Annotated in this window: 52 protein-coding genes and 2 tRNA genes (2 of these 54 cut by a window edge); 27 read left to right on the top strand and 27 right to left on the bottom strand. The window is 69.8% G+C overall.

Going from position 1 to position 55,299, the window contains the following annotated elements:
* On the top strand, positions 1-1,656 hold the 3' portion of the coding sequence (locus DES41_RS05660; RefSeq protein ID WP_114466584.1) for a hypothetical protein. Its footprint begins 270 nt before the window's first position; only the last 1,656 of its 1,926 coding nucleotides appear in the window; its start codon lies off the left edge, out of view; its stop codon occupies positions 1,654-1,656.
* A gap of 79 nt (positions 1,657-1,735) precedes the next feature.
* A complete protein-coding gene (locus DES41_RS05655) occupies positions 1,736-3,793 on the top strand; it encodes a GumC family protein (protein WP_114466583.1) in 2,058 nt (685 codons plus the stop codon).
* Between the two features lie 2 nt (positions 3,794-3,795).
* Here DES41_RS05655 and DES41_RS05650 read toward each other — a convergent pair whose 3' ends face one another.
* The 10 genes from DES41_RS05650 to DES41_RS05605 all read right to left on the bottom strand — a co-directional run bounded on the left by DES41_RS05650 (position 3,796) and on the right by DES41_RS05605 (position 16,485).
* Positions 3,796-7,332: a molybdopterin cofactor-binding domain-containing protein gene (locus DES41_RS05650; protein ID WP_425466334.1), complete on the bottom strand. Its 3,537-nt coding sequence runs from the start codon at positions 7,330-7,332 to the stop codon at positions 3,796-3,798.
* Positions 7,329-7,802 (bottom strand): (2Fe-2S)-binding protein, encoded by a 474-nt coding sequence (locus DES41_RS05645; protein WP_114466581.1) that lies wholly within the window; start codon positions 7,800-7,802, stop codon positions 7,329-7,331. Before DES41_RS05645 ends, DES41_RS05650 begins: the two co-directional genes overlap by 4 nt.
* 82 nt (positions 7,803-7,884) lie before the next feature.
* Entirely contained in the window at positions 7,885-8,604 is a 720-nt protein-coding gene (gene pncA / locus DES41_RS05640; RefSeq protein ID WP_211332898.1) for a bifunctional nicotinamidase/pyrazinamidase, read from the bottom strand.
* A gap of 25 nt (positions 8,605-8,629) precedes the next feature.
* Complete coding sequence (locus tag DES41_RS05635) at positions 8,630-9,358, bottom strand: ABC transporter ATP-binding protein (protein WP_114466580.1); 729 nt, start codon at positions 9,356-9,358, stop codon at positions 8,630-8,632.
* Positions 9,355-10,131, bottom strand: coding sequence for an ABC transporter ATP-binding protein (locus tag DES41_RS05630; RefSeq protein WP_114466579.1), 777 nt, complete (start codon positions 10,129-10,131; stop codon positions 9,355-9,357). The genes DES41_RS05635 and DES41_RS05630 overlap by 4 nt, the downstream gene beginning before the upstream one ends.
* Complete coding sequence (locus DES41_RS05625; RefSeq protein ID WP_114466578.1) at positions 10,128-12,011, bottom strand: ABC transporter permease; 1,884 nt, start codon at positions 12,009-12,011, stop codon at positions 10,128-10,130. Before DES41_RS05625 ends, DES41_RS05630 begins: the two co-directional genes overlap by 4 nt.
* 88 nt (positions 12,012-12,099) lie before the next feature.
* Positions 12,100-13,308 (bottom strand): ABC transporter substrate-binding protein, encoded by a 1,209-nt coding sequence (locus DES41_RS05620; protein ID WP_114466577.1) that lies wholly within the window; start codon positions 13,306-13,308, stop codon positions 12,100-12,102.
* 52 nt (positions 13,309-13,360) lie between these two features.
* Complete coding sequence (locus tag DES41_RS05615; RefSeq protein ID WP_114466576.1) at positions 13,361-13,945, bottom strand: amino acid synthesis family protein; 585 nt, start codon at positions 13,943-13,945, stop codon at positions 13,361-13,363.
* 79 nt (positions 13,946-14,024) lie between these two features.
* Complete coding sequence (locus DES41_RS05610) at positions 14,025-14,894, bottom strand: UPF0280 family protein (RefSeq protein ID WP_114466575.1); 870 nt, start codon at positions 14,892-14,894, stop codon at positions 14,025-14,027.
* Between the two features lie 13 nt (positions 14,895-14,907).
* Positions 14,908-16,485, bottom strand: a complete 1,578-nt coding sequence (locus DES41_RS05605; protein WP_114466854.1) for a 6-hydroxynicotinate reductase — start codon at positions 16,483-16,485, stop codon at positions 14,908-14,910.
* Positions 16,486-16,707: 222 nt separating this feature from the next.
* Here DES41_RS05605 and DES41_RS05600 point away from each other — a divergent pair, with 222 nt between their 5' ends.
* The 8 genes from DES41_RS05600 (at position 16,708) to greB (ending at position 21,011) form a co-directional block, all read left to right on the top strand.
* Entirely contained in the window at positions 16,708-17,484 is a 777-nt protein-coding gene (locus DES41_RS05600) for a ferredoxin--NADP reductase (protein ID WP_114466853.1), read from the top strand.
* Between the two features lie 16 nt (positions 17,485-17,500).
* Positions 17,501-18,271, top strand: coding sequence for a TetR/AcrR family transcriptional regulator (locus tag DES41_RS05595; protein ID WP_114466574.1), 771 nt, complete (start codon positions 17,501-17,503; stop codon positions 18,269-18,271).
* Entirely contained in the window at positions 18,211-19,410 is a 1,200-nt protein-coding gene (locus DES41_RS05590) for an amidohydrolase family protein (RefSeq protein WP_114466573.1), read from the top strand. The genes DES41_RS05595 and DES41_RS05590 overlap by 61 nt, the downstream gene beginning before the upstream one ends.
* 25 nt (positions 19,411-19,435) lie before the next feature.
* A tRNA-Arg gene (locus DES41_RS05585) sits at positions 19,436-19,512 on the top strand.
* A 99-nt stretch (positions 19,513-19,611) separates the two neighbouring features.
* A tRNA-Arg gene (locus DES41_RS05580) sits at positions 19,612-19,688 on the top strand.
* A gap of 145 nt (positions 19,689-19,833) precedes the next feature.
* Entirely contained in the window at positions 19,834-20,085 is a 252-nt protein-coding gene (locus DES41_RS05575; RefSeq protein ID WP_147282797.1) for a hypothetical protein, read from the top strand.
* Positions 20,066-20,410 (top strand): hypothetical protein, encoded by a 345-nt coding sequence (locus DES41_RS05570; RefSeq protein WP_114466571.1) that lies wholly within the window; start codon positions 20,066-20,068, stop codon positions 20,408-20,410. The genes DES41_RS05575 and DES41_RS05570 overlap by 20 nt, the downstream gene beginning before the upstream one ends.
* A 40-nt stretch (positions 20,411-20,450) precedes the next feature.
* Entirely contained in the window at positions 20,451-21,011 is a 561-nt protein-coding gene (gene greB, locus DES41_RS05565) for a transcription elongation factor GreB (protein ID WP_114466570.1), read from the top strand.
* On the opposite strand, the gene DES41_RS05560 is transcribed toward greB, so the two are convergent.
* The 4 genes from DES41_RS05560 to DES41_RS05545 all read right to left on the bottom strand — a co-directional run bounded on the left by DES41_RS05560 (position 20,987) and on the right by DES41_RS05545 (position 24,551).
* Complete coding sequence (locus DES41_RS05560; protein WP_114466569.1) at positions 20,987-23,275, bottom strand: RelA/SpoT family protein; 2,289 nt, start codon at positions 23,273-23,275, stop codon at positions 20,987-20,989. The genes greB and DES41_RS05560 overlap by 25 nt on opposite strands.
* 101 nt (positions 23,276-23,376) lie before the next feature.
* On the bottom strand, positions 23,377-23,580 hold the full coding sequence (gene rpoZ / locus DES41_RS05555; protein WP_056669554.1) for a DNA-directed RNA polymerase subunit omega: 204 nt from the start codon (positions 23,578-23,580) through the stop codon (positions 23,377-23,379).
* A gap of 18 nt (positions 23,581-23,598) precedes the next feature.
* Positions 23,599-24,219: a guanylate kinase gene (gene gmk / locus DES41_RS05550; RefSeq protein ID WP_114466568.1), complete on the bottom strand. Its 621-nt coding sequence runs from the start codon at positions 24,217-24,219 to the stop codon at positions 23,599-23,601.
* 44 nt (positions 24,220-24,263) lie between these two features.
* A complete protein-coding gene (locus DES41_RS05545) occupies positions 24,264-24,551 on the bottom strand; it encodes a 2Fe-2S iron-sulfur cluster-binding protein (RefSeq protein WP_114466567.1) in 288 nt (95 codons plus the stop codon).
* 67 nt (positions 24,552-24,618) lie between these two features.
* On the opposite strand from DES41_RS05545, the gene DES41_RS05540 reads away from it, so the two are divergent.
* Positions 24,619-25,137, top strand: a complete 519-nt coding sequence (locus DES41_RS05540) for a GNAT family N-acetyltransferase (RefSeq protein ID WP_114466566.1) — start codon at positions 24,619-24,621, stop codon at positions 25,135-25,137.
* 4 nt (positions 25,138-25,141) lie between these two features.
* On the opposite strand, the gene DES41_RS05535 is transcribed toward DES41_RS05540, so the two are convergent.
* Positions 25,142-27,049, bottom strand: coding sequence for a PhoX family protein (locus DES41_RS05535; RefSeq protein WP_114466565.1), 1,908 nt, complete (start codon positions 27,047-27,049; stop codon positions 25,142-25,144).
* Between the two features lie 71 nt (positions 27,050-27,120).
* Here DES41_RS05535 and DES41_RS05530 point away from each other — a divergent pair, with 71 nt between their 5' ends.
* The 3 genes from DES41_RS05530 to DES41_RS05520 all read left to right on the top strand — a co-directional run bounded on the left by DES41_RS05530 (position 27,121) and on the right by DES41_RS05520 (position 30,918).
* Positions 27,121-28,512 (top strand): DUF2868 domain-containing protein, encoded by a 1,392-nt coding sequence (locus tag DES41_RS05530; protein ID WP_114466564.1) that lies wholly within the window; start codon positions 27,121-27,123, stop codon positions 28,510-28,512.
* On the top strand, positions 28,509-29,933 hold the full coding sequence (locus DES41_RS05525; protein ID WP_114466563.1) for a GTPase/DUF3482 domain-containing protein: 1,425 nt from the start codon (positions 28,509-28,511) through the stop codon (positions 29,931-29,933). The genes DES41_RS05530 and DES41_RS05525 overlap by 4 nt, the downstream gene beginning before the upstream one ends.
* Positions 29,934-30,006: 73 nt before the next feature.
* The gene (locus DES41_RS05520) at positions 30,007-30,918 is read left to right on the top strand and encodes a DUF808 domain-containing protein (RefSeq protein WP_114466562.1); all 912 of its coding nucleotides are present in this window, start codon (positions 30,007-30,009) and stop codon (positions 30,916-30,918) included.
* Here DES41_RS05520 and gloA2 read toward each other — a convergent pair.
* On the bottom strand, positions 30,915-31,307 hold the full coding sequence (gene gloA2, locus DES41_RS05515) for an SMU1112c/YaeR family gloxylase I-like metalloprotein (protein WP_211332897.1): 393 nt from the start codon (positions 31,305-31,307) through the stop codon (positions 30,915-30,917). The genes DES41_RS05520 and gloA2 overlap by 4 nt on opposite strands.
* Before the next feature lie 5 nt (positions 31,308-31,312).
* Positions 31,313-32,728: an aminotransferase-like domain-containing protein gene (locus tag DES41_RS05510; RefSeq protein WP_114466561.1), complete on the bottom strand. Its 1,416-nt coding sequence runs from the start codon at positions 32,726-32,728 to the stop codon at positions 31,313-31,315.
* Positions 32,729-32,824: 96 nt separating this feature from the next.
* Between DES41_RS05510 and DES41_RS05505 the strand changes: the two genes are divergently transcribed.
* The 4 genes from DES41_RS05505 (at position 32,825) to modA (ending at position 35,192) form a co-directional block, all read left to right on the top strand.
* A complete protein-coding gene (locus DES41_RS05505) occupies positions 32,825-33,172 on the top strand; it encodes a CidA/LrgA family protein (protein ID WP_114466560.1) in 348 nt (115 codons plus the stop codon).
* Entirely contained in the window at positions 33,169-33,876 is a 708-nt protein-coding gene (locus DES41_RS05500) for an LrgB family protein (protein ID WP_114466559.1), read from the top strand. The genes DES41_RS05505 and DES41_RS05500 overlap by 4 nt, the downstream gene beginning before the upstream one ends.
* A gap of 69 nt (positions 33,877-33,945) precedes the next feature.
* Positions 33,946-34,134, top strand: coding sequence for a DUF2970 domain-containing protein (locus DES41_RS05495; RefSeq protein WP_114466558.1), 189 nt, complete (start codon positions 33,946-33,948; stop codon positions 34,132-34,134).
* 308 nt (positions 34,135-34,442) lie between these two features.
* Complete coding sequence (gene modA / locus DES41_RS05490; protein ID WP_114466557.1) at positions 34,443-35,192, top strand: molybdate ABC transporter substrate-binding protein; 750 nt, start codon at positions 34,443-34,445, stop codon at positions 35,190-35,192.
* 25 nt (positions 35,193-35,217) lie between these two features.
* Here the strand turns inward: modA and DES41_RS05485 are convergent, their stop codons facing one another.
* The 6 genes from DES41_RS05485 to DES41_RS05460 are packed head-to-tail and all read right to left on the bottom strand — an operon-like array spanning position 35,218 to position 41,787.
* Positions 35,218-36,315 (bottom strand): SMP-30/gluconolactonase/LRE family protein, encoded by a 1,098-nt coding sequence (locus DES41_RS05485; RefSeq protein WP_114466556.1) that lies wholly within the window; start codon positions 36,313-36,315, stop codon positions 35,218-35,220.
* A gap of 29 nt (positions 36,316-36,344) precedes the next feature.
* Positions 36,345-37,133 carry an HpcH/HpaI aldolase family protein gene (locus DES41_RS05480; protein WP_114466555.1) on the bottom strand — a complete coding sequence of 263 codons (789 nt, stop codon included), beginning with the start codon at positions 37,131-37,133 and terminating at the stop codon, positions 36,345-36,347.
* A gap of 40 nt (positions 37,134-37,173) precedes the next feature.
* Complete coding sequence (locus DES41_RS05475) at positions 37,174-38,094, bottom strand: 2-hydroxy-3-oxopropionate reductase (RefSeq protein ID WP_281277171.1); 921 nt, start codon at positions 38,092-38,094, stop codon at positions 37,174-37,176.
* Positions 38,091-39,665, bottom strand: coding sequence for a galactarate dehydratase (gene garD / locus DES41_RS05470; RefSeq protein WP_114466553.1), 1,575 nt, complete (start codon positions 39,663-39,665; stop codon positions 38,091-38,093). The genes DES41_RS05475 and garD overlap by 4 nt, the downstream gene beginning before the upstream one ends.
* Positions 39,666-39,683: 18 nt before the next feature.
* The gene (locus tag DES41_RS05465) at positions 39,684-40,814 is read right to left on the bottom strand and encodes an L-talarate/galactarate dehydratase (RefSeq protein ID WP_114466552.1); all 1,131 of its coding nucleotides are present in this window, start codon (positions 40,812-40,814) and stop codon (positions 39,684-39,686) included.
* Between the two features lie 16 nt (positions 40,815-40,830).
* Positions 40,831-41,787, bottom strand: coding sequence for a Bug family tripartite tricarboxylate transporter substrate binding protein (locus tag DES41_RS05460; RefSeq protein WP_114466551.1), 957 nt, complete (start codon positions 41,785-41,787; stop codon positions 40,831-40,833).
* A 177-nt stretch (positions 41,788-41,964) separates the two neighbouring features.
* On the opposite strand from DES41_RS05460, the gene DES41_RS05455 reads away from it, so the two are divergent.
* The 3 genes from DES41_RS05455 (at position 41,965) to DES41_RS05445 (ending at position 45,314) form a co-directional block, all read left to right on the top strand.
* Positions 41,965-42,966 (top strand): LacI family DNA-binding transcriptional regulator, encoded by a 1,002-nt coding sequence (locus tag DES41_RS05455; RefSeq protein WP_114466550.1) that lies wholly within the window; start codon positions 41,965-41,967, stop codon positions 42,964-42,966.
* An 89-nt stretch (positions 42,967-43,055) separates the two neighbouring features.
* On the top strand, positions 43,056-44,708 hold the full coding sequence (gene pgm / locus DES41_RS05450) for a phosphoglucomutase (alpha-D-glucose-1,6-bisphosphate-dependent) (protein ID WP_114466549.1): 1,653 nt from the start codon (positions 43,056-43,058) through the stop codon (positions 44,706-44,708).
* A 96-nt stretch (positions 44,709-44,804) separates the two neighbouring features.
* Positions 44,805-45,314 carry a pyridoxamine 5'-phosphate oxidase family protein gene (locus tag DES41_RS05445; RefSeq protein WP_114466548.1) on the top strand — a complete coding sequence of 170 codons (510 nt, stop codon included), beginning with the start codon at positions 44,805-44,807 and terminating at the stop codon, positions 45,312-45,314.
* 9 nt (positions 45,315-45,323) lie between these two features.
* On the opposite strand, the gene DES41_RS05440 is transcribed toward DES41_RS05445, so the two are convergent.
* From DES41_RS05440 to DES41_RS05425, 4 genes are all read right to left on the bottom strand, one after another.
* Entirely contained in the window at positions 45,324-46,391 is a 1,068-nt protein-coding gene (locus DES41_RS05440; RefSeq protein ID WP_114466851.1) for an Ldh family oxidoreductase, read from the bottom strand.
* Positions 46,388-47,878 carry a tripartite tricarboxylate transporter permease gene (locus DES41_RS05435; protein ID WP_211332896.1) on the bottom strand — a complete coding sequence of 497 codons (1,491 nt, stop codon included), beginning with the start codon at positions 47,876-47,878 and terminating at the stop codon, positions 46,388-46,390. The genes DES41_RS05440 and DES41_RS05435 overlap by 4 nt, the downstream gene beginning before the upstream one ends.
* Before the next feature lie 10 nt (positions 47,879-47,888).
* The gene (locus DES41_RS05430; RefSeq protein WP_114466546.1) at positions 47,889-48,356 is read right to left on the bottom strand and encodes a tripartite tricarboxylate transporter TctB family protein; all 468 of its coding nucleotides are present in this window, start codon (positions 48,354-48,356) and stop codon (positions 47,889-47,891) included.
* Between the two features lie 95 nt (positions 48,357-48,451).
* On the bottom strand, positions 48,452-49,432 hold the full coding sequence (locus tag DES41_RS05425; RefSeq protein ID WP_114466545.1) for a Bug family tripartite tricarboxylate transporter substrate binding protein: 981 nt from the start codon (positions 49,430-49,432) through the stop codon (positions 48,452-48,454).
* 179 nt (positions 49,433-49,611) lie between these two features.
* Between DES41_RS05425 and DES41_RS05420 the strand changes: the two genes are divergently transcribed.
* The 6 genes in view from DES41_RS05420 to DES41_RS05395 are tightly spaced (at most 34 nt apart) and all read left to right on the top strand, a layout consistent with a single transcriptional unit that may run on beyond the window.
* Complete coding sequence (locus DES41_RS05420; protein ID WP_114466544.1) at positions 49,612-50,694, top strand: CaiB/BaiF CoA transferase family protein; 1,083 nt, start codon at positions 49,612-49,614, stop codon at positions 50,692-50,694.
* 34 nt (positions 50,695-50,728) lie between these two features.
* Entirely contained in the window at positions 50,729-52,285 is a 1,557-nt protein-coding gene (locus DES41_RS05415) for a long-chain-fatty-acid--CoA ligase (RefSeq protein ID WP_114466543.1), read from the top strand.
* 16 nt (positions 52,286-52,301) lie between these two features.
* Complete coding sequence (locus tag DES41_RS38710; protein WP_114466542.1) at positions 52,302-53,450, top strand: acyl-CoA dehydrogenase family protein; 1,149 nt, start codon at positions 52,302-52,304, stop codon at positions 53,448-53,450.
* Positions 53,447-54,247 carry an enoyl-CoA hydratase/isomerase family protein gene (locus DES41_RS05405; RefSeq protein ID WP_114466541.1) on the top strand — a complete coding sequence of 267 codons (801 nt, stop codon included), beginning with the start codon at positions 53,447-53,449 and terminating at the stop codon, positions 54,245-54,247. The genes DES41_RS38710 and DES41_RS05405 overlap by 4 nt, the downstream gene beginning before the upstream one ends.
* 12 nt (positions 54,248-54,259) lie before the next feature.
* Positions 54,260-55,159 (top strand): SDR family oxidoreductase, encoded by a 900-nt coding sequence (locus DES41_RS05400; protein WP_114466540.1) that lies wholly within the window; start codon positions 54,260-54,262, stop codon positions 55,157-55,159.
* Positions 55,160-55,166: 7 nt separating this feature from the next.
* Positions 55,167-55,299, top strand: the 5' end (the start) of a protein-coding gene (locus DES41_RS05395; protein ID WP_211332918.1) for a crotonase/enoyl-CoA hydratase family protein. 683 nt of this gene lie beyond the right edge of the window; only the first 133 of its 816 coding nucleotides appear in the window; the start codon lies at positions 55,167-55,169; the stop codon falls past the right edge of the window.

Here is a 55,299-nt window from a genome sequence, read left to right as displayed (position 1 = left end):
GCCATGCAGGGTCCGCCGGCGTCAGCGCCAGCCCGCTGGCCCTGGCACGATGCGCTCCTGCTCGCGCTCGGCTTGTCGCTGCTGGCCGGGCTGTGGGTGGCGTGGGCCGATCTGCAGCGGTTGCCGCCGCACGCGTCCGGCCCCTACACATCCTTTGAGAACAGCCTGCGCGTCGGCAAGTCGCTGGCCTATGCATTGCTGGCCGTGCCTTTGCTGCGCGATGCCTTGCAGCGCTCGGCCGTGTCGGTACAGCGCGGGCTGGCCACCGGCCTGGTCTGCGGGCTGGGCGCGTTCGCGCTGGGGGTGCTCTGGGAACGTGCGGCGCTGCCGGGCCTGCTCAATTTCGCCTCGGATTACCGGACCGCGGGCCTGTTCTGGGAGATGCACGTGGGCGGCGCCGCCATCGACGGCTACCTGGCACTGGCGGTCCCGTTCGCGGTCTGGGCCGTGGTCTCCGCGCGGCGCCCCCTGGCGTGGGCCGCCGCTGCGTTGCTGGCGCTGGTGCTGGCCTATGTCTGCCTGACCACGTTTGCGCGCGGCGTCTACGGTGCGGTCGCTGGCGGCCTGGCAGTCGTGGGCCTGCTGTTGCACAGGCAGCCGCGCGGCGCTCTGGCCGATGCGGGGCCGCCATGGCGCCGGCGTGCCAATGCCCTGCTGCGGGTTCTTCTGGTCGCCCAGGTGTTGCTGATGGCGCTGGCCAGCAGTTTCCTGTTCGACCGCCTGGGCGATACCAAGGAGGATTTCGGCAGCCGCTTGTCGCACTGGATGCGGGGGGTGTCGGTTCTGCAGACGCCGTCTGCCTGGTTGGCCGGAATCGGCCTGGGCCGCTTGCCAGAGCACTACGCCGACATCGACCGAGCGGGCGAGTTCCCCGGCGCTGCCGTGGCACTGGCCGACCCGGAGCGTCCGGGCGGACAGTTCCTGCGCCTGTACGGCCCGCCAACACGCCAGCAACTTGCCGGCCGCTATGCGCTCACGCAGCAGGTCACGCTGGTGCCCGGCGCGCGCTACCGCGTCGGGTTGGACGTGCGGGTGGCGCAGCCGACGCGGCTGCGCATCCTGGTGTGCGTGCGGCACCTGATCTACGAAGGCGACTGCCAGACCCGCCATCTGACCGTGCGCAGTGGTGCCAGCGGCGCCTGGCAGCATGTGGAATTGGGCTTGGTCGGGCCGCCGTTCGAGGCCGGCGCAGCCTGGGCGCTGCGGCGCGTGAGCCTGGAGCTGGCAGTGACACGGCCGGGCGGCGCGGTGGATGTGGACAACCTGTCCCTCGTGGCCGGTGCGCAGCCGGTCGCGCTGCGCAACGCCGGCTTCGAACAAGGGCTGGCGCAGTGGTTCCCGGCGGTCGACGGCTACTTCCTGCCGTGGCACATCGACAACCTCTACCTGGAGTGGCTGATCGAACGTGGTGCCCTGGCCTTGCTGGTGTTCGCCGCGCTCGTGGCCTGGGCACTGTGGCGGCTGTCGTTCGGCGCGGCGCGTGGCCAGCCGCTGGCGCCCTACCTAGCGGCGGGGCTGGCAGGGGCCTGCGCGCTGGGCCTGGTGAGCAGCATCATGGACATGCCGCGGGTGGCATTCCTGTTCCTGCTGCTGCTGTTCGTCTCCCTGCATCTGCCGCCGGCGGCTGCGGCGACCGGCCCGCCTGCCCACGTATAGTGGCGGCCCAGCCCGCTGGCCGCGCCCTGCACAGGGCCGCGGCGATGGCTGCGCAGCTGCACTGTCCGTGAGGTATTCCGTGCCCTTTGACGACGACACCGCCCGCCGCCTGCACGCGCCCGCCTTCCAGGCCTACGCGGCCGGCGCACCGTTGATCGATGCGATGCCTGCGCGCCGCAGTGCGGCCATGCGCCGGCGCGTGCTGGTGTTTTTCAGCGTGTTCCTGCTGTCGGCCATCGCCGGCCTGGCCTACACCTACATGCGGCCGGCGGTCTACCTGGCCAATGCGCGCGTGCAGTTGACACCTTCGGCGCTGGGCGCGTCGATCGCGGCTTCGGCTCCGCGCGACGCGTCGCAGGATTTCCTGACCGAACTGCAGAACCTGGGCAGCCGGCCGGTCCTTGAGAAGGTGGCCCAGCGCCTGGCCGGGGGCCAGCTGCAGGGCGCCGCACTGGACGAGCGCGTGCAGCAATTGCAGGACATGCTGAGCCTGCGCGCCGTGGACGGCACGAACATCGTGCGCATCGAAGCGCGCGGGCCCGACCGGCAGGGCGTCGCGCGTCTGGTCAACACCCTGGTCGAGGTCTACCGCGACGAGCAGGCCGCCCAGGGCGACAGCGCGGTCCAGCAGCAACTGGCGCAGGCCCGCGAGACAGCGCGCGAGATGGACGAGCGCGTGCGGGCGCGCCAGCGCGAGGTGGAAACGTTCCGCGTCAATTCGGCCATCGTGTCGGCCGAACGCAGCGAGAACCAGACGCTGGCGCGGCTCAAGGGCCTGGGCGATGCCGTCGCCAAGAACGACGAGCGCGCCGCGGCGGCCGAAGGCCGTGTGCGTGCGCTGGAAGAGGCGGTGGCCCAGGGGCGGCGCGCGCCCTCGGCTAAGGACAACCCCACCGTCGCCACCATCGAGGCGCGGCTGTCCCAACTGCGCGAGGACTACAAGGCGATGGAGCGCCAGTTCACGCCGCAGTACCTGGACATGGACCCCAGCGCCCGGTCTGCCCGCAACCGCATTGCCGACCTGCAGCAGCAGCTCGAGGGCGAGCGGCGCAAGGGCGTGCAGAGCGCGTTGGCCGAGGCGCGGGAGGAACTGGCCGGCGCCAAGGCCACGGCGCAGCGCCTGCAGCAGCAGTTCGGTGAAGACCGGCAGAAGGCGCAGAGCTTCACACGCCGCTTTTCCGAGTTCGAGGCCATGAAGGACGACCTCAAAGGCCTGGAGCAGGTGCGCCAGGGCGCGCGCCAGCGCCTGCTGGCACTGGAGGCCACGGCCCGGGAGCGCAAGCCGCGCCTGCTGGTCGTGGAGCCGGCCGCAGTGCCAGAGACGGCCTGGCGTCCGCTCTACACGCGCGATGCCGCGATCTCGGTGGGCACTGCATTGCTGCTGGGCTTCCTCGCCGTGTGGTTCGTCGAGTTCTTCAACCGCACCGAGCCCGTGGCGCCAGGGCCGTCCACGGTCATCGTGCCGCAACCCTGGATGCAGACCCATCCCGTCGGGCCCGCGCTCGGCGCAGCGCCGGCGATGCCGGCCGTGGAGCACCAGCAGAGCGTGCCGCCCCGTGCCATGGCCACCCCGCTGCTGGCACAGGCCCTGCCGCGCGAACTGGAGCAGTACGAGGTCGGGCAACTGCTGGCCGCCACGGCGCCCGAGCACCTTCCCTTGCTGGCGTGCCTGCTCTGCGGGCTGTCGGCCGAGGAGGCGGGCGCCTTGCGCGTGGGCGACCTGGACGCCGCCGCGGGCCGGCTGGCGGTGCCAGGCGATGTACCCCGGGTCCTGGCCCTGTCGGCGCCACTGCAGGCCCTGCTGGTCGCCAGTGCGGGCGCCGGTGCGGCACCGCAACAGCCCTTGCTGTCCGCATCCGGCCAGGCGCTGGCGGCGGCGGATGTCGCGAGCATCGTGACATCCAGCGCTTTCGACGCGGGCCTGGAGCAGCCCCAGTCGGTGACGCCCGAAAGCTTGCGCCACACCTATGTGGCCTTCCTGGTGCGCCAGGGCCTGCGGTTCGGCGACCTCGGCCGCCTGGTCGGCCGGCTGTCGTCCGAGCAACTCAATGCCCTGGGGCCATTGGCGCCGCCCGGTGAACGCCGGCCGCTGGCCGAGATCGAACCCTTGATGCCGGCCGTGGCGGCGCTGGGCTGAAATCAGCGTGCGGTGCGCAGGGCGGCCGTCCGGCTGGCCAAGTCCTGCCAAGCCGGCTTGTCCGGTGCATACCGCTGCCGCAGGTAGCCCGAAAGCAGGGCGATCTGTGCGTCCGACAGGTTGTCGGCGAACCCCGGCATGAAGCCGACCTGCGGCCCCGCCGCTTCGCGCACGCCTTCCAGCATCACGCGCAGCAGGTTGTCGGGTCGGTCGCTGTGCAGCTTGGTCGACAGCGCGAACGGCAGGTTCAGGCCCAGCAGCCGGGGGCCATCACCGTCGTGGTGGCAGGCGCCGCAGGCGTTCTCGAACAGGCGTTGCGCCGGGCCGGGCAGCATGTCCGTTCGCGTGGCGACGGGGCGCACCGGCGCGTCCGGCGCCTGGAACGAGGCCAGGTAGAGCGCCATCGCGCGGATGTCAGCATCGGGCAGCGCAGCCAGTTCCTGCACCACGGGCGCCATCGGCCCCGTGGCCGCGCCGTGTTCGCGGCTGTGGCCATGGCGCAGGTAGGCGTAGAGGCTGTCTGCGGTCCAGGGCACAGGGGCCTTGGACAGGGCGGTCAGCGCCGGTGCTTCCCAGCCGTCGATGAGCGCCCCTGACAGGAAGGCCGTGCCGCTGCGCTCCGCGCCCAGCGCGTCGCGCGGCGTGTGGCAGGCGCCGCAATGGCCGACACCGTTGACAAGGTAGGCGCCGCGGTTCCATTGCGGCGTCTGGGCGATGTCGGGTTTCCAGGCGCCTGCCTCCAGGTTCAGCGCGTTCCAGCCGGCCAGCAGCGGGCGCAGGCCGAACGGGAAGGGCAGTTGCGTGGCGGGCGGCTGGTGCGCCACGGCCGGCTGCGCCATCAGGTAGGCGTACAAGGCCGTCAAGTCGTCGTCCGTCATCTTCGTGAAGGCGGTGTACGGGAAGGCCGGGTACAGGTGGCGACCGTCGCGCGAGATGCCTTCGCGCATGGCGCGCTGGAAGGCGGCCAGCGACCAGGCGCCGATGCCGGTGGTCGGGTCGGGTGTGAGGTTGGTGGTGTAGACCGTGCCGAAGGGCGTGTCCATGGCGCGGCCGCCCGTGTTGGGCTGGCCGCTCGGCGCGGTGTGGCAGACCACGCAGTCCCCGGCGGCCGCGAGCAGGCGGCCGCGTTCGATGGTGGCGGCGCTGTAGGTGTCCAGGGCAGGGCGGGCGACCGGCGCGATGGCGCTGCGCCAGCCGGCCAGCCCGGCGACGGTGGCGGCGCCACCCACGACCAAGGCCAACGCCACAGCCCACAGCGGCTTGCGGCGCGGGAGGCGGGCGTCGGCTGGCAGGCCGGTTGCAGGGGCGGGCACCACCGCTTCAGCCTCGGGCCTGGGTTCGGGTGGTGGCGGCGGCAACTGGCCTTGGTGCAGCGCCGCCCGCACGACCTCGGGCGTGAACGGCGGTGCGCGCAGGCGCACGCCGGTCGCGTCGAAGATGGCATTGGCAATCGCCGCCGTGCCCGGCACCGAGGCCGATTCGCCGGCGCCCAGTGGTGCCTCGCCGGGCCGTGGCATCAGCATCACCTCGACCACCGGCACCTCGCGGAAGGACAGCAGCGGGTAGCTGCCCCATTCGCGGTTCAGCGTGACGCCGGTGGCGGGTTCGACCTCTACGCGCTCCTTGAGCGCCCGGCTGGTGGTTTGCAGCACGTTGCCGTGCACCTGGTGCTGCACGCCGGCCGGGTTGACCATGAGGCCGGCATCCTGGCCCACCACGACGCGGCGCACATGCACCTCGCCCGTGCGCTGGTTGACTTCGACGTCCGCCACCCAGGCGGCCCAGGCGGCGCCAAAGCCAGGGAACTTGCTGTGGATGTAGCGCGCGTAGGCGAAGCCCTGGCCCTTGAGGATGTCGCCATCCGCGGCTTGCGACTGCGGCGCCGTGTGCGGCTTCCAGCCCGCCTTGGCGGCCGTGGCACGCACGAGCTCGGCCGCGCGCGCATCGGGCAGGTGGCGCAGCCGGTAGTCCACCGGGTCGATGCCTGCGGCGCTGGCCAGCTCGTCGATGTAGGACTCGTGCGCGAAGGAGTTGGGCAGGGCCGACACACCGCGCAGCCAGGACGCGCGCAGCAGGGGCGCCATGTCGTTGGCGGCCACGCGCAGATGGGCGTAGGCGTAGGGCGGCACGGCCGTGCGGTCGCCCATCTCGAAGGCCTTGGCCACGGGCTCGACCGTGCGCGTGAGCAGCAGTGCCAGCGTGGGCGCCCCGTTGCTCGGGTAGGAGGTCTGGAAGTCGTAGGCGGCCGGCGTGCCGTCGGCGTTGAGGCCGCCGTCGACCTGCATGAGCTGTGCCGCGCCCTTGGGCTCCCAGGCCGTCTCCTGCGCGCGTGTGAGCTGCACGCGCACAGGCCGGCCGACCGCGCGCGACAGCAGCAACGCATCTGCCGCCACATCGTCGGCGCCGTTGCGGCCGTAGCAGCCGGCTGCCTCCATGCGCACCAGGTCGATGCGCGCATCGGCCACGCCGGCCAGCAGGGCCAGGTCGGCGCGCAGCACGTGAGGGTTCTGCGTGCCGGCCCAGACCGTGGCCACCGTGGCGGCCGCCTCGCCGTGCCAGTGCGCGAGCGCGCAGGACGGACCGATGGACGCGTGCAGCTGGTAGGGCCAGACGTAGGTGCGCGGCATGTGGGCGGCGGCGCCCGCGATGGCCTGGTCCACCTGGCCTTCTTCGAGCAGCAAGCGGCGCGTGGACGGATGGGCGCGCAGCGCCTGCTCGGTCTGGTCCACGCCGGGCATGCCGGGCCAGGGCTTCCAGCGCACGGCGAGCGCCGCCATGGCCGCCTCGGCCATTTCCTCGCGTTCGGCGACGACGCCGACGAAGTCGCGCTGCACCACGACCGCCACCACGCCAGGGATGTGCGCGATCGAGCCTTCGTCCACACCCTCCAGCGTGTTGCCGACGAACTCGCCCGCGTCCAGTCCGGCATAGGGCGGACGCACGACGCGGCCGTGCAGCATGCCGGGCACGCGCATGTCGTGCACGAACGCGACTTCGCCATGCACCTTGGCCGGGATGTCCACGCGCGGCACGGACTGGCCGACGAGGCGGTAGTCCTCCACCGGCTTGGTGGACGCCTGGAGGTCGAGCTGCAATTCGACGTGCCGGCCCGCGAGCGCCGCAGCACCGCCATGCGCCTGCAGCCAGGCCCGGGCCTGGGCCGCGGCCAAGCGCAGCGGCACCGCGTGGATCTGGATCGAGGCGCTCGCGATGGTTGCGCCCTGGTTGGGCACGCTGGCGGTGTTGCCCATCTGCATGTGCACCTGCGCGGGCGCCAGGTCGAGCTCTTCGGCAACGATCTGTGTGAGGGCTGTGCGCAGGCCCGTGCCCAGGTCCACATGGCCAACGAAGCCGGTTGCGCTGCCGTCGTCCCAGCAGGCCAGCAGCACCTCGGGGCCTTCGGCCGGGTTGCCGGCCACGGCCGGCGGCTGGCCGGGGGAGGGGGCTGGCGGAGGCGGCACCTCGCGCAGCACCAGCAGCACACCGTCGGCCGCGCGCACGGCCGCGCGCGACAGGCCGGCCTCTTCGGCACGCATCAAGGGCGGTCCTCCGCGCAGAGCCGTGCCGCGCGCTGCACGGCGTCCAGGATCTCCAGGTGCGTGCCGCAGCGGCACAGGTTGTGCGAGAGCTCGGCGCGCACCTGCTTGGGCGTGGGGTCCGGCACGCGCGCCAGCAGCGCCACAGTGGCCATGACCATGCCGTTCAGGCAGTAGCCGCATTGCGCGGCCTGCGCATCGATGAAGGCCTGCTGCACCGGGTGCGGTGCCGCGCGCGTGCCCAGGCCTTCCAGCGTGGTGATGTGGCGGCCAGCCACGCCGTGCGCAGGCACCACGCAGCTGCGCGCGGCCACGCCATCGACCAGCACCGTGCAGCTGCCGCACTGGCCCAGGCCGCAGCCGTACTTGGGGCCGTTCAGGCCGCAGTCGTTGCGCAGCAGGTGCAGCAGCGAAGTCTCGCGCGGCGTGTCGAACTGCCGCGCGCTGCCGTTGATCTGCAGCGCGAAAGTCATGACGCCCCCACGCTCCCCGCTGCGCGAGGTTCGCTGCCCGCCGAGGGGGCGCGAGCTTGCTTGGGGCGGCCGGGCGCTGCGCTCACGCGCCTTCCACGTCGGCCGACTGGATGCGCTTGACGCCCTTGGCCGCCATCTGCTTCCAGGCCGCGGCCAGCGAGCCGTTGAGGTCGATGGCGCGCGTGGCGTCTTCGACCACATAGGCCTCGAAGCCCGCGGCGCGCGCGTCCAGCGCCGTCCAGGCCACGCAGAAGTCGGTCGCCAGGCCCGTGATGTAGACGGTCTTGATGCCGCGCGCCTTCAGGTAGCCGGCCAGTCCGGTGACGGTCTTGCGGTCGGCTTCCTGGAAGGCGGAGTAGCTGTCCACGCCCTTGTTGAAGCCCTTGCGGATGATCAGCTGCGTGGTGGGCAGCTTGAGGTCCTTGTGCAGCGCGGCGTCGTCCGTGCCCTGCACGCAGTGGTCTGGCCACAGCACCTGGTCGCCGTAGTTGAGCTTGACGCTGTCGAAGGGCTTCTTGCCGCCGTGTGCGCTCGCGAACGAGGCATGGCCCTGGGTGTGCCAGTCCTGCGTGACGACGATGTTCTGGAACGCCAGCGAGAGCTTGTTGATGACGGGCACGACCTCGGCCCCGCCCTTGACGGGCAGCGTACCGCCATCGATGAAGCAGTTCTGCACGTCCACGACGATCAGCGCGGCGTTGGCGCCGGGCTTGCGTTTTGCGGCCGCGAACAGCGGTGGTGCCAGGGCCACCAGGCCCAGGGCCGCGGCGGAGTGGAGAAGCGTTCGGCGTTGCAGGCTCATGGCAGGCTCCCGTGGTTGAACGAAATCAGACGCTGAGGTAGGCGCGGCGCACCTCTTCGTTGGCGGCCAGTTCGGCCATGCTGCCGTCGAAGCGGATCTGGCCCTTCTCCAGCACGTAGGCGCGGTCGCTCACGAGCTCGGCGAAATGCATGTTCTGCTCCGACAGCAGGATGGACACGCCCCGGCTCTTGAGCTCGAGAATCATGTGCGCCATCTGCTCGACGATGACGGGCGCCACGCCCTCCGAGGGCTCGTCCAGCAGCACCAGGTAGGGGTTGCCCATCAGCGTGCGCGCCACGGTCAGCATCTGCTGCTCGCCGCCGCTCATGCGGCCACCCGGGCGGTTGGGCATCTCGCCGAGATTGGGGAAGAGCTTGAACAACTTCTCGGGCGTCCACAGCGGCGCGTCCGTGCCATCGTCCCAGCGGCGCGCGGGTTGCTTGCCGACTTCCAGGTTCTCCATGACCGTGAGATCGGTGAAGACGCGCCGGTCTTCCGGCACGAAGCCCAGGCCCAGGCGCGATGCGTGGTGCGGCTCGGTGCGCGAGATGTCGTGGTCCAGGAAGCGGATGCTGCCGGCGCGCTTGGCCAGCATGCCCATGATGGCCTTGAGCGTGGTGGACTTGCCGGCGCCGTTGCGGCCCATCAGCGCCACGACCTCGCCGCGGCGCACCGACAGGTCGACGTCGTAGAGGATCTGGGCGGCGCCATACCAGGCGCGCAGGGCCTTGGTCTCGAGGAGGCTCGTCGTCATGCGGGGGCCTTGTCTTTCTCGAAGGTCTTGCCGGTGCCGAAGTAGACCTCCTGCACCTTGGGGTGGTCGCGGATCTCCAGCGGCTTGCCCTGGGCGATCAGCCGGCCGCGGGCCAGCACGATCATGCGGTCGGCATAGGCGAACACCACGTCCATGCTGTGCTCGGTGAACAGCACGGCCATGCCCCGGTCGATCACGAGCTGCTTGGTCAGCGCCATCAGGTCGTTGCGCTCCTTGGGCGCCATGCCGGCGGTGGGCTCGTCCATCAGCAGCAGCTTGGGGTCGTTGGCCATGGCGATGGCCAGTTCCACGCGCTTGACATCGCCGTAGGCCAGTTCGCTGCACGGCCGGTCGGCCTGGGCGCGCATGCCGACCTGTTCCAGCAGCGCCAGCGCGGCCTCGCGCCGGTGGTCGGCGGCGCGGCGCCACATCGAGAACAGCTTGCCGTCGTGCGAGAGCAGCGCCATCTGCACGTTCTCCACCACGGTCAGCGAGGCGAAGGTCTCGGCGATCTGGAAGGTGCGGCCCACGCCCAGGCGCCAGATGTCGCGCGGCTTCATGCCGACGAGTTCGTGGCCGGCCAGCCGGATCGAGCCCTGGTCGGCGCGCAACTGGCCGTTGACCATGTTGAAGGTGGTGGTCTTGCCCGCCCCATTGGGGCCGATCAGCGCCAGCAGCTCGCCGGCGTGGAGCGTGAAGTCGATGCCGTCCACCGCCTTCACACCACCGAAGGATTTGCCCAAGCCCTGGACCTGGAGAAGTGGGGTGCTCATGGCTTGGCCTTGCGGTCGAACAGCTGCTTGGCGAAGCCGGCGATGCCCTGCGGGAACAGCAGCACCAGCAGCAAGATGGTGCCGCCCAGCACCGCGCGCCAGTAGTCGGTATTGCGCGCCACGGTGTCGTGCAGCCAGGTGAAGGTGACGGCGCCCACCACGGGGCCGGCGAGCGTCTGGATGCCGCCCAGCAGCACCATGACCAGACCGTCGATGGACTTTGTCACGTTGAGCGATTCCGGCGAGATGCTGCCCTTGGAGAACGCGAACAGCGCACCGGCCAGGCCGCCCACGGCGCCGGCCACGATGAAGGCCACCCACTGCATGCGCTTGACGTCGATGCCGATGGCGTCGGCCCGCAGCACCGAGTCGCGCCCGGCGCGCAGCGCATAGCCGAAGGGCGAGAACAGCACGCGGCGCAGCCACCAGATGCCCAGCGCGACCAGCGCCAGCGTGAGCCAGTAGTACATCCGCTTGTCGGCGAACAGGGCAGAGGGCCACACGCCGGTCAACCCGTTGCTGCCGCCCGTGAACGTGTCCCACTGGTAGGTGATGGCCCAGGTGATCTGCGCGAAGGCCAGCGTCAGCATGGCCAGGTAGACACCCGACAGCCGCACCGCGAACCAGCCGTAGACGAAGGCGCCGATGGCTGCCACCAGCGGCGCCACCACCAACGCGAGCTCCATCGGCATGCCGACGCTGCGCACCAGCAGCGCCGCCCCGTAGGCACCCAGGCCGAAGTAGGCCGCGTGGCCGAACGAGTGCATGCCGGCCGGCCCCATGATGAAGTGCAGGCTGGTGGCGAACAGCGCGGCGATCAACAGGTCGATCAGCAGCACCGTGGTGTAGGAGGAGGCTTCGGTCAGCAGCGGTACGGCAGCCAGCGCCAGGGCCAGCACCGCAGCGCAGGCCAGGTAGGCGCGGCTGGGCTGGCGCAGCGGGGCTTCGGGCATGCCCACGTAGCGGCTGGGTGCCTGCGGCTTGCCCAGCAGCCCCCAGGGGCGCCAGACCAGCACGGCCGCCATGACGAGGAAGTCGACCATCAACGTGAGCTTGGAGAACGAGACGCTGATGCCGAACACATCCACCACGCCCAGCCAGATGCAGATGGCCTTGAGCTCGGCCACCAGCAGCGCCGCCAGGTAGGCGCCCGGCAGCGAGCCCATGCCGCCCACCACCACGATCACGAAGGCCGCGCCGATGGTGTGCAGGTCCAGCTCCAGCGTGGCGGGCTCGCGTGGCAGTTGCAGCGCACCACCCAGGCCGGCCAGCAGCGCACCCAGCGCGAAAACCGCCGTGAACAGCCAGGCCTGGTTCACGCCCAGCGCGCTGACCATCTCGCGGTCTTGGGTGGCGGCGCGCACCAGCGTGCCGAAGCGCGTGCGCGTGAGCAGCAGCCAGACCAGCCCCAGCACCACCGGCCCCACGGCGATCAGGAACAGGTCGTAGGACGGAAACTGCCGCCCCAGGATCTCGACCGCCCCGCGCAGGCCGGGCGCGCGCGGGCCCAGCAGTTCGTCGGGGCCCCAAAGCCAGAGCACGGCGTCCTTGATCACCAGCACCAGCGCGAAGGTGGCCAGCAGCTGGAACAGCTCGGGCGCCTTGTAGATGCGGCGCAGCAGCAGCACCTCGACGATGGCGCCGAGCACGCCCACCGCCACCGCCGCCAGCAGCAGCGCCGGCCAGAAGCCTAGCGCGCCGCCCAGCCGGTCGACCAGCGTGTAGGCGACGTAGATGCCCACCATGAAGAACGAGCCGTGCGCGAAATTGACGATGCGCGTCACGCCGAAGATCAGCGACAGCCCGGCCGCGACCAGGAACAACGAAGACGCCGCGGCGAGCCCGTTGAGGAGTTGGACGATCAGTCCCGAGAAGCTCATGGGGAATTCTCTGGAAGCGGCCACCGCGCGCAGGCGGCGGCATCAAGCATGGGCGCCTTGCACGGGCGCCCGCCTCGGGTGTTGGCGATCAGTCGGGTGCGCGCGACTTCTTCACGTCGGCGGCCGAGGGCTGGAAGCGCGCATCGGCGCCGTCCAGGTAGACGTAGTCCACCATCACGCCCTTGCCGCCCTCGTTCTTCGTCTTGCCGACGAAGGCGCCCATGGTGGACTGGTGGTCTTCGGCGCGGTAGGTGATCTTGCCGAAGGGGCTGTCCACCTGCAGGCCCTTGAACGCGGCGACCAGCTTGTCGGCGTCGGTGCTGCCAGCCTTGGCGATGCCGGCGGCGGCCGACATGATCATGCTGTAGCCCACCACCGAGCCCAGGCGCGGGTAGTCCTTGAACTTGGCCTGGTAGGCCTTCTCGAACGCCGCGTGCTCGGGCGTCTTGATCGAGTACCAGGGGTAGCCCGTGACGATCCAGCCGTCGGGCGCCTCGTCCTTGAGCGGGTCCAGGTACTCGGGTTCGCCGGTCAGCACGCTGACCACGGTGCGGTCCTTGAACAGGCCGCGGGTGTTGCCCTCCCGCACGAACTTGGTCAGGTCGGCACCGAACAGCACGTTGAAGATCGCGTCGGGCTTGGCATCGGCCAGCGCCTGCGCCACGCTGCCGGCATCGACCTTGCCCAACGGCGTGGCCTGCTCGGCGACGAACTCCACGTCGGGCTGCGCGGCCTTGAGCAACTGCTTGAACGCAGCCGTGGCCGACTGGCCGTACTCGTAGTTGGGGTAGACGATGGCCCAGCGCTTCTTCTTGAGCTTGGCGGCCTCGGGCACCAGCATGGCGGCCTGCATGTAGGTGCCGGGGCGCAGCCGGAAGGTGTAATGGTTGCCGCCTTGCCAGGTCATCTTGTCGGTGAGGGGCTCGCCGGCCAGGTAGAAGAACTTCTTCTGCTTGGCGAAGTCGGCCAGCGCCAAGCCGGTGTTCGACAGGAAGGCCCCGGCCAGCATGTCGACCTTCTCGCGCGAGACCAGTTCCTCGGCCATGCGCACGGTGTCGCCCGGGCTGCCGTTGTCGTCGCGCGTGATGAGCTCGACCTTCTTGCCGTTGACGCCGCCCTTGGCGTTGATCTCGTCCACGGCCAGGTCCATGCCCTTCTTGTAGGGCTCCAGGAAGGCGGGCTGCGCCTTGTAGCTGTTGATCTCGCCGATCTTGACCACGCCCTGGGCGTGGGCGGGGATGAGCGAGGCGAGCGCGAGAACCGATGCGGCGCTGAACACATGACGCAGGGATTTCATCGAGAGACTCCTAGGGGACGATGGACAGATTCTGGTGGCAGGAGCTTGCACTTCAGCGCAGCCCATCCTTGCCTTCGGCCTCGCTGGCCTGCAGCCCGCCGACACGTGGCAGCGGCCGGCCGCCGGCGGTGACCGACACCGCCACGACGATCTCGTTGGCGCGTGGTGCATCGGGCACGCGGGCCTCGATCGCGTCGAAATGGCTGCGCACGAAGGCGGCGTCCTTGTGGCCCAGCGGCACGTCGATGGCGCAGCCCATGCCGCCGACCTTCTTGGCCGAAGGCACGAGGGCCGCACCCTTCTCGACGGCGCGGCGCAGCGGCGCGCCGAGCTTGGGATGCAGGATGGCCGCAGCGTGCTCGAGCTCGCCGGCCTCGCCGACGATGGCGGCCTTGCCGTAGCCCTCGGCCTGGGCGGGCGTGATGCCCAGCGCTGCCACGCACTTGTCGCCGAGCAGCCCGCCGAGTTCCTCGCCGATGGCGATCAGCGCGTCGAGGTTCTCTTCGTATCGGCCGGCGAACGGGTTGGTGATGACGGCCATCGCGAGTGCGCGGCGCACCGGCGGCGTGACGGCGCGCCCCATTTCGAGGCGGGTTTCGTCGACTTGAACGATCAGTTTGCGGATCTCTGCGGGCATGGCAGCGGTTCAGGTTGCGAAGAGGTGGGCATTGTGCGATCTGCGGCAGTGCTTCCGGTTAGGTACTTTCATTAAGCAATTACTGCACCAACAGCCGATCTCCGGCATCCCCGGTGCTGCGCCAGCGGTCCTGGCAAACCAGCGCAGCATGCCAGATCAAGCCCTGCGCCCGCAAAGCCTCGGCGCGGGCCAGTCCGGCCTGCAGCGCCTGTGCGACCAGGGGCGCGGGCAGCGGCGGCACGCCGACCGTGACGAGGCGCCCGCCGAGGTCGCTGTCGTCCTTGATTTCGTTGGCAGGGCGGCGTGCGATGCGCGCGTCGGTCACGTCCACAGCATTGGCGATCACGGTGGCGGCGGCATCGGCGGTGGCCGCGTCGCGCGCCAGCACGGTCACGCTGTCGGCAATGCCCAGCGACTGGCTGCGGCCGCGCCAGCCGCTGGTGGCCACGCCGCGCACGGGCAGGTCGGCCGTGAGCGCGAACTGCGCGTCGGTGTGCAGCTGGCCGTTCTGCGCGGGCCGCCAGCGGGCGAGGTCGGCCCACAGGCCCACGCGCACCTGCTCGCCCGGCACCAGGTGGATGGCGATGTCGCCGCCGTTGTTGACCCAGGCCCGCGTGATGCCTGCGCCCGTGTAGTGCCCAAGGATCTCCTGGGCCACAGCGCCGGCCACGGCGGCCATGGATGTGATGAAGCTCCTGCGGTGGGGCGCGCAGGCCTGCCACATGCGGCGCGCGACAACGCCTTGCAGGGCGCAGTCGGCACTGACCGGTGCGCGCAGCAGCGGCAGTTCGGCCACGAGCTCGGCCAGCACCGTGGTGAAGCGCTGCCAGGCCGCGTCGTGCGCAGCTTGCACCGCATGGACATCGCCGTGCGCGGCGATGACGAGGTCGATGGGGCCGTGCTGGAAGTGTTCGCGGCCGTTGGCCAGCCGGCTGCGGCTCGGGCCCATGGTGCTGCGGCCTTCAGCCCAGCAGTGGCGCCTGTCCGAGGGGCCAGCCGTTGCCGGCGGCGGGCGGCAGCATGCGTCGCGCGCGCGGCGCGCCGTCGTTGTGCCAGGCGCCGTGTTGCAGCGTGTCCGACAGAGAACGCACCTGCTCCATGTGGCCGCCCAGGCGTTCGTAGTCGGACAGCCGCATCGTGAATTCCAGCGGTGCGACGATGGCCGGCGTGGGCACCGTGCCGAAGGCGTTGTCCGGCATGCGCATCACGTCGACCATCACGGTGATGCCGCCGCCAGGCCAGACGTAGCCCGGTGCACCGCCCAGCGTGACGTTCACGATGGACTGCTTGATGGCCTGCGTCAGCAGCACCGGGTTCTCGCTGACGCCTGCGCGCAGGCTGCCACCGGCGCCGCCCAGGAACAGCACCGTGGTCAGCGACGGCTCGCAGTTCTCGCCGATGCGTGCGACCACGTGCGCGACCTCGTCGGGCATGGGCCGGGGCTGCGGCACCAGTTGTTCGTCCAGCACGTACCAGGCGGCGTGCTCGCCGGTGGTGGAGACCATCAGCAGGCGCAGGCCGGGCCAGGCCGTGTCCGCCTCGCATTCCTCGATGATGGAGAGCGGGTCGGCGATGTCGGTGCCCCCCCAGCCCGTGCCGGGATTGGCCACCTGGAAGTAGCGGCCCGGCGTGGACTTGCGGCCGCGCACCTTGACGCCCGCCGCGCGCATGCCCAGGCAGCGGCCCGCCTGGTGTTCGGTCAGCACGCCCGTGATGTGGTCGTCGACGACGATGACCTCGTCGGCCACGCCATGGAACTGCCGCGCGAAGATGCCCACCGTGGCCGAGCCGCAGCCCACGCGCATGCGCTGCTCCAGCACACCGTTGACGATGGGCGCCCGACCGGCCTGCACCGTGAGTTGTGCGCCGCCATCGATCGTGAGGTCCACCGCCTGCTTGTTGCCCAGCAACTGCATCGCGTCCAGCGTGACGCGGCCTTCCTTCTTGCTGCCGCCCGTGAGGTGGTGCACGCCACCCAGCGACAGCATCTGCGAGCCGTACTCGGCGGTGGTCACATGGCCGATCACTTCGCCCTTGCAGCGCACATTGGCCTGCTCGGGGCCGAGCCAGCGGTCGGTGTCGATCTTGAGCTTGAGGCTGCAGTAGCTGAAGATGCCTTCGGTCACCACGGTGACCATGTCCACCCCGTCGGCCTCGGAGGCGACGATGAAGGGCGCAGGCTTGTAGTCGGGGTAGGTGGTGGAGGCGCCGATCCCGGTGACGAAAACCTGGGTGGCGGGCGCCAACGGCGCGGCTTCGTTCGCCTCGCGTGCCGTGAAGGGAACCAGCGGCTGCTCTGCGTCCAGCGTCCTTTGCAGCAGCACCACGGGGTCCACACGCACCAGCACGCCGTCCTCGTTGGCATAGCGGTCGCAGGCGCCGGTGCGGCCGCGGCCGATCTGGCACAGCACGGGGCAGGCATTGCACTCGACCTTGTCGCCGGCCATGCGCTCGTTGCGCGGCTTGGCGCGCTCCAGGCCCTGGGGCAGCAAGACCTCCGGCATGTCGGGAAGGCCGTCGGTCTTGGTGTGCTCGTTCAACATCGTGGGGCTCCGTTTCCGCTGGCGCGCCTTGCCGCATTTCAGCGTTTCATGTAGCATTCACTTAACGTGATTGCGGCCGATGCTACAGAGATTCATCCAGGGTCGCAAGCAGGCTGGCAAGGCAATAGCCATGCCGTCCGCATGCCGCAGGCAGCAGTGGCCGCGGTGGCATGTGAAAAAATCAGCCGTTTCACCTTTGCATCCAACAGTCCGAACGTCATGAGCGCATTCAACGAAGAGAAGGTCCTCTCCGTCCACCACTGGACCGACCGCTTGTTCAGCTTCACCACGACGCGTGATCCGTCGCTGCGCTTCTCGAACGGCCACTTCACGATGATCGGACTGCGCGGCGACAACGGCAAACCGCTGCTGCGCGCGTACAGCATCGCCAGCGCCAACTACGAAGACCATCTGGAGTTCCTGTCGATCAAGGTGCCGGACGGCCCGCTGACCTCCAAGCTCCAGCACATCCAGGTCGGCGATTCGGTCATCGTGGGCCGCAAGCCCACTGGCACGCTGGTGACCGACTACCTGCTGCCCGGCAAGCGGCTGTACCTGTTCGGCACGGGCACCGGCCTTGCACCGTTCCTGAGCATCGTGCGCGATCCGGACACCTACGACCGCTATGAACAAGTCATCGTGGTGCACGGCGTGCGCCAGGTCGACGAACTGGCCTACCACGACATGCTGACCGAGCACCTGCCCGCGCACGAGGTGCTGGGCGAGCTGGTCAGCAGCAAGCTGCGCTATTACCCGACCGTCACGCGCGAGTCGTACCGCAACATGGGCCGCATCACCGACCTGATCGAGAACGGGAAGATGTGCGCCGACCTGGGCCTGCCCCCGATCAACGCAGCGGAGGACCGCGTGATGCTGTGCGGCAGCCCGGCCATGCTGCGCGACCTCAAGGTCATGCTGGAGCACCGCGGCTTCAAGGAAGGCAACACCACGACGCCGGGCGACTTCGTCGTCGAACGCGCCTTCGTCGAGCAATAAGGCCGGCACCCCGCACATGCCCCGGCCCGCGAAGACTGTCGACGGCCAGCGCAAGCCGGGGGTGCGGGAACAGGCGGTCATCACCTCGCGCGCCAATCTGCTGCGCGCGGCCACACGGATCTTCGCCAAGCACGGCTTCGCCGGCGGGCGCGTGGGCCAGATCTCCAAGGCGGCCAAGTCCTACGACCGCATGATCTACTACTACTTCGGTAGCAAGGAAGGTCTGTACATCGCGGTCATCGAGGACATCTACCGGCGCATGAACGAGGCCGAGGAGGCGCTGCTGCTGGACGAGCACCAGCCCGTGGAATCGCTCAAGACGGTGGTGCGCTTCGTCTGCGGCTACTACCGCCGGCACCCCGAATTCGTCACGCTGCTCAACAACGAGAACCTGCTGCAGGGGCGCCACATCGCCAAGATGCAATCGGCCCGGCAGTACTCGTCGCCTGCGATCTCGGTGCTGCAGCTGCTGCTGGCGGCCGGCGTGGCGCAAGGCGTGTTCCGCGACGATGTGGCGGTGCACGACGTCTACATGATGATTGCTGCGCTGGGCTATTTTCCGCAGTCCAACCGCTTCACGCTGTCCGAATTCCTGGGCCAGCCCATCGATGACCCGGTGGCGTCCGCGCGCTGGGAAGCCTTCGTCGTCGATGCCGTGTTGCGCACCGTGATGCGCGAGCCCGTGCCGCACAACGAATCCCAGAGCCCCCACGGAGAAACCCCCTCATGGCAGAAGCCGCCGCCACCGCCACCTCCGGCAAAGTCGTCATCCGCAACATCGGACTGATGCTGTCGGGCGACATCGACCAGCCCATCCTCGAAGCCGACACCATCGTTGTGCACGATGGCCTGATCGCCGCCATCGGCAAGTACAAGGACTGCGATGTGGAGGGCGCCGCCACGGTTGTCGACGCCCGGCAGACCTGCGTCGCGCCCGGCCTCATCGACAGCCATGTGCACCCGGTGTTCGGCGACTGGACGCCGCGCCAGAACCAGTTGGGCTGGATCGAGTCCACGCTCCACGGCGGCGTGACCACCATGATTTCGGCTGGCGAGGTGCACCTGCCGGGCCGGCCCAAGGACATCGTCGGCTTGAAGGCTCTGGCCATCACGGCGCAGCGCGCGTTCGACAACTTCCGCCCCGGCGGCGTGAAGGTGCTGGCCGGCGCGCCGGTGATCGAGAAGGGCATGGTCGAGAGCGACTTCAAGGAACTGGCCGCCGCCGGCGTGGGTCTGCTCGGTGAAATCGGCCTGGGCTCGGTCAAGGGCGGCACCGAGGCAGCCACCATGGTCAAGTGGGCGCGCGCGGCCGGCATCCAGAGCACGATCCACACGGGCGGGCCGTCGATCCCGGGCTCGGGCCTGATCGACAAGGATGTGGTGCTCGAGGCCGATGCCGACGTGATCGGCCACATCAACGGCGGCCACACTTCCCTGTCCGAAGCCCATGTGTGCGAGCTCTGCGAGAAGTCCAGCCGCGCCATCGAGATCGTGCACAACGGCAATGAGCGCGTGGCCATCGCGGCCGCGCAGGCCGCGCTGCAACTCAAGTGCCCGCACCGCGTGATCCTGGGCACGGACGGGCCGGCCGGCTCGGGCGTGCAACCGCTGGGCATCCTGCGCATGGTGGCCATGCTGTCCAGCCTAGCGAACATCCCGGCGGAACTGGTGTTCTGCTTTGCGACCGGCAACACGGCCAAGATCCGCAAGCTCAACTGCGGGCTCATCGAGGTCGGCCGCGCAGCCGACTTCGTGTTCATGGACCGCGCGCAGCACACGGCCGGCCGCACGCTGCTTGAAAGCGTGCAACTGGGCGACATCCCGGGCGTCGGCATGGTCATGATCGACGGCATCGTGCGCTGTGGCCGCAGCCGCAATACGCCGCCGGCAACCGAAATTCCTGCCATCGTCTCGGGTGCGCACTGAAAATTGCGCTATAATTTATGGCTTCGCGGCTGTAGCTCAGTTGGATAGAGTACTTGGCTACGAACCAAGGGGTCGTGGGTTCAATTCCTGCCAGCCGCACCATATCGATGGGTCAGTCCTCACAAGGGACTGACCCATTTTCTTTTTCGGGATCGGTTTTTCCAGGGTGATCGAAAAAATCGGTATATAATTTTTGGCTTCGCGGCTGTAGCTCAGTTGGATAGAGTACTTGGCTACGAACCAAGGGGTCGTGGGTTCAATTCCTGCCAGCCGCACCAAATGGATGGGCCGGTCCTTGCAAAAGGACCGGCCCATTTTCTTTTGGCGGCCTTGTCAGCCATCGACTACAGCGGCACGCGCCATCCGACGATGCTGGCGCCCTGTCGCCCCTACGAAGATGCGGGGTCCATTGATGGGACACGCATGCTCGACACCCTTTCCCCACCGTTGCGACGGCGCCGCCTGGCCTCCGTGCCCACGCCGCATCCGGTGCCGCCCGTGCCGCCGCCGGTCGGCCCGTTCGACGACGAAGACCCCGTGAACCCGGAGCCCGGCACGCCCGTGCAGGAACCGCCGGACGAGGGCGATGTGCCCACGCGCCTGCCCGGCCACCCGGGCCGGCCCGTCCACGTGCAACGCCGCCACAGTGCCCGACATGAACACCCTGGTGCCTGACGGCCCGGCCCACGTGGTGACCGGCGTCGAGCTGGATGCGCGCGGCGAGGTGCGGCGGGTGCGCTGGTATTTGGCGGATGGCGGCGAGGTTGGCATGGCGGCGGGCGCGGCGCCGCGCCCGCTGTCGGGCGAGAGCGTGGTCGACACGCTCGAGGTGGTGGACAAGCTGCTGGAGGCCGAGCCCGTCGTCCCCCTCTTCCCGGGCCACGGCGGCGGCGTGGCGCACCAGGTGATCAAGGTCCACGTGCAGCCGGATGGCACGGAGCGGATCGAGGTCGACCCCTCACTGCCCGGGCGCAGGCTGCGCGATCTGCCGCGGCTGTAGCACAGGCGCGCGCCGGCCGTTTTGCCGGACACTCAGACCCATGAGCAAAGCCTTCACGAAGGAAAGCGACAGCGACGACGAGGACGAGCTGGCCCTGCCCGCGCTGCCGGCCGGCGGCAAGAACTACATCACGCCGCTGGGCTACGCGCGCTTGCGCGATGAACTGCTGGACCTGATCGACAGCGAGCGTCCCAAGGTCGTCGAGGTCGTGCACTGGGCCGCCAGCAATGGCGATCGTTCCGAGAATGGCGACTATCTGTATGGCAAGAAGCGGTTGCGCGAGATCGACCGCCGTATCCGCTTCCTGACGCGCCGGCTCGAGATCGCCGAGGTGACAGACCCCAGCGTGCACCATGGCAGCGACCAGGTGTTCTTCGGCGCCACCGTGACCTACACCGATGCGCAGGGCGAGGAGCAAACCATCACGATCCGCGGCATCGACGAGGCGAACAGCGCAGACGGCGAGGTCAGCTGGATCGCACCGATCGCGCGGGCGCTGCTGCGCGCGCGCGTGGGTGACGAGGTGCGCCTGCCGACGCCCGCGGGTGTGCGCGAGCTGGAGGTGCTGGAGGTGCGCTACCCGGCGCCGGCCGCAGGCTGATAGGGCGCAGGCGCGGCGCGCACGGCACGCAGCACCGCTGGCATGCGCTTGAGGTTGCGCAGCGCCGTTTCCAGGTGCGAACGATCGCGCACCGCCACCACGAAGCGCAGGTCCGATGCGTCCTGCGCCTCTTCCTGGCCCATGTCCATGTGCGTGATGTCGACCTCGGAAGAGGCCAGCGTCGCCGCCACACGGGCCAGCACGCCCTTGCCGTTGTTGACCGTGACGACGATGCCGGTCTCGAAGGTGCGCACTGGCTCGTCGGACCAGGCCACGGCGATGAAGCGCTCGCTGTCCTTGTACTGCAGGCGCTTGGCAGTGGCGCAGTCGGCGGTGTGCACGAACAGGCCCTCGCCGCGCCCCAGGTAGCCGACGATCTCGTCACCCGGCACGGGCCGGCAGCACCGCGCGAACTGCACCGATGCGTTCTCGCTGCCGTCGATCAGCACACCGCCTTGCGACACGGTTTCGTGCGCCGTGTAGCGCTCGCGCGTCATGAGCAGCGGGTCGGTCTTCACACCACCGCCCTCGGTCATGAGCACCTTGAGGCGCTTGGCGACGATGCTGGCAATGCGTTTGCCCAGGCCGATGTCGGTCATGAGCTCGGCGCGCGTGCGGTTGCCCGAGAAGCGCAGCAGCTTGTCCCAGATCGGCTGCCCGTCGGTGTCGTGGTCGGGCAGGGCCTCGATGCCTTCGGCGCGCACGGCCTGGGTCAACAGCTTCTCGCCCAGATCCTCCGACTCGGTGATGGCCCGGCTCTTGAGGTGGTGGCGGATTTTGGAGCGCGCCCGGCCGGTGCGCACGAAGCCGAGCCACGCCGGGTTGGGTGCCGAGATCGGCGCGGTGATGACCTCGACCACGTCGCCGTTGTGCAATTCGGTGCGCAGCGGCGCCTGGTCGCCATTGATGCGCGCCGCCACCGTGCGGTCGCCCACGTTGCTGTGGATCGCGTAGGCGAAGTCGACAACGGTCGCGCCGCGCGGCAACGCCATGATCTGGCCCTTGGGCGTGAACACGTAGACGGCGTCCGGGAACAGGTCGACCTTGACGTGGTCCCAGAACTCGGACGCATCGCGCGTTTCCTGCTGGATGTCCAGCAGCGACTGCAGCCACTGCGTGCCCATGCGGTCGGTGGTGGCGCTGCCCGGATGGTTGGCCTTGTAGAGCCAGTGCGCCGCGACGCCCGATTCGGCCACCACGTGCATGGCGTCCGTGCGCATCTGGAACTCGATGTTGATGTTGGACGGCCCCACCAGCGTGGTGTGCAGCGACTGGTAGCCGTTGGCCTTGGCGATCGCGATGTGGTCCTTGAAGCGGCCCGGCACGGGCTTGTACAGCTGGTGCAGCACGCCGAGCGCGGTGTAGCAGTCGGTCACCCCGGGCACGATCACGCGAAAGCCGTAGATGTCGTTGACCTGGGCGAACGACAGGTGCTTGTCGTCCATCTTGCGGAAGATGGAATAGAGCGTCTTTTCCCGCCCGGCGATGCGCACCTTCATGCCGGCGTTGGCGAAGGCAGCCTCCACCTCCTGCTGTACCTTCTGCACCAGGTCTCGGCGCCGGCTGCGTGCCTTGGCCACGGCCTTGGCCAGCACGCCGTGCCGCCAGGGCATCAGGTGCTGGAACGCCAGCTCCTGCAGCTCGCGGTAGGTCACGTTCAGGCCCAGCCGGTGGGCGATGGGCGCGTAGATGTCCAGCGTTTCCTTGGAGATGCGGCCCCACTTGCTGCGCGGCATGTCGCCCATGGTGCGCATGTTGTGGGTGCGGTCGGCCAGCTTGATCAGGATCACGCGCACGTCGCGCGCCATGGCCAACAGCATCTTGCGGAAGGACTCGGCCTGGTTCTCCTCGCGCGTGTTGAACTGCAGCTTGTCCAGCTTGGTCAGCCCGTCCACCAGCTCGGCCACCGGCGCGCCAAAGCGCTCGATGAGCTCGGGCTTGGTCACGCCGCAATCCTCCATCGCGTCGTGCAGCAGCGCGGCCATCAGCGCCTGGGCGTCGAGCTTCCAGGCCGCGCATTGCGTGGCCACGGCGATCGGATGCGTGATGTAGGGCTCGCCGCTGGAACGCAGCTGGCCCAGGTGGGCTTCATCGGCGAAGCGGTAGGCCTGGCGCACCTGCTCGACGCCCTGGGCATCGAGGTAGTCCAGGCTGGCGGTGAGGGCGGCAAAGCTGGCTGCGGCAGCATTGGCCGCGGCAGGGTTGGCGGGCGCAAGAGCCGGCGGCGGTGTCCTGTCTGCAGTGGTGGGCAACGCGGCATTCATGCGCTTACTGTAGCTTGCGGGCCCAGGACAGCAGGCCGCCAAACAAAAAGGCACCGCGATGCGGTGCCTTTTGGTGCTTCGTCAGCCGAAGCGGATGCCGCTCAGCTCGGCACCTTCTTAAGCATTTCCAGGCCGACCTTGCCGGCTGCGATCTCGCGCAGTGCCGTCACGCCAGGCTTGTTCTTGCTCTCGATCTTGGGGGCATGGCCCTGGCTCAGCATGCGGGCGCGGTAGGTCGCGGCCAGCACCAGCTGGAAGCGGTTGGGAATCTGCTCGAGGCAGTCTTCGACGGTGATGCGGGCCATGGTGGACTCCAGTCCTCTTCAGAGGATGTGCAGGGATTTGAAGGTGTCGGCCCTGGCGCGCACCTGCGCCAGGTATTTGAGTCGCTGGGCGTGCACGATGGTTTTCAAGTCGAAAACGGCCCGGTCGAACAACTCGTTGATTATAACGAAGTCGAAGTTTTCGGCCTGGGCCATCTCCACGGCGGCGTTTTTGAGCCGCAGTTCGATCACCTCAGGGGCGTCCTCGCCGCGGCGCTCCAGGCGCGAGCGCAGTTCCTCCCAGCTCGGCGGCAGGATGAAGACCAGCACCGCGTTGGCGAAGGTTTTCTTGATCTGCATCGCGCCCTGGAAGTCGATCTCCAGGATCACGTCGGCGCCCTGGGCGATGCGGTCTTCGATGGCCTTCTTGGAGGTGCCGTAGCGCCGTCCATGGACATGCGCCCACTCGACGAAGCCGTCGGTGGCGACCATGGCGTCGAAATCGGCGTCGGGCACGAAGAAGTACTCGCGGCCGTGCTTTTCCTGGCCGCGCGGCGGGCGCGTCGTGTGCGAAACCGAGGGCTGGATGCGCGCGTCGATCTCCAGGAGCGCCTTGACCAGGCTGGACTTGCCGGCCCCACTCGGGGCTGCGACGACGATCAGGTTGCCGGGATAGTCCATGGCGAACGGGAGGCTGAAAAGGCGGCCGAGTTTAGCAGTGCGTCCTACAGCGGCAGTGCCAGCGCGAGGTCGGCCGTAGGGTAGGCCACGCAGGGCAGGATCCAGCCCTCGCGCTTTTCGTCCAGCGACAGCCCCGGCCAGGCGATGTGGTAGGCCACGCTGCCGGCCTCCATCAGGCAGATGCAGCTGCGGCAGGTGCCGTTGCGGCAGGAACTCTCCATCGCCAGGCCCGCACGCTCGGCCGCCAGCAGCACGGGCAGGCCTGTGGGCGCCTCGAATTGCACAGGGTCCGCGCCGGGCCGCTGCAGCCGCACGGTGAAGGTGGCAGACATGGGCGGCGAGTGTAGGGCGCGGCTTGCGGCGACAATCGAGGGCTTTTTCAGCCTCTTCCGCACCCACATGTCGTTCTACGAAGTCCGTCCCGCCGAGAAGCGCGACGCCCAAGCCATCGTCGATGTCCACGCCGCCGCCACGTTGGCGGCCTATGCCGGCATCGTGCCGGAGGAATTGCTGAACGCCCAGCCCGTGGCCAAACGCCTGCAGCAATGGCGCGAGGCAATCGAGTTCGGCGATCCGCAGGTCTACCTGGCCCGGGCCGACGGCAAGGTGGTGGGCTTCGTCGCCTTCGACCGTTCCCGCGACAAGGGCACCAAGCCCACCGTGGGCGAGGTCTGGGCCATCCACGTGCTGCCCGAGCACTGGGGCAAGGGTGCGGGCCTGGCCCTGTGGGACGCCGCGCGCGAAGGCCTGGACGTCGAGGGCTGCACCAGCGTGACGGTCTGGATTCCGCTGCGCAACGAGCGCGCGCTGCGCTTCTTCGACCTCGCGGGCTTCAAGCGCGAACTCAACACGGCACGCACCACGCCGTTCGGCGACATCCGCATCGAAGAGATGCGGCTCAAGCGCGCCGTCGACTGAGCGCCTAGGTTCCGACCGGCCCGCCGTCTTCGCGGCGGATGGCCAAGGTCGCCGAGCGCGGGCGGCCACCATCCGGCCAGGTCGAATACCTGGTGACTTCGTCCGGCGCGCTGCGGTCCGAGGGCGGCTCGCCCGGGTGCTGGATGTTCACGAACAGCGTGCGGCCGTCCGGCGCCATCGTGGCGCCCGTGATCTCGCAGTTCACCGGCCCTGTGAGAAAGCGCCGCACCTCGCCCGTGGCCGGGTCGCAGGCCAGCATCTGGTTGTTGCCCATGGCCTGCATCTCGCCGCGGCGCATTTCGCCGGCCGACGCGTCGGTCTGGATCCAGAGCAGGCCACGTGCGTCCAGCAGCAGGCCATCGGGGCAGGCAAACAGATCGCCGCGGATGGTGCCCTGCGCCTCGGGCCGCGGGTTGGCCGGGTCGCCGGCCAACAGCAGGTGGTCCCAACGCATGCGCGTGGCGTCGAAATCGCCGTCCTCGTGCCAGCGGATGACCTGGCCCATCACGTTGTTGGCGCGCGGGTTGGCCGCGTCCACGCCGGGCTGGCCCGGCGCGCCACGCGCACTGTTGTTGGTCAGCGTGCAATAGACCGTCTTGCGGGCCTGGTCGATGGCCAGCCACTCGGGCCGGTCCATGCGCGTGGCGCCCAGCAGGTCCGCGGCCTGCCGCGTCCGCACCAGCACCGCGCCCTGGTCGGCGAAGCCGGCCGCGGCCGTGAGGAGGCCTTCGCCATGCACCAGCGGCAGCCAGCGGCCCGTGCCGTCGGCGTCGAAGCGGGCCACGTACAGCGTGCCGTCGTCCAGCAGATGGCGGTTGGCCTGGGCGGCGCTCTGGCCGGCGGAAGCAGGCGCGATCCGATCGCGGCTCACGAACTTGTAGATGTATTCGAAGCGCGCGTCCTCGCCCGAATAGACCACGGCGCGGCCGTCCGCAGTGGTCGCCACCCAGGCGCCCTCGTGCGCGCCGCGGCCCAGGGCCGTGCGCTTGATGGGCGCGGCGCCCGGCTCCATGGGATCGACTTCGACGATCCAGCCGAAGCGGTGGAACTCGTGGGGATGCTGGCGCGCATCGAAGCGCGCGTCGTGCTCGGGCCAGCGGAAGAAGGCCTGCTCCGTCATGCCCCAGCGCCGCTGGTCTGCATCGCGGTCGCGGCCACCCGCGAAGTAGAAGCGGAAGTTCTCTTCGCCCGCGAGATAGGTGCCCCAGGGCGTGGTGCTGCCCGCGCAGTTGTTGAGCGTGCCGCGCACCGTGCGGCCGGACGGGTCGTCTGCCGTGCGCAACAGGGCATGCCCGGCCGCCGGGCCCGCCACCATGCAAGGCGTGTCGGCCGTGATGCGCCGGGCGAAACGGCTGGGCCGCTGCAGCTGCCAGCGGCCGTCGGCCAGCGCCACCTCGACCACCGACAGCCCGTGCGCCGCCTGCGACTTGCGCACCTTCTGCGCCGTCCACGGCGCCATGCCGCCCGGGTGCAGCATGCCGTCGTCCGTGTACTCGTGGTTGATGACCAACAGGCCGCGCTGGCCGCCGTCCAACGCGAAGAAGCCCATGCCGTCGTGGTGCATGCCCAGTTGCAGCGCCTGCTCCTCGGCGCTGTTCGAGAGGTCGTCACGGAAAGCCGGCATGGCGCCCGCCACGCCCACGGGCTCGCCCCAGGGCGCCAGCACCTGGGCGACGTAGCCGCGCGGCACCACCACGCGGTCGGCGACCGAGGCCGGGATGCCTTCGAAGCCGATGCGCCCGCCCGTGCCGCTGGACGCGGTGGCGCAACCCGCCATGGGCCCCAGCAGCGCCGCCGCCGCCGCGCCGAGGCCGCCCTGCAGCCACAGCCGGCGCGCCGGATCGGACACCGCCGCCAGGGCCGGGTTGCCCGAGCGGTTGCTGTGTTCCATGCGGCTGAAGTCCTTGGCCATCGCGTTCCTGGTGGTTCCTGCCCCTGTGGCATGCTGCGCGTCCATTGTCACGCGCCCCGTTGTCCCGCTCGATGTCCTCGCCCCCTTCCGCCCCTGGACGCAGCCCGCTGGCCCAGGCCGCCATCGTGCGCGCCGTACAGCTGATCGAGGAGGAGGGCAGGCTGGAGGACGGCCAGGCCATGCGCCAGGCCTTTGGCACCCGGCCCGACGGCGCCGGCCGCGTGCTGGAGCGCGCCTGGCTGCTCGGCGAGCGCCTGGGCCTGCAGCGCGAATGGCGGCGCTGGCGCCAACTGGGCGGCGCCGTGCTCCTGTTGCTGGTGCTCGGCGTGGCCGGCAGCGCCTGGGCGCTGGCGCGTGGGGTGCTGGGCGATGCGCGCGAGATCAATGTCGTGGCTGCCTTCGTCTCCATGCTGGGCTTGCACACGGTGACGCTGCTGCTGTGGCTGACCAGCCTGCTGCTGCCCTGGCGTTTGGCGGCCGGCGGCGCGCTGGGCCGCTGGGCACTGCAGCTCACGGCCCGGCTGCCACTGGACCGCGGGCCGCACGCCGTGCAGCTGGCGCGCGCCACCACCGATGTGCTGGCCCGCGCCCGGCTGGCGCCCTGGGCCTTCGGTGGCATCAGCCATGCCATCTGGACATTGGCCTTCGTGCTGCTGCTGGCGGCGCTGGCGCTGGGGCTGTCGCTGCGCGCCTACCGGCTGACCTGGGAAACCACGCTGCTGACACCCGGGTTCTTCGTGCACTTCGTCCAGGCCACGGGGTGGCTGCCCCAACAGCTCGGCTTTGCCATGCCCGACGCCGCCACGCTGCTGCAGCCTGCCCAGGCTGGCGCCGACGCGCAACGCGCCTGGGCCTGGTGGCTGTTGGGCTGCGTGGCCGTCTACGGCCTGTGCGTGCGCCTGCTCTGCGCGCTGCTGTGCTGGGCCGCATGGCGGCGCGGCCGCGGGCGGCTGGCGCTGGACCTGGTCGACCCCGGCGTGCGCGCGTTGCTGTCGCGCTTCGAGGCCATGGAGCCGGTGCTGGTGGTGGACGCCGAGCAGCCCGGCGCCATGCGGGCCGCTGCGCCTGCTGCACTGGTGTCCGATGCCGGTACGCGGCTGCTGCTGGGCTTCGAGCTGCCACCCGAGTCGCTGTGGCCGCCCTTCAGCCCATCCGCCGCCGTGCAGGTGCAGCGCATGGACGGCAGCCAGCGCGAGCGCGCCGACCTGCTCCAGCGCCTGGCCGCGGCGCCGGCGCACCGCCTGCTCGTGGCCTGCCACGCGGCTTCCAGCCCCGACCGCGGCACCGAGCGTTTCCTGCGCGAGGCCTGCGGGCTCAGCGCCGCCTGCGGGGTGCTGCTGGGCGGCGCGCGGCAAGAGGCAGACACGGCGCGCTGGCGCGACTGGCTGCAGCGCAGCGCGCTGCAGCAACTCACGGTGCTCACCGAACCCGAGGCCGCGCAGGCCTGGCTGGAGGCGCCATGACGCTGCCCATCCCCGGCGCCCAGGCCGCCGACGACGCCCTCGCCATCGCCGTGGTCGGCCACACCAACGCCGGCAAGACCTCGCTGCTGCGCACGCTGACGCGCAAGCGCCGCTTCGGTGAGGTGTCCGACCGCCCGGGCACCACGCGCCATGTGGAGGTGGTGGAACTGCGCATCGACGGCCGGCCCGCGCTGCGCTTCTTCGACACACCGGGCCTGGAAGATTCCGTCGCGCTGTGGGACTTCCTGCAGGGCGCCGATGCCGACGCCGGCATGGACCGCCCCGCACGCGTGCGCGCCTTCCTGCAAGGCCCGGAGGCGCGCGGCAGCTTCGAGCAGGAGGCCAAGGTGCTGCGCAAGATGCTGGAGGTGGATGCGGCCTTCTACGTCATCGACAGCCGCGAGCCCGTGCTGCCCAAGCACCGCGCCGAGATCGAGATCCTGAACTCCTGCGCGCGCCCGGTCATGCCGGTGCTCAACTTCGTGCGCGATCCGGCGAGCCGGCTGGCCGACTGGCAGGCTGTTTTGGCCGGTGCCGGCCTGCACGCCCAGGTACGCTTCGACGCCGTGGCACCCTTCGTCGGCGCGGAGCAGCACCTCTACCAGGATCTGGCCACCCTGCTGCCGGGCCAGCGTGCACGCCTGCAGCACGTGGGCCAGCATCTGCAGCAAGAGGCCGGTGGCCGCCGCGACGCGGCCAGCCGCGCCATCGCCGACCTGCTGCTGCGCCTGGCGGCGCTGCGCCGCGGCATCGGCGAGGTGGTCTATGCCGAGCCGGCCGCGCGCGCGCGGGCCGAACAGGATTTCCAGCAGCTGGCAGTGGGGCTGGTGCGCGGATGCGCCGAGCGGCTGCTGGAGATCCACGGCTTTTCCGAAGACGACGCGCGGCTCGCCGCGCTGCCCTGGCAGGACGGCCGCTGGGACAGCGACCTGTTCCACCCCGAGGCCTTGCGCCAGGCCGGCCGCCGGCTGGGCATGGGCGCGGCGGTTGGCGCCTCGGTCGGCGTGATCGCCGACCTGGCCGTGGGCGGCCTCTCCCTGGGTGCCGGTGCCGCGCTGGGCGGCGCACTGGGCAGCATCGTCTCGCAGGGCTGGCGCCAGATCGGCGGCAAGCTGCTGAACCAGCTCAGCGGCGTGCGCGAACTCACGCTGGACAACGCCTTGCTGTTCCTGGTGGCGCTGCAGCTCGTGGGCCTGGCGCGCCAGCTCGACCGGCGCGGCCATGCGGCGCTCGCCCAACTGGAGCAGGGCGCCGCGCCCGACGCGGCGCTGGACCCCCCGCTGCGCCGCGTGGTGCAGGCCGTGCAGCCGGCCCGCAGCCGGCCCGATTGGGAGAAGCCAGGCAGCACCTCGGACCGGCGCCGGCGCGTGCAGGACGAAGCCGCGGCCCTGTTGCGCCCGCTGCTGGAACCGACGGACTGACGGGGTCTGCGCTGTCGTGCGCCCGCCACCGGCTCACGCACAATGGCCCGGTCACCCACTCTGCCACGACCCCATGGCCACCAGCCTGCTCGCACTGCTCGACGACATCGCCTCCATCCTCGACGACGTCTCGGTCCTGAGCAAGGTCGCGGCCAAGAAGACGGCCGGTGTCCTGGGCGACGACCTGGCGCTCAACGCCCAGCAGGTGACGGGCGTCAAGGCCGACCGCGAACTGCCCGTCGTCTGGGCCGTGGCCAAGGGCTCCATGCTCAACAAGGCCATCCTGGTGCCGGCCGCGCTGGCCATCAGCGCGTTCGCGCCCTGGGCCGTCACGCCACTCCTGATGCTGGGCGGCGCCTTCCTGTGCTATGAGGGCTTCGAGAAGCTGGCCCACAGGTTCCTGCACGGCCAGCAAGACGACGCGCATGCGGCCCAGCGCAAGCAGGCCGCGGCCGACCCCGCAGTCGACCTTGTGGCGTTGGAGAAGGACAAGATCAAGGGCGCGGTGCGCACCGACTTCATCCTGTCGGCCGAGATCATCGCGATCACGCTGGGCACCGTGCAGCAAAGCCCGTTCCTGACCCAGTTGGTGGTGCTGGCCGGCATCGCCGTGGTCATGACCATCGGGGTCTACGGCCTGGTCGCCGGCATCGTCCGGCTCGACGACGCGGGGCTGCACCTGAGCCGCCTCGGCGGCGCGCGTGCCGCGCTGGGGCGCGGCATCCTGGCCGCGGCGCCCTGGCTCATGAAGGGCCTGTCGGTGGTCGGCACGGCCGCCATGTTCCTCGTCGGCGGCGGCATCCTCACGCATGGCGTGACGGTGCTGCACCACGGCATCGAGGAGATGGCACATGCCACGGCGATCTGGCCGGGCGGGCCCTTCTGGGAGGCCATCACCCCGGCACTTGCGAACGCCGGCATCGGCGTCGTGGCCGGCGCCGTGGTGCTGGCGGCGGTCACCGCCGTGAAGAAGCTGCGCGGCTAGGCCGCGTCCTCGTAGAGCTCCAGCGGCAGCCCGTCCGGGTCGGCGAAGAAGGTGAAGCGCCGGCCTGTGTACTCGTCGGTGCGAATGTCTTCCACGGCCACGCCCTGCGCCTCGAGTTCGGCCTTGCAGCGCGCCACGTCGGCGACCGCGAAGGACAGGTGGCGCAACCCCTGGGCTTCGGGCCGCGAGGGGCGCGGCGGCGGCGCGGGAAAGCTGAACAGTTCGATCTGGCTGCCGTCGGGGAGCGCCAGGTCGAGCTTGGTGGACTGGCGCGCCGCGCGGTGGTGCTCGGCCACGACGCGCAGGCCCAGCACCTCGGTGTAGAAGCGTCTGGAGCGCGCGTAGTCGGCGCAGATGATGGCGGCGTGGTGGATGCGCAGCAGTTCCATGGTGTTCACATTGCCTCGTGGACCAGCCGCCCCAGCGTGGCCAGGGCGGCCTCGCTGCGTGTGTTCCAGGCATGGCCGTAGTTGAGCCGGATGCAGTGCGCGAACGCGCGGCTCGGCGAGAAGATCGGCCCCGGCGCGATGCTGATGCCCTGGGCCAGCACCTGGCGGTGCAGCGCCAGCGCGTCGACCTGCAGCGGCAGCTCCACCCACAGGAAATAGCCGCCTGCCGGCCGCGTCGCGCGCGTGCCGGGCGGGAAATGCCGGCCCAGCGCCTGCATGAATTGCGTCTGCTGCTGCGCCAAGGCCTGGCGCAGCTTGCGCAGGTGCTTGTCGAAGCCCCCGCGCTCCAGATAGCGCGCCAGCGCCATCTGCGTGGGCACGGCCGTGGCCAGCGTGGACATCAGCTTGGCCCGCGCCACGGCCTGGGCATAGCGCCCCGGCGCGGCCCAGCCGATGCGCCAGCCCGGCGCGAGGGATTTGGAGAACGAGGAACAGTGCAGCACCAGGCCCTGGCTGTCGAAGGCCTTGGCCGGCGGCGGGCGCTTGTCGCCGAAGTAGAGCTCGGCGTACACATCGTCCTCGATCAGCGGCAGCTGGTGGCGCGCCAGCAGTTCGACGAGCGCGCGCTTGCGCTCCTCCGGCATCAGGCTGCCGAGCGGATTCTGGAAGTTGCTCATGAGCCAGCAGGCCTTGGGTCGGTGGCGCGCGATGGCCTGCTCCAGCGCGGCCAGATCCATGCCCTCGCGCGGATGCGTGGGCACTTCCACGGCCGACAGGCCCTGGCGCTCGAGCGCCTGCAGCGCGCCGTAGAAGGCCGGCGCCTCCACGAGCACCGTGTCGCCCGGCCGCGTGACGACCGACAGGCACAGGTTCAGCGCCTCCAGCGCGCCGTTGGTGACGACGATGTCGTCCACCGACATGGGCATGCCGGCCGCCAGGTAGCGCAGCGCGATCTGGCGGCGCAGGGCCGCATTGCCAGGCGTCAGGTCGTCCACCGTGCTCCAGGGGTCCAGCGCCTGCGCGCTGGCCGCCAGCGACTGGCCCAGCCGCGCCAGCGGGAACAGCAGCGGGCTCGGGAAGGCCGAGCCGAAGGGCACGACCTCGCGCGTCATGCTGGCATCCAGGATCTCGAACACCAGCGCGCTGACGTCCACCGGCACCGAGCCCTCCTGCGGCTGCGAGGCGGCCTCCGGTTCCGGCGGCACCTGTTGAGCGTGCGGCGCCACGTAGTAGCCAGAGCGCTCGCGCGCCTGCACCAGGCCGCGCGCTTCCAGCAGGTAGTAGGCCTGGAACACCGTGGACGGGCTCACGCCCCGGCTGGCGCTGGTGTGGCGCACCGAGGCCAGCCGGTCGCCTGGGCGCAGCACGCCGGCGCGGATGGATTCCGCGATGTCGTGGGCCAGGGCTTCGTAGCGCTTCATGGGTGGGGCGGCGGCATTGTCATGCATCTGATCCGGTGTTCTGCGTTGCAACTGGTGGTGTCCGGCCGCTGCTGCATGCACTAGCATCGCCGCCCCATGCTCTACGCCATCGCCGCCCTGTTCCTGTTGCAAGCGCTGGGCGATGCCCTGGTGCGCCTGGCCGGCTGGCCGCTGCCGGGCTCGGTGGTCGGCATGGTGGCGCTGTTCGCGGGCCTGCTGGTGCTGCGGCGTGTGCCGGCCGGGCTGGAGCAGGGCGCCAAGGCCCTGCTGCCGCACATGATGCTGCTGTTCATTCCCTCGGTGACCGGCGTGATGCTGCATTTCGAGCGCGTCGCCCGCGAGTGGCGCCCGTTCCTGCTGGCCAGCGTGTTCGGGGCGGCGATCACGCTGGTCGTCACCGCGCTGGCGCTCAAGTGGCTGCTGCGCCGGCAGGCAGCGGCATGACGGCGGCCTGGAACGCGCTGGCCGCCTCGCCGGTCTGGTGGCTGGCGCTGACCGTGCTGGTCTACGCGGGCACGCTGGCGCTGTACCGGCGCAGCGGTGCGCACCCCGCGCTGATCCCGGTGCTGACCTCGGTGCTGGTGCTGCTCGGCCTGCTGCTGGCCAGCGGCACGCCCTATGCCGACTACGCGCGTGGCACCCAGCCGCTCACGCTGCTGATCGGTCCGGCCACGGTGCTGCTGGCCGTGCCGCTGTTCCACCAGTGGCCGCGCGTGCGCGCGATCTGGCGGCCGCTGGCCATCGCGCTGCTGCTCGGTTCGGCCACGGCCATCGTCTCGGCCGTGGGCATCGCCTGGGCGCTGGGCGGATCCTGGGAGACGCTGGCATCGCTGGCGCCCAAATCCGCCACCATGCCCATCGCCATGCCGGTGGCCGAACGCATGGGCGGGCTGACGTCGCTGGCCGCCGTGGCCGTGGCCATCACGGGCATCGCCGGCACCATGGTGTCGCAGCCGCTGCTGCGCTGGCTGGGCGCCGACCAGGACCCGGTCGTGCGCGGCGTGGCGCTCGGCCTCACGGCGCATGCCATCGGCATGGCGCGCGAGCTGCAGCTGAACCCGGTGGCGGGCGCGTTCGCGGCCCTGGCCATGGGCCTGAACGGCATCCTGACCAGCCTGCTCGTGCCGCTGTTGCTGGCGTTCCTGTGATGCCTGCTACGGTTGCCGCATGCACAACTGCTGCTTTTCTCTGAGGCCGGTCTGCGGCACATTCGGGCCATGAACAAGTTGCTGCGCACCGTGCGCGCCGTGCTTTGGAGCTTCATCGGCCTGGGCGGGCGCCGATCCGAGGCCGAGAAACGCACCGACCAGGTGGGCTTCCTGCCGCTCGTCCTCGTGGCCTTCGTGATCGTGCTGCTGCTGGTGGTGGGCCTGGTCGCACTGGCCCGCTACGCCGCAGGTTCGTAGCGCGCTCGGCCGTGCCGCACGCACAGCCACGGCCCCGGGGCGCTCCGGCGGCGCCAGTCGGCGAGCAGGGCCACGGAATCCCATTTCGCAATATCTAGAAGTGCATAACGTGGGCGATGTCCGGATGCAGGTGGCCGGCAGCACATACCCTTGCGGGACGCGGCGATCCAATTGAAATAAGGCATCGGACCGGAGCGGTCGAGTGTCGTTGCGCGCGCCGAATGCTGCCTGGAGGGGAGTTGTACTGTTATATTTGAAAAAGCACAGCGGTCTGCACCCGGGTCGCCGTCCCTCCAAGGAATTTCTCCATGCGTTCCTTCTCCGCCGCTTCACTGGTTCTGGCCCTGGCCTTGCCGGTCGCATCCTGGGCGCAGCAGATCACTGTGTCTGCTGCTGCCAGCCTGACCGACGCGTTCAAGGAACTGGCGCCCCGGTTCGAGGCCGGCACGCCCGGCGTCACCGTGCGCTTCAACTTCGCCGCTTCCGGTGTGCTGCTGCAGCAGATCAGCCAGGGCGCACCGGTCGATGTGTTCGCGAGTGCCGACCAGGAAACCATGAACCGGGCCGCCACGCAGCAGCTCATCGATGGGGCCACCCGCAAGAACTTCGTGACCAACAGCCTGGTCCTGGTGGAGCCGGCGCACGGCGGCGTGGGCATCAAGGGCCTGGCCGACCTCGGCGGCGCCGCGGTGAAAAGGATCGCGATCGGCAAGACGGCGACCGTGCCAGTGGGCCGCTACACCAAGGAGGTGCTCGATGCCGCCAAGCTGTGGACCGTGCTGGAGCCCAAGTTCGTGCAGGCCGACAGCGTGCGCCAGGTGCTGGATTACGTGGGCCGCAGCGAGGTCGATGCGGGCTTCGTCTACCGCACGGACGCTGCCATCGCCGGCGACAAGGTGAAGATCGTCGCCTCGCCACAGGGCGCGACGCCGGTGTCCTACCCGATCGCCGTGGTGGCCGACAGCAGGAACAAGGCCGCCGCCGCTGATTTCATCGCGTTCGTGAACTCGGAGCCCGGCCAGCGGGTGCTGGCTCGCCACGGCTTCGGCATGCCCTGAAGATCAGCGCCCGCGACGCAGCCGGTCACACCGCGCCGTGCGCCTCGACGTACAGCGCGTACAGCGAGTGGCTGCTGGTCATGTAGAGCCGGTTGCGCTTGGGGCCGCCGAATTCCAGGTTGGCGCAGCGTTCGGGCAGGCGGATGAAGCCGATCGGCTTGCCGTCCTTGTTGAACACCTTCACGCCGTCCATCTCGTCGGACTTCGCCAGCGGCAGATGCGCCTTCATGCCGCCGCCGATGTCGGTGGCCTCGGGCGCGAAGGCACCGGAAAAGCCCCAGCCGCACCACAGGTTGCCGTCGCGGTCGACGCGGAAGCCGTCGAAGGCACCGGGGCCGCCGGCGTCGATGAGCTTGGTCTTGTTCGAGAGCGTGGCGCCGTCGGCGGAGACATCGAAGCTCCACATGCTGCGGTTGGGCGTGCCCTTCCACTCGACCACGTAGAGCTTCTTCTCGTCCGGCGAGAAGGCCAGGCCGTTGGGGTTCACCAGGTCGGTGATCACCGCCGTGATCTTGCCGTCCTTGCCGATGCGGTAGACGTTGGTGGTGGCCTGCTCGGGCTTGGCGCGCGAGCCTTCCCATTCGCCATTGATGCCGAAGGTCGGGTCGGTGAACCAGATGCTGTCGTCGGACTTCACCACGATGTCGTTCGGCGCGTTGAGTTTCTTGCCTTCGAAGTTGTCGGCCAGCACGGTCATGCTGCCGTCCTTCTCGGTGCGCACCACGCGGCGCGTGACCGAGTGCTCGCAGCTCACCAGCCGGCCCTGGCGGTCGCGGGTGTTGCCATTGGCGTAGTTCACGCCTTCCTTGTGCACCGAGAACTTGCCGGTCTTCTCCTCGAACTTCATGAGCCGGTTGTTCGGGATGTCCGACACGATCAGCGTGCCGGTCTCCGGGAAGTAGGCCGGCCCTTCGGCCCAGCGCATGCCGCTGCCGACCTGCTCGATGGTGCTGCTGTAGATGCGGTACTTGGCGAAGCTCGGGTCGAGGATGAAGACGTTCGGATCCGGGTAGCGCTGGGCCGGCTTGAAGTCGAACGACTGCGCGCCCGCCAGGCCCGCGGCCGTGGTGAGGGCGCCGCTGGCGGCGGTTTTCAGAAAGCGTCTGCGGCCGTCTTGGTGCATGGGAATGGTCTCCTCCTTGGTTGTGAAAATCAGTAGCCTGTGCCGGGCTTGGCCGGTGCCTGCGCACGCATGGCCGCAACGACTTGCTGCGCCCCAGCCGCCATCAGCCGCGCGTCCGAGCTGACGGTCAGGAACTGGAAGCCCTGGGCGATGCGCGCGAGCGCGCCCTGCGGGTTGCCGTTGTGGATGCCGGCCACGATGCCGTGCGCCTTGGCGCGCGCCAGGATGTGGTCGATGGCCTGCTGCGCCTTGGGGTCGACGTCGTCGAACACCGGCCGGCAGCCCAGCGAGAGCGACAGGTCGGACGGGCCGATGTAGACCGCATCCAGGCCTTCGACAGAGAGGATGTCGTCCAGGTTGTCCAGCGCCTGTGCGGTCTCGATCATCGCGAAGCGCACGATGTGGTCGTTGGCCTGCTCCGGGTAGTCGGCGCCGTGGATCAGCAGCGCGCGGATCGGGCCGAAGCTGCGCGTGCCGCGCGGTGCGTAGCTGGTCCACGCCACGAGCTTTTGCGCGTCCTCGCGCGTGTTGACCATGGGGCAGATCACGGCCGAGGCGCCGGCGTCCAGCGTCTTCATGAGGATGCCGGGCTCCAGCCAGGGCACGCGCACCACGGGCACGGTCTCGGTGGTGCTGATGGCCTGCAGCATGGGCAGCATGGCCTGGTAGTCCACCACGCCGTGCTGCAGGTCGATGGTCAGCGAGTCCCAGCCCTGGTGGGCCATGGTCTCGGCCGAGAAACTGTTCGGAATGGCGAGCCAGCCGTTGACGGCTGCACCCCCCGATTTCCACAGCGTGCGCAATCGGTTGTCTCGCATGGGGTGCTCCTTGTGGTGGTTCGTGGCGGCGGTGCCTGCCTCAGTCGGGCGCCACCTGGTGGTTGGCCATCAACTCCAGCGACTTGACCAGTGCGGAATGGTCGAGCTGGTCCCAGCCCTGTGCAGCGCAGGTCTGCATCAGCTGCGCCGCGCTGGCCGTCTGCGGCAGCGCCACGCCCATGGACTTGGCGCCGGCCAGTGCCAGGCCCAGGTCTTTCTGGTGCAGGCCGATGCGGAAGCCCGGGTTGAAGGTGCGCTTGATCATGCGTTCGCCGTGCACCTCCAGGATGCGGCTGGCCGCGAAGCCGCCCATCAGCGCCTGGCGCACCTTGGCCGGGTCGGCGCCGGCCTTGCTGGCGAACAGCAGGGCCTCGCCCACGGCGGCGATGTTCAGCGCCACGATGATCTGGTTGGCCACCTTGGTGGTCTGGCCGTCGCCCACGCCGCCCACGTGCGTGATGTTCTTGCCCATCTTCTCGAACAGGGGCTTGGCCTTGGCGAAGGCTTCCTCGGTGCCGCCGACCATGATGGTCAGGCTGGCGGCCTTGGCGCCGACTTCGCCGCCGCTGACGGGCGCGTCCAGGTAGTCGCAGCCCAGGGCCGCGATCTTCTCGGCGAAGGCCTTGGTCTCGATGGGCGAGATCGAGCTCATGTCGATCACGGTCTTGCCCTTGGTCAGGCCCTCGGCCACGCCGTTCTCGCCGAACAGCACCGCCTGCACGTCGGGTGTGTCGGGCAGCATCAGGATGATGGTGTCGGCCGCCTGCGCGACCTCCTTGGCGGTGGCGACGCCCTTCGCGCTGCTGGCCGCGATCTCCGCGTTGACCTTGCTGCGCTTCACATACGTGACGTCGTGGCCGGCGTTGACGAGGTGCAGGGCCATGGGCGCGCCCATGATGCCGAGGCCGATGAATCCGATCTTCATGTGTTGCTCCTTGGGGTGTGTGGGGGAGGGGTTCAGGTCACGGGTGCGGGGTTGAACAGCACCAGCGCGTTGTGCAGCTTCCACTGTTCGGCCCAGGTCTTCTTGCGGCCGCTGGCGACGTCGAGCATGAGCTGGAACATCTCCCAGCCGACATCGGCGATCGTCTTCTCGCCGGTGGCGATGGTGCCGGCGTTGATGTCCATCAGGTCGTGCCAGCGGCGCGCCAGGTCGTCGCGCGTGGCCACCTTGATCACAGGCACTTCGGCCAGGCCGTAGGGCGTGCCGCGGCCGGTGGTGAAGACGTGCAGGTTCATGCCGGCGGCCAGTTGCAGCGTGCCGCAGATGAAGTCGCTGGCGGGCGTGGCGGCGTAGATCAGGCCCTTTTGCTTCAACTTCTCGCCGGGCGAGATCACGCCCGAGATTGCCGACGAGCCGCTCTTGACGATGGAGCCCATGGCCTTCTCGACGATGTTCGAGAGGCCGCCCTTCTTGTTGCCGGGCGTGGTGTTGGCGCTGCGGTCCACACGGCCCTTGTCGAGGTAGGCGTCGTACCAGGCCATCTCGCGGATCATGGCCTCGGCCACCTCGGGCGTGCTGGCGCGGGACGTGAGCTGGTCGATGCCGTCGCGCACCTCGGTCACCTCGCTGAACATCACGCTGGCGCCGGCCCGCACCAAGAGGTCGGTGCAGTAGCCCACGGCCGGGTTGGCGGTGACGCCGCTGAAGGCATCGCTGCCGCCGCACTGCACGCCCACCACCAGTTCGCTGGCCGGCACGGTCTCGCGGCGGCGGGCGTTCAGGCGCTCCAGGTGTTCCTCGGCCTGCCGCATGATGGAGTCGACCATGGACATGAAGCCCACGTGCGCGTCGTCCTGCAGGCAGACCACGTCGAGCTTGGCCTCTTCGTTGGTGCCCACATCCGCCACGTTGCGCTCGTCGACGATGGGGATGGAGCCCGGCGGCAGCAGCCGCTCGGGCTGCAGCTTCTCGCAGCCCAGGCTCACCACCATCACCTCGCCGCCGAAGTTCGGGTTCAGGCTGATGTTGCGCAGCGTGCGGATCGGGATCTCGGCGCCTGGCGCATCGATGGCCACGCCGCAGCCGTAGGTGTGCTCCAGCGCCACCACGTCGTCCACGTTGGGGTACTTGGGCAGCAGCTCGGACTTGATGCGCTGCACGGCGAAGTCGGTGACGCCGGCCACGCACTGCACGGTCTGCGTGATGGCCAGGATGTTGCGCGTGCCGACCGAGCCGTCCAGGTTGCGGTAGCCCTCGAAGGTGTAGCCTTCCAGCGGCGCCTGCACGGGCGGCTTGATGGTGGCGATCGGCAGGCCGACCAGCTCGCGCGCCTCGGGCATTTGCAACAGGCGCTCGTGCACCCAGGTGCCGCGCGGCAGGTCTTTCAGCGCGTAGCCGATGGTGACGTTGTAGCGGCGCACGGCACCGCCTGCGGGGATGTCGACCAGCGCCACCTTGTGCGCCTGCGGCACCTTGTCGACCAGGGTCAGGCCATCAGGGAACACGGTGCCGGCCGGCAGGCCGCCGTCGTTGGCCACGATGGCCACGTTGTCGGCCTCGTGCATGGTGATGTAGAGGGGCTTGCTCATCGTGGTTGCTTCGTTGTTTCAGGCGCGCTGGCCGATCTCTGCGGTCTCGCGTGTCCAGGCGCGGGCCTGCTCGCTCAAGGACAGGCCCAGGCCGGGGCGCGTGGGCACCAGCATACGGCCGTCCTTGGTTTCCAGCCGCTCGTTGAACAGCGGCTCCAGCCAGTCGAAATGCTCGACCCAGGGCTCGGTGGCGTAGCAGGCGCCCAGGTGCACGTGCAGCTCCATCGCGAAGTGCGGGCCCAGGCTCAGGCCGGCGTGCTCGGCCAGCGCCGCGATCTTCAGGAAGGGCGTGATGCCGCCCACGCGCGGTGCGTCGGGCATCAGGTAGTCGGCCGCGCGGTGGCGGATCAGGTCGTAGTGCTCGGCCAGGCTGGTCAGCATCTCGCCGGTGGCGATCGGCGTGTCGAAGGTGGCGGCCAGGGCCGCGTGGCCCTCGTGGTCGTAGGCGTCCAGCGGCTCCTCGATCCAGACCAGGTTGTACTGCTCGAAAATCCGGCACATGCGCTGCGCCGTGGGCCGGTCCCATTGCTGGTTGGCGTCCACCATCAGCGGCACGTGGTCGCCCAGGTGCTTGCGCACGGCCTCCACGCGCTGGATGTCGATCTTGCCGTCGGGCTGGCCCACCTTGAGCTTGATGCCGCCGATGCCGCGCTCGATCGATGCTGCGGCGTTGACGGAGAGCTGGTCGATCGGCGTGTGCAGGAAGCCGCCCGAGGTGTTGTAGCAGCGCACGGAATCGCGCTGTGAGCCCAGCAGCTTGGACAGCGACAGCCCGGCGCGGCGCGCCTTGAGGTCGTACAGCGCCACGTCGAAGGCTCCGTAGGCCTGCACCGCCAGGCCGCTGCGGCCGACCGAGGCGCCGGCCCAGCACAGCTTGGTCCAGAGCTTGGCGATGTCGCTGGGGTCTTCGCCGATCAGCGCCGGTGCCACTTCCCTGGCATGCGCGAACTGGCCGGGGCCGCCCGCGCGCTTGGAATACGAGAAACCCAGGCCCTTGTGCCCGTCCTTGGTCTCGATCTCCGCGAACAGCATCGCGATCTCGGTCATGGGCTTCTGCCGCCCTGTCAGCACCTTGGCGTCGCTGATCGGGTTGGCCAGCGGCAGGTAGCAGGAGGAAAGGCGGATGTGGGCGATGCTGTCTTGCGTCATGGCGGTCAGTCGTCGATCACTCGATCGTGATTTTTCCGGTTTCGATCACTTGCTTCCACTTCGCGTATTCCTTCTGTTGGAAGGCCGCGAACTCTGCCGGCGTGTTGGCCACCATCTCGAAGCCGATGCTGGTGAACTGCTCCTTGACCTTGGGGCTGTTCAGCGCCTCGACGAAGGCGTCGTGGGCCTTTTGCCGCACATCGGCCGGCAGGCCCTTGGGCGCCACGATGGCTTGCCAGGAGGTGACTTCCACGTTGGCCACGCCGGCCTCGGCCATGGTGGGCACGTCGGGCAGCACCGGCGAGCGCTTGGCGCTGGTCACGGCCAGTGCGCGCATCTTGCCGCCCTTGATGTACTGCAGGACCGAATTGACGTTCTGGAACGAGGCGTCGACCTGACCGCCCATGATGTCGGTGTGGGCCGGCGCGCCGCCCTTGTACGGCACGTGGATCCCCTTGGTGCCCACCTGTTGCCAGAACAGCTCGGCCGTCAGGTGGTCGCTGGAGCCATTGCCGGCCGAGGCGAAGGTCATCTTGCCGGGGTTGGCCTTATTGAAGGCCACCACGTCGGCCAGGCTCTTGTGCGGCGAGTTCACGGGCACCACCAGCACGTTGGGCGATTGCACGGCCACGGTGATGGTGTCGAAATCCTTGAGCGGGTCGAACTGCATGCCCTTGAGCAGGTGCGGCACGATGACCAGCGGCCCCAGCGACGTGACGAGGAAGGTGTAGCCGTCCGGTGCGGCACGCTTCACGAAGGTGGCGCCGATGGTGCCGGTGGCTCCGGCCTTGTTGTCGACCAGAAACGATTGCTTGAACTTGTCGGTCAGCAGCGGGCCGACCGCGCGGGCCACCTGGTCGGTGGAACCGCCGGGTGGGAAGGGGACGACCATGGTGACGGCTTTGCTGGGCCAGGTGTCCGCAGCGGCGGCGAAGGCGAGTGTGGCCAGGGCAGCGGCAAGAAGTTGCTTCATGGAGTCTCCAAATGGGTCGTAGAGGGAATGACAACGCTGTCATTCCCGATGATGTCGGACGTCTACCCGCGATCTTGGTGCTTTTTGCAGCGGTTGTACGACGACCTGGACGAGGGCCGATGATATCGTTGTCATTTGAACCGTCAAGCGGGTTGTTTTCCCACTTGTGCCTGCCGCATGCCCCGTCCGCCGTCCGCCTCCAAGCCTGCCACGCTGCACGATGTCGCCCGCGCGGCCGGGGTGTCGCTGATCACGGCCTCGCGCGCCCTGGGCAACCCCGCTGTGGTTTCGGCCAAGACCATCGCGCGTGTCCAGGATGCCGTGCAGGCCACCGGCTACATCCCCAACCTGCTGGCGGGCGGTCTCAAGTCCAAGCGCAGCCGGATGGTGGCCGGCATCGTGCCGGCCCTGGCGGTGGCCCAGTTCCTCCCGTCGGTGCAGACGCTCACCGAGACGCTGGCGGCCGAGGGCTACCAGGTGCTGCTGGGCCAGACCGGCTATGACCTGGCACGCGAGGAGGTGGTGCTCAACACCATGATCAGCCGCCAGCCCGACGGCATCGTGTTCACGGGTCTCGTGCAGGACCCGGCCGTGCGCGAGCGGCTGCGCCGCACCGGCATCCCGGTGGTCGAGACCTGGGACCTGTCGGATGCGCCGGTGGACATGCTGGTCGGCTTCTCGCAGGACAGCGTGGGCCGGGCCGTGGGCACGTACTTCCGCGCCAAGGGCTGGCAGCGCGTGGGCATCGCCACGGCCGGCGATCCGCGCGCGCTGCTGCGCAAGGCCGGCTTCGAAGCCGCCTACGGCTGCGCCGTGCCCACCGCCAGCGTGGCTGCCCCCAGCAATCTGGAGCGGGGCCGCCAGGCCCTGGCCGAATTGCTCGCGCGGCAGCCCGGCCTGCAGGCCGTGTGCTGCAGCTCCGACCAACTGGCCCAGGGCGTGCTGGTGGAGGCCCAGGCGCGCGGCCTGCGCGTGCCGCAGGATCTGGCGGTCTGTGGCTTCGGCAACGCCGATTTCGCAGCGCACCTGTGGCCGTCCCTCAGCACCGTGCTCATCGACGGCCCGGCGATCGGCCGGCTGGCCGCGCAGCTCGTGCTGGCGCGCTGCCGCGGCGAGGCCGTGGCGCAGCCCATCGTCGACGTGGGCTTTCGCATCGTCGAACGCGGCTCCACCGCCTGAAGAGGGCGGGCCGTCCTACCCGCAACGTCGCGGCACGCCGCTATGCTCTGCATGGCCCCTGGGGGGCCAGCACAGCCCAGAAGGACACCATGAGCGCCCATTTGCACCCTCTTGCCGGCAAGCCGGCTCCTGCCGAAGCCCTGATCGACCTGGCCGCCCTGCGCGCCGCCTACGCGGACGACAAGCCGGATCCGGGCGTGCCGGCCCAGCGCGTGGCCTTCGGCACCTCGGGCCACCGTGGCTCGGCGCTGGACCGCTCCTTCAACGACTGGCATGTGCTGGCCATCACGCAGGCCATCTGCGACCACCGCAAGGCCCAGGGCATCACCGGCCCGCTGTTCCTGGGCGCGGACACGCATGCGCTGTCGGAGCCCGCGGTGGCCAGCGCCGTGCAGGTACTGGCGGCCAACGGCGTGCCCGTGCTGCTGTCTGCGGGCGACGAGCCCACGCCCACGCCGGCCGTCTCCCACGCCATCCTGGTCTACAACAAGGGGCGAACCGATGGGCTGGCCGATGGCATCCTGGTCACGCCCTCGCACAACCCGCCGCGCGACGGCGGCTTCAAGTACAACCCGCCCAACGGCGGCCCGGCCGGCGGCGAGATCACGGGCCCGATCGAGGCCGCGGCCAACAAGTACCTGGAAGGCCGCCTGGCCGGCGTGCGCACCATGCCGCTGCGCGCCGCGCTGGACGCGCCGACCACGCAGCGCCACGACTTCCTCCACACCTATGTGGCCGACCTGGCCAGCGTGCTCGACCTCGACCTGGTCCGTGGCTCCGGCCTGCGCCTGGGCGTGGACCCGCTGGGCGGCGCCGGCGTGCACTACTGGCGCGCCATCGCCGAGCGCTACCGCATCGACCTGACGGTGGTCAGCGAGACGGTGGACCCGCGCTTCGCCTTCATGACGCTGGACTGGGACGGGCAGATCCGCATGGACCCTTCCTCGCCGCACGCCATGCAGTCGCTGCTGGCCATGAAGGACCGGTTCGACGTGGCCTTCGCCTGCGACACCGACCACGACCGCCACGGCATCGTGACCCCCAGCACCGGCCTCTTGCCGCCCAACCATTACCTGGCGGTCTGCATCGACTACCTGTTCCGCAACCGCCCGCAGTGGAGCGCGCAGGCCGCTGTCGGCAAGACGGTGGTCAGCACCAGCGTGATCGACGGCGTGGCCACGCGCCTGGGCCGGCGGCTGCACGAGGTGCCGGTCGGCTTCAAGTGGTTCGCCGACGGGCTGTTCGACGGCTCGCTGGGCTTCGGCGGCGAGGAGAGCGCCGGCGCCAGCTTCCTGCGGCGCGATGGCACGGTCTGGACCACCGACAAGGACGGCATCACCGCGGCGCTGCTGGCGGCCGAGATCACGGCGCGCAGCGGCCGCGACCCGGGCCAGCTCTATGCCGCACTGGCGGCCGACTTCGGCAACCCGGTCTTCAGCCGCAAGGACGCCCCGGCCACGCCCGCGCAGAAGAAGCTGCTGGGCAAGCTCACGCCCGCGCAGATCAGCTCGTCCGAACTGGCCGGCGAGGCCATCACCAGCGTGCTGAGCCAGGCCCCGGGCAACGGCGCGGCCATCGGCGGCATCAAGGTCAACACGGCCGGCGGCTGGTTCGCGGCGCGGCCCTCGGGCACCGAGAACGTCTACAAGATCTATGCCGAAAGCCTGCGCGGCGAGGCGCATCTGGAGCGCATCTTTGCCGAGGCGCAGGCGGTGGTGGACGGGGCCATCGCTGACGCATAGCTGCTCCCTGCGCCGATCGTTGGGCACGGGGCGCGGCCCTCCAATGGATGCATGCCGCGTCGCCCGACGCGGCAACACACCATCCAAGGAGATCGCATGAGCACCCCCGAAGACCGCCAACAGCTGTGGGAGCTGATCAAGGACATCAAGTTCGCGATGTTCACCACCCGCCACCCGACCAACGGGCACCTGCATTCGCGGCCGATGACCACGCAGAACAAGCAGCTGGACGAGGACGACCGGCTGTGGTTCTTCATGTCGCGCACAAGCGATTCGGTCGAAGACCTGGCGAGCGAGGCCAACGTCAACGTCAGCTACGCCGACACCGGCGCCGACAGCTACGTCTCGGTGAGTGGCACGGCGACGGTCAGCGAAGACAAGGCCAAGGCGCGCGCGCTGTGGAACAAGATGACCGAGGCCTGGTTCCCCGGTGGCGTGGACGATCCCGACGTGGCACTGGTCGAGGTGCGCATCACCCATGCGCACTTCTGGGACGTCAAGGCCAACAAGCTCACGCAGCTGTACAAGATGGCCAAGGCCGCGGCGACGGGCAAGCCCCCCACCGACATGGGCGAAAGCCGCGAAGTGCGCATGCGCGCGGACTGACGGGCTCGATCAGGGCCGCAGCGCGTCGGCCAGCCGCAGGCCGTAGCGCGCTTCGGCGCTTGCGAGTGCTGGCGCGATGCCCGGGTGCAGCCGCACGCCGTTGTGCGTCGCATCTGCCCGGCGGCGCAGTCCGCCTTCGCCGGGCAGGCGGACCGGCTGCTGGGGGTCCACCGGCACATTGCCCCGGCACTGCGCCGCGACATGGTCCATCTGGCGCAGGAAATCCTCCTTGCCGCCGAAGGCCGCCAGGTCGTGCAGCGTGATGTAGACGGTTGCACCCCAGCCCTCGGGCGCATCGGCGCGGCCGTGGCCGGCCAGGCCCGCCGTCAGCGATTCCACCAGCAACGCCAGCCCGTAGCCCTTGTGTCCGTGCGTGGTGCCGCCCACGGGCAGCAGCGTGCCGGGCGGCTTGGCGAACAGCACGGCCGGGTCGTCGGTCGGCCGGCCCTGCGCGTCGATCAGCACGGGCTGGGCGAAGCGCTCGCCGGCTGCATGCTTTCGGTTGCTCATGCCGTTGGTGGTGATGGAGGCGGAGATGTCCACCATGACACCGCCTGCGCTGAGCGGAAAGCCCAGCGCCAGCGGGTTGGGCGTGAACACGGCCTGCGTGCCACCGAAGGGCGCCACGCTGGCCGCGTTCGGGTCGGAGCAGGCCAGCAGCATGAGCATGCCCTCGTCGAGCGCGCGCAGCATGTAGACGGCCAGGCAGGCGATGTGGTGGCTGCGCCGGATCGCCAGGGTGGCCGTGCCGAGCGCACGGGCGCGCGGCAGCAGCAGGTCCAGGCCCTGGTGCACGAGCCAGGGGCCGGGCAGGCGCTGGCCGTCCCACAGGACGGCGGCCGGGCGGTCGGACAGCGTCTGCGGTGCGCCCGCCTTCGCCATCTTGCCGGTCTCGATTTCCTGGAGGTAGCCGGCCAGCAGCGCCAGGCCGTGCGTGTCGTGGCCCAGCAGGTCGCCATCGACCAGCGTCTGCGCCACGCTGGCCGCCATGGCCGGGTCCAGGCCAGCACGCTGCAGCAGGCCGTCGGCGAAGGCGACCAGCGCCGCGGCGTCGTAGAGCGCAGAGGTGTTCGTCATGCGGGCCTCGGGATGTGGCGCCGCCGCCAGGCCAGCCAGCTGGAGCCGGTCCACAGCAGCAGGGTGAACAAGGCGAGCGCGCCGGCGATCGGCCGCTCGACGAAGGCCAGCCAGCTGCCATCGGACTTGATCATGGAGGTGATGAAGTTCTCCTCCAGCATCTTGCCCAGCAGCATGCCCAGGATGGCCGGCGCGATCGGAAAGCCGTTCTCTTCCAGCAGCCAGGCGGCGGCGCCGAAGGCCAGCAGGATCCACAGGTCGAACACCGCGTTGTTGATCGCGAAGGCGCCGACCAGGCAGAACAGCAGGATGATGGGCATCAGGATGTTGCGCGGCATGCGCAGCATGCGCGTCGATGCCTTGATGCAGGCCCAGCCCAGCGGCAGCATCAGCAGGTTGGCGGCGATGAAGACCAGGAACACCGCGTACACGCTGGGCGCGTTGTTCATGAAGATCATCGGCCCGGGGTTCATGTTCTTCATGTAGAGCACGCCGATCACGATGGCCGTGATCGAGTCGCCAGGGATGCCGAACACCAGCGCCGGCACCCAGGCGCCGGCCAGCGCGCTGTTGTTGGCGGCGCCGGCTTCCACCAGGCCCTCGGGGTGGCCGGTGCCGAACTTCTCGGGTTCCTTGGAGAGCTTCTTGCTCATCGCGAACGACATCCAGGCCGCGATGTCGGCGCCCGCGCCGGGGAGGATGCCCACGGCCGTGCCGAGCACGCTGCCGCGCAGTGTCTGCAGCGGGTACTTGCGCATCAGGCCGCCCATGCCCTTGAAGACCGAGCCGAGCTGCCGGTTGAAGCTGCCGATCTGCTCGGTCGTCACCGTGAAGCGCAGGATCTCGGAGATCGCGAACATGCCGATCATGGCCGGGATCAGGCTCACGCCGCCCAGCAGGTCGGTACTGCCGAAGGTGAAGCGCGGATGCGCGGCCGGATTCTCCAGGCCCACGCAGCCGATCAGCAGGCCCAGGAACAGCGTGATGACGCCCTTGAGCGGCGCGTCGCTGGTGATGAACACGGCGCAGCTCAGCCCCAGCGCCACGAGCCAGAAGTACTCGAAGGAGCTGAACTTGATCGCGAACTCTGCCAGCGAGGGCGCGGCCAGGATCAGCACGGCCGTGCCGAACAGCCCGCCGATGCACGAGAACACCAGGCCGATGCCCAGGGCCGTCTCGCCCTGGCCCTTGCGCGTCATCGCGTAGGACTCGTCGGTGTACGCCGCCGAGGCCGGCGTGCCCGGGATGCGGAGCAGCGCGCCCGGGATGTCGCCGGCGAAGATCGCCATGGCCGTGGCCGTGACGATGGCTGCGATGGCGGGCACCGGCGGCAGGAAGAAGGTGATGGGCACCAGCAGCGCCGTGGCCATGGTGGCCGTCAGCCCCGGCACCGCGCCCACGAACATGCCGAACATGCCAGACAGCAGCATCACCACCAGCACCTGCGGCGTGGCCACGATGTGGAAGGCTTGCAGGACTGCGTCCATCAGAAGCTCCTCACCAGGCGATGGGCTGCAGCCAGCCCCAGGGCAGGGGCACGCGCAGCAGCTTGTAGAAGCAGGTGTGGATCACCAGCGTGGCAAGCAGCGCCACGCCCAGTGCCAGCAGCGGCCGCACGCCCAGCGCCCACTGCAGTGCCAGCAGCACCAGCACGCTGCAGACGATGAAGCCCACCGTGTCGGCGCACAGGATGTAGAACACCGTGCCGGCCAGCGCCACCAGCAGGGAAGCGACATGGCGCGGCGAGCGCAATCCCTCGCCGAGCGCCACCAGCGGTTGGCCCGATCGCAGGCCCTGCCAGGCCAGCGCGGCCGAAGCGATCGCCAGCCCGCCGGCGATGAGGCCGGGGAACAGGGCGGGGCCGTACTGCTGTCCGGCGGCTGGCGGAAAGCCCTGGATGTGCCAGAGCACGGCCAGCGACAGGAACAGCAGCACCGCCCCTGTCAGGCTGTCGTGGATGCGCATGCGTCAACCCCCCAGGCCGCCGCCGGGCCGCGCCAAGGCGGCCTGCTTCCCTCGGGGGTCGGGCCGCCGGGCGTGCCACGGAGCGGGAGGCCTCATCACTTGGCGATGCCCACGGCCTTCATTGCCGTGGCCGACTCGGCGTCCTTGTCGGCCATGAACTTGCCGAACTCCGCCGGGCCGGCATAGAGCGCGCCGAAGCCGCGCGACTTCAGGAAGTCCTGGTAGCCCGGGCCTTCGAAGATCTTCTTGAGCGCGGCCGAGAGCCGGTCGCTCACGTCCTTGGGCAGGCCCTTGGGGCCGGCGATGCCGCGCCAGGCGCCGGCGTTCCACATCTTGCCGCTGGCATCCGTGAACAGCGGCACCTGCGGGAAGATGCCATCGGCCTTGGAGCCCAGCAGGATCAGCGGGCGGACCTTGCCGCCTTCGATCAGCGCGCGGCCCTCGGGCAGCGAGCACGAGACCACATCCACGCCGCCGGCCAGCAGGTCCTGCAGGCCCGGCGCGGCGCCCTGGCTCGGCACCCAGGCGATTGCGTTGCCCGGCAGCTTGTTGTCGACCAGCCACTGCGCCAGGCCCAGGTGCCAGATGCCGCCTTGGCCCGTGCCGCTGGCCTTGAGCTTGCCGGGGTTGGCCTTGGCCGCGGCGAGCAGGTCGGCCGCGGTCTTGATCGGCGAATCGGCGCGCACGAGCACGGTGTTGGCGTCGAAGTTCATGAGTGCCAGCGGTGTGTAGTCCGCCCCCGAGAGCTGCGTGAGCCCGGCGTGCCGCATCATGCCGATCTCCACCGTCAGGATGCCGATGGTGTAGCCGTCCGGCGCCGCCGAGGCGATGGCCTGGTGGCCCACCACGCCGCTGCCGCCGGTGCGGTTGACCACGTTGATGGGCTGCTTCAGTTCCTTCTCGAGCTCGGCGCCGATGATGCGGGCCACCGCATCGGTGCCTCCTCCAGCGCCCCAGGGCACGATCAGCGTGATGGGCCGGTCAGGCCAGGCGGCAATGGCCGGCAGGCCGAAGGCTAGGCTTGCGAGGGCGGCGATCGTGCCGGCCGAGCGGGCCAGATAGTGGCGTCGTTGCATGCGGTGTCTCCTCGTGGGTCTGAAGTGGGCGCGATTGCAACATTGGTCGGGTGGTCTGACCACTCTGGATGACCCTAATCCGGCAACTTCGTCCGTTCCGACGATGCCTCGGCCCAGTGCGGACGCCAAGATGCCCCCATCGAAAATGGCTGGCTCGGCTGGCCCAGGAGGCGCACGAGATGGCAGGACCTTTGCAGGGACTTCGGGTGGTGGAGATGGCGGGCATCGGCCCGGGGCCGTTTTGCGCGATGCTGTTCGCGGACATGGGCGCCGAGGTGTTGCGCGTGGAGCGGCCGGGCAGCAAGCGCAACCCGCACGACATCCTTGCGCGTGGCCGCACGGTGCTGCCGCTGGACCTGCGCGCCGAGGGCGCGGCCGAGCAGCTGCTGCAGACCATCGCGCGGGCCGACGTGCTGATCGAGGGCTTTCGCCCCGGCGTGATGGAGCGGCTGGGCCTGGGTCCGGACGTCTGCCTCGCGCGCAACCCGCGCCTGGTCTACGGCCGCATGACGGGCTGGGGCCAGCATGGCCCGCTGGCCCAGGCGGCCGGCCACGACATCAACTACATCGCCATCAGCGGTGCGCTGCACGCCATCGGCCGATCCGGCGAGACGCCGGTGCCGCCGCTCAACTATGTGGGCGACTTCGGTGGCGGCGCCATGCTGCTGGCCTTTGGCATCCTGGCGGCGCTGCACGAGAGCAAGGGCTCGGGCCAGGGCCAGGTGATCGACGCCGCGATGACCGATGGCGCAGCGCTGCTGTCGGCCATGATGTACGGCATGAAGTCGGCCGGCCAGTGGAACAACCAGCGCGGTGAGAACCTGCTGGACGGCGCCGCGCATTTCTACGACACCTACGCCTGTGCCGACGGCAAGTACGTGGCCATCGGCGCCATCGAGCCGCAGTTCTACGCGCTGCTGCGCGAACGCTGCGGCATCGCCGACGACCCGGCCTTCGACGCGCAGCTGGACCACGCACGCTGGCCGCTGCTCAAGCTGCGCATGGCCGACCTGTTCCGCACCCGCACACGCGACGAGTGGTGCACCCTGCTCGAGGGCACGGACGCCTGCTTCGCGCCCGTGCTCGACTGGGACGAGGCGCCGGCCCATGCCCACAACCGCGCGCGTGGCACCTTCGCCGAAGCCGGCGGCCTGGTGCAGCCCGCGCCCGCGCCGCGCTTCAGCCGCACCCCGGCCGCGCTGCCGCCGGCCGTGTCACCGCACGATGCCACCGCGCTGCTGGCACGCTGGTCCGCGCGCTGAAGCATCCGAACACGAACAACGAGAGGAGACGACCATGCAACTGACCCAGGCCCTGCACAAGGCGCTGCGCGAGAAGCCGCAGGCCACGGCCGTGGTGTTCGGCGAACGCCGCAGCAGCTTTGCACGCCTGCACAACCGCGTGGCACGCGTGGCTGCCGTGCTGCGCGGGCTGGGCATGGCGCCGGGCGACCGCGTCGCCATGCTGGCCATGAACTCCGACCACTACGTCGAGTACCTGTTCGGCACCTGGTGGGGCGGCGGCGCGATCAACCCCGTCAACGTGCGCTGGAGCCCGCAGGAGATCGCCTACTCGCTGGACGACTGCGACACCCACATCCTGCTGGTCGACAAGTTCTTTGCCAAGCAGGTCGCCTCGCTGCGCGACCTGTCCAGGTCGCTCCAGACCCTGGTCTACGTCGGCGAGGAGCCCGCGCCCGAAGGCATGCTCTCCTTCGAGGACCTGCTGGCCGCGGCCGAGCCGGTGGAAGACCTGCGCCGCCAGCGCGACGACCTGGCCGCCGTGATGTACACGGGTGGCACCACGGGCCGGCCCAAGGGCGTGATGCTGTCGCACAGCAACCTGTACCTGAACGGCCTGGCCTCGGCCGCCGCCGTGCCGCGCGCCTGGCAGGTGCAGGCCCTGGTCACGGCACCGTTCTTCCATGTCGCGGGCTGCGGGCTGTCGCTGCAGATGGTGCTGCGCATGGCGACCCAGGTCGTCATTCCGTACTACGAGGAGGTGGCCGTGCTGCAGGCCATTGCGCACGAGAAGGTGACCGAGACCTTCCTCGTGCCGACCATGGTCAAGCGGCTCATCGAGCACCCGCGCTTCGCCGAGTTCGACCTGCAGAGCCTGCGCATGGTGCTGTACGGTGCCGCGCCCATCGACGCCACGCTGCTGGGCCAGGCCATGCAGGCCCTGCCGGGCGTGCAGTTCTGCCAGGCCTACGGCATGACCGAGCTGGCGCCCACCATCGCCGTGCTGCTGCCCGAAGATCACCTGCCGGGGCCCGACCAGGCCAAGCGCCTGCGCTCTGCCGGCAAGTCGGTGCCGATCGCCGAGATCAGCATCCGCGACCCCGAGAACAACGAGCTGCCGCCCGGCCAGGTCGGCGAGATCTGCGCACGCGGGCCGATGGTCATGCAGGGCTACTGGAACAAGCCGGCCGAGACCGAGGCCGCGCTGCGCGGCGGCTGGATGCACACGGGCGACGGCGGCATGATGGACGAGGAGGGCTACCTCTACGTGGTCGACCGCATCAAGGACATGATCGTCAGCGGCGGCGAGAACGTGTATTCGGCCGAGGTCGAGAACGCGCTGGCCCAGTTCGAAGGCGTGTCCATGTCGGCCGTCATCGGCGTGCCCGACGACCAATGGGGCGAGCGCGTGCATGCCGTGATCGTGCCGCGCCCCGGCGCGGACATCGACGAGGCCGCCGTGATCGCCCATTGCAAGACGCTGATCGCCGGCTACAAGTGCCCGCGCAGCGTGGAGTTCCGCACCGAGTTGCCGGTGTCGCCCGCCGGCAAGCTGCAGAAGTTCGTGCTGCGCGAACCGTACTGGAAAGACCGCGCACGCAAGGTGAACTGAAAAGAAAGAGACCAGCATGACGATCGATTTCCGCCGCTCCTGGATGGACGAAGACCTGGAGCTGTTCCGCGACAACGTGGTGCGCTTCATCGAGACCGAGGTGCAGCCGCACGACGAGGCCGCGCGCAAGGCCGGTCATGTGGGCCATGCGCTGTGGCGCAAGGCTGGCGAACTGGGCCTGCTGTGCGTCGACATCCCCGAGGAACATGGCGGTGGTGGCGGCGACTTCCGCCACGAAGCCATCATCCACGAGGAGATGGCGCGCCGCGCGCTCTCGGGCATGAGCGTGGGCGTGCACTCCATCGTGGCGCACTACTTCCTGAACCACGGCACCGACGAACAGAAGCGCCACTACCTGCCGCTGCTCGCGCGCGGCGAGATCGTCGGCGCCATCGCCATGACCGAGCCCGGCGCGGGCTCCGACCTGCAGGGCGTGCGCACGCGTGCCGACAAGGTCGAAGGCGGCTACAGCCTGAACGGTTCCAAGACCTTCATCTCCAACGGCTACCTGGCCGGCGTGGTGCTGGTGGTGGCCAAGACCGACCCGAACCAGGGCGCGAAGGGCACGTCCATCCTGGTGGTCGACACGCAGGACCGCCCGGGCTTTCGCGTCGGCCGCGTGCTCGACAAGATGGGCATGAAGGCGCAGGACACCTCGGAACTGTTCTTCGACGACGTGCGCGTGCCCGCCAGCGCGCTGCTGGGCGGCAAGGAAGGCCAGGGCTTCTTCCAGCTGATGGGCGACCTGCCCTACGAGCGCCTGATCATCGGCGTCGCGGCGCTGGCCGCGATGGAGGGCGCCTACCTGGCCACGCTGGACTACGTGCGCGAGCGCAAGGCCTTCGGCAAGCCCGTGGCCGAGTTCCAGAACACCAAGTTCAAGCTGGCCGAGATCGCCACCCAGATCAAGGTCGGCCGCGCCTTCATCGACCGCTGCGTGGAAGACCTGGTGGCCGGCCGGCTCGACACCGCCACGGCCTCCATGGCCAAGCTCTGGGGCTCGGAGACGCAGGGCCGCGTCATCGACGAATGCGTGCAGCTGTTCGGCGGCTACGGCTACATGAACGAGTACCTGGTGGCACGCATGTACACCGACGCCCGCATCCAGCGGATCTTTGGCGGCACCAGCGAGATCATGAAAGAAGTGATCTCGCGCGCGCTGTGACCGCGGACGTGCTGCAGGTCGAAGAGCGGGGCGCTGTCACCTGGCTCACGATGAACCGGCCCGAGCGCCTGAACGCGCTCGACCCGGCGCTGACCGACGCATTGCGCCACTACTTCGAAGGGCTCAACGCCCGCAGCACCGCGCGCGTGGTGGTGCTGCAGGGCGCCGGGCGCGCCTTCTGCGCCGGGCTGGACATCAAGGACACCACTGCGCAGGACGGCGGCGCGCGGGGCGTGGAGGAAATGCTCGAGAAGCAGAAGAGCATCCGCGACATCATGCTGGCCATGCGGCGCTGCCCGCAGCCCATCATCAGCGTGGTGCAGGGCGCGGCCAGCGGCGGCGGCTTCGCGCTCGCGCTGGCCTCGGACATCCGCCTGGCCACGCCCGACGCGCGCATGAACGCGGCCTTCATCCGCATCGGCCTGTCGGCCTGCGATGTGGGCGTGAGCTACTTCCTGCCGCGCATGGTCGGCAGTTCCGTGGCGGCGGAATACCTGCTCACGGGACGCTTCATGGAGGCGCAGCGCGCGTACGGCCTGGGGCTGGTCAGCCGCGTCGCGCCACTGGCCGACCTGCAGGCCGATGCGCAGTCCCTGGCCGAGGACATGCTCAACGCCACGCCGGTGGCGCTGCGCCTGACCAAGGACGCACTGGGCCTGGCGATCGACGCGCCCAGCATGGAGGCCGTGATCGCGCTGGAAGACCGCAACCAGGTGCTGTGCACGCAGACCGGTGACTTCCGCGAAGGCATGCAGGCCTTTCTTGAAAAACGCGCGCCCCGCTACACCGGGCGCTAAGGAGACACACCGATGACGCTGGACGACCTCATGTACAAGCCCGGCCTGCTGGCCGGCAAGCGCTACCTCGTGACGGGTGGGGGCAGCGGCCTGGGCCGCGTGATGAGCGAGGCGCTGGTGCTGCTGGGCGCCACGGTCTACATCTGCGGCCGGCGCGAGAGCGTGCTGGAAGAGACCGCACGCGCGCTGACGGCCGCGGCCGGCCCCCAGGGTGGCCGTGCCGTGGGCGTGGCCTGCGACATCCGCAAGGAAGAGCAGATCACCGCCATGCTGGACCGCGTCTGGGCCGACGGCGGCGCCATCGACGGTCTGGTCAACAACGCGGCCGGCAACTTCGTCAGCCGCACCGAAGACCTGTCGCCGCGCGGCTTCGACGCGATCGCCAACATCGTCTTCCGCGGCAGCTTCATGATGACGCTGGACTGCGGCAAGCGCTGGCTGGCCGAGGGCCGGAGCGCGGCGGTGGTTTCCATCCTCACCACCTGGGTCTGGAACGGCTCGGCCTTCACCGTGCCGTCCGCCATGTCCAAGGCCGGCCTGCACGCGATGACGCAGTCGCTGGCCGTGGAGTGGGCCGGCCGCGGCATCCGCTTCAATGCCATCGCGCCGGGCCTGTTCCCGACCGAGGGCATGAGCGCGCGCCTGAACCCCGGCGGCGGCGAGCACAAGACCGAGGGCAACCCCATGGACCGCAACGGCCGCATGCCCGAACTCGCCAACCTGGCCGTGCTGCTGCTCGGCCCTGGCGCCGACTACATCAACGGCCAGACCATCGCCATCGACGGCGGCCAGTACCAGGCCACGGGCGGCAACTTCTCGCGCATGCGCTCGTGGAGCGGCGAGGACTGGCAGCGCGCCCGCGAGAACATCGCCGGCCAGGACGCCAAGGACCGGAGGGCGCGTCTTGCTTGAAGAACAACTGCTGCACGGCCGCGTGGCCGTGCGCGTGGACGCCGATGGCGTCGCGCAGGTCCGGCTCGCTCGGCCGGACAAGATGAACGCGCTGGACATGGACATGTTCGACGGCCTGGTCGCCGCCACCGAGCTGCTGC

Origin of the sequence: Pseudorhodoferax soli, from assembly GCF_003337555.1 — a bacterium.
GTDB lineage: Bacteria > Pseudomonadota > Gammaproteobacteria > Burkholderiales > Burkholderiaceae_C > Pseudorhodoferax > Pseudorhodoferax soli.
Note: the sequence above shows the minus strand (reverse complement) of the source record. Positions and strands in the feature narration are given on the sequence as shown.

What these genes read in the sequence shown, in the direction of transcription:
- DES41_RS05645 (WP_114466581.1), bottom strand. Translation starts at nt 7,802, where the DNA reads ATGACTTTCGCGCTGCAGATCAACGGCAGCGCGCGGCAGTTCGACACG.
- pncA (WP_211332898.1), bottom strand. Translation starts at nt 8,604, where the DNA reads ATGAGCCTGCAACGCCGAACGCTTCTCCACTCCGCCGCGGCCCTGGGC.
- DES41_RS05635 (WP_114466580.1), bottom strand. Translation starts at nt 9,358, where the DNA reads ATGACGACGAGCCTCCTCGAGACCAAGGCCCTGCGCGCCTGGTATGGC.
- DES41_RS05630 (WP_114466579.1), bottom strand. Translation starts at nt 10,131, where the DNA reads ATGAGCACCCCACTTCTCCAGGTCCAGGGCTTGGGCAAATCCTTCGGT.
- DES41_RS05625 (WP_114466578.1), bottom strand. Translation starts at nt 12,011, where the DNA reads ATGAGCTTCTCGGGACTGATCGTCCAACTCCTCAACGGGCTCGCCGCG.
- DES41_RS05620 (WP_114466577.1), bottom strand. Translation starts at nt 13,308, where the DNA reads ATGAAATCCCTGCGTCATGTGTTCAGCGCCGCATCGGTTCTCGCGCTC.
- DES41_RS05615 (WP_114466576.1), bottom strand. Translation starts at nt 13,945, where the DNA reads ATGCCCGCAGAGATCCGCAAACTGATCGTTCAAGTCGACGAAACCCGC.
- DES41_RS05610 (WP_114466575.1), bottom strand. Translation starts at nt 14,894, where the DNA reads ATGGGCCCGAGCCGCAGCCGGCTGGCCAACGGCCGCGAACACTTCCAG.
- DES41_RS05600 (WP_114466853.1), top strand. Translation starts at nt 16,708, where the DNA reads ATGAGCGCATTCAACGAAGAGAAGGTCCTCTCCGTCCACCACTGGACC.
- DES41_RS05595 (WP_114466574.1), top strand. Translation starts at nt 17,501, where the DNA reads ATGCCCCGGCCCGCGAAGACTGTCGACGGCCAGCGCAAGCCGGGGGTG.
- DES41_RS05590 (WP_114466573.1), top strand. Translation starts at nt 18,211, where the DNA reads ATGGCAGAAGCCGCCGCCACCGCCACCTCCGGCAAAGTCGTCATCCGC.
- DES41_RS05575 (WP_147282797.1), top strand. Translation starts at nt 19,834, where the DNA reads ATGCTCGACACCCTTTCCCCACCGTTGCGACGGCGCCGCCTGGCCTCC.
- DES41_RS05570 (WP_114466571.1), top strand. Translation starts at nt 20,066, where the DNA reads ATGAACACCCTGGTGCCTGACGGCCCGGCCCACGTGGTGACCGGCGTC.
- greB (WP_114466570.1), top strand. Translation starts at nt 20,451, where the DNA reads ATGAGCAAAGCCTTCACGAAGGAAAGCGACAGCGACGACGAGGACGAG.
- DES41_RS05560 (WP_114466569.1), bottom strand. Translation starts at nt 23,275, where the DNA reads ATGAATGCCGCGTTGCCCACCACTGCAGACAGGACACCGCCGCCGGCT.
- rpoZ (WP_056669554.1), bottom strand. Translation starts at nt 23,580, where the DNA reads ATGGCCCGCATCACCGTCGAAGACTGCCTCGAGCAGATTCCCAACCGC.
- gmk (WP_114466568.1), bottom strand. Translation starts at nt 24,219, where the DNA reads ATGGACTATCCCGGCAACCTGATCGTCGTCGCAGCCCCGAGTGGGGCC.
- DES41_RS05545 (WP_114466567.1), bottom strand. Translation starts at nt 24,551, where the DNA reads ATGTCTGCCACCTTCACCGTGCGGCTGCAGCGGCCCGGCGCGGACCCT.
- DES41_RS05540 (WP_114466566.1), top strand. Translation starts at nt 24,619, where the DNA reads ATGTCGTTCTACGAAGTCCGTCCCGCCGAGAAGCGCGACGCCCAAGCC.
- DES41_RS05535 (WP_114466565.1), bottom strand. Translation starts at nt 27,049, where the DNA reads ATGGCCAAGGACTTCAGCCGCATGGAACACAGCAACCGCTCGGGCAAC.
- DES41_RS05530 (WP_114466564.1), top strand. Translation starts at nt 27,121, where the DNA reads ATGTCCTCGCCCCCTTCCGCCCCTGGACGCAGCCCGCTGGCCCAGGCC.
- DES41_RS05525 (WP_114466563.1), top strand. Translation starts at nt 28,509, where the DNA reads ATGACGCTGCCCATCCCCGGCGCCCAGGCCGCCGACGACGCCCTCGCC.
- DES41_RS05520 (WP_114466562.1), top strand. Translation starts at nt 30,007, where the DNA reads ATGGCCACCAGCCTGCTCGCACTGCTCGACGACATCGCCTCCATCCTC.
- gloA2 (WP_211332897.1), bottom strand. Translation starts at nt 31,307, where the DNA reads ATGGAACTGCTGCGCATCCACCACGCCGCCATCATCTGCGCCGACTAC.
- DES41_RS05510 (WP_114466561.1), bottom strand. Translation starts at nt 32,728, where the DNA reads ATGAAGCGCTACGAAGCCCTGGCCCACGACATCGCGGAATCCATCCGC.
- DES41_RS05505 (WP_114466560.1), top strand. Translation starts at nt 32,825, where the DNA reads ATGCTCTACGCCATCGCCGCCCTGTTCCTGTTGCAAGCGCTGGGCGAT.
- DES41_RS05500 (WP_114466559.1), top strand. Translation starts at nt 33,169, where the DNA reads ATGACGGCGGCCTGGAACGCGCTGGCCGCCTCGCCGGTCTGGTGGCTG.
- DES41_RS05495 (WP_114466558.1), top strand. Translation starts at nt 33,946, where the DNA reads ATGAACAAGTTGCTGCGCACCGTGCGCGCCGTGCTTTGGAGCTTCATC.
- modA (WP_114466557.1), top strand. Translation starts at nt 34,443, where the DNA reads ATGCGTTCCTTCTCCGCCGCTTCACTGGTTCTGGCCCTGGCCTTGCCG.
- DES41_RS05485 (WP_114466556.1), bottom strand. Translation starts at nt 36,315, where the DNA reads ATGCACCAAGACGGCCGCAGACGCTTTCTGAAAACCGCCGCCAGCGGC.
- DES41_RS05480 (WP_114466555.1), bottom strand. Translation starts at nt 37,133, where the DNA reads ATGCGAGACAACCGATTGCGCACGCTGTGGAAATCGGGGGGTGCAGCC.
- garD (WP_114466553.1), bottom strand. Translation starts at nt 39,665, where the DNA reads ATGAGCAAGCCCCTCTACATCACCATGCACGAGGCCGACAACGTGGCC.
- DES41_RS05465 (WP_114466552.1), bottom strand. Translation starts at nt 40,814, where the DNA reads ATGACGCAAGACAGCATCGCCCACATCCGCCTTTCCTCCTGCTACCTG.
- DES41_RS05460 (WP_114466551.1), bottom strand. Translation starts at nt 41,787, where the DNA reads ATGAAGCAACTTCTTGCCGCTGCCCTGGCCACACTCGCCTTCGCCGCC.
- DES41_RS05455 (WP_114466550.1), top strand. Translation starts at nt 41,965, where the DNA reads ATGCCCCGTCCGCCGTCCGCCTCCAAGCCTGCCACGCTGCACGATGTC.
- pgm (WP_114466549.1), top strand. Translation starts at nt 43,056, where the DNA reads ATGAGCGCCCATTTGCACCCTCTTGCCGGCAAGCCGGCTCCTGCCGAA.
- DES41_RS05445 (WP_114466548.1), top strand. Translation starts at nt 44,805, where the DNA reads ATGAGCACCCCCGAAGACCGCCAACAGCTGTGGGAGCTGATCAAGGAC.
- DES41_RS05440 (WP_114466851.1), bottom strand. Translation starts at nt 46,391, where the DNA reads ATGACGAACACCTCTGCGCTCTACGACGCCGCGGCGCTGGTCGCCTTC.
- DES41_RS05435 (WP_211332896.1), bottom strand. Translation starts at nt 47,878, where the DNA reads ATGGACGCAGTCCTGCAAGCCTTCCACATCGTGGCCACGCCGCAGGTG.
- DES41_RS05430 (WP_114466546.1), bottom strand. Translation starts at nt 48,356, where the DNA reads ATGCGCATCCACGACAGCCTGACAGGGGCGGTGCTGCTGTTCCTGTCG.
- DES41_RS05425 (WP_114466545.1), bottom strand. Translation starts at nt 49,432, where the DNA reads ATGCAACGACGCCACTATCTGGCCCGCTCGGCCGGCACGATCGCCGCC.
- DES41_RS05420 (WP_114466544.1), top strand. Translation starts at nt 49,612, where the DNA reads ATGGCAGGACCTTTGCAGGGACTTCGGGTGGTGGAGATGGCGGGCATC.
- DES41_RS05415 (WP_114466543.1), top strand. Translation starts at nt 50,729, where the DNA reads ATGCAACTGACCCAGGCCCTGCACAAGGCGCTGCGCGAGAAGCCGCAG.
- DES41_RS38710 (WP_114466542.1), top strand. Translation starts at nt 52,302, where the DNA reads ATGACGATCGATTTCCGCCGCTCCTGGATGGACGAAGACCTGGAGCTG.
- DES41_RS05400 (WP_114466540.1), top strand. Translation starts at nt 54,260, where the DNA reads ATGACGCTGGACGACCTCATGTACAAGCCCGGCCTGCTGGCCGGCAAG.